Source organism: Lunatimonas lonarensis (genome assembly GCF_000390185.1).
Taxonomy (GTDB): Bacteria; Bacteroidota; Bacteroidia; order Cytophagales; family Cyclobacteriaceae; genus Lunatimonas; species Lunatimonas lonarensis.
In genome coordinates this window covers 1-57,671 of record NZ_AQHR01000061.1, presented here as the reverse complement: position 1 = coordinate 57,671, position 57,671 = coordinate 1, and the positions used below count along the sequence as shown (strand labels likewise).

Genomic DNA, 57,671 nt, shown 5'->3' with positions numbered 1-57,671 from the left:
ACCGAGGAATTGGCGGCAAGGATATACGAACTGTTTCCGTTCAGTCCCGACATCTATAAAAGGCTTCCCATAAACCAACTAAGCTCAAAGGATCTGGCGCAGCATCCCTACATTGGGGTTAATGAGGCGAGGGTCATTTTTGCCTACAGAAATCAACACGGACCAATTGCCCGGCGGGAAGATTTGTTGAACATTAAGATCCTAACAGAGGCCTGGATAGAGCGAATAGAACCCTATTTGACGTTTTGATTTTTTTTGTGGGACATACGGTTGATATTTGCCCTATGAATGTTGGACCCACACATGGCTTCCCTCGTTTAAACCTACCGGAAGCCGATCTTGCTATCTCCACCAATAGTGGCAAGTGGTACGTCTTTGATCCGATTCGTAAAAAAGACTTGCTGCTCACTCCTGAAGAATGGGTTAGGCAACATTTGATCCATTATTTCGTCAGCACCAAAAACTATCCCAGAAGTCTCTTTGTATTAGAGAGAGGCTTGGCATACAATCAGTTGGCCAAAAGGCTGGATATTCTGGTAGTAGACCGTACGGGGAGTCCTTTTTTGTTGGTAGAATGCAAGGCTCCCGATGTCGTTTTATCCCAAAGAACGCTTGAACAGGTGTGTACTTATAATCAGCGGATTCAGTCGCCTAACCTGGCCATCTCAAATGGCATAAAGCATGTCGTTTTGGCTTTTTCCCCCGACAGCCAAACCTATGTTCCGAAAAGTTCGTTTCCTGACTTTGGGTGAAAATGTAGTCAAAAGGCTAAAATTGACCGAAAAAATCATGACTTTGATCATGGATTTAGGTATATTTATCCGATTAAACGATACGGCCAGTTAAATGACAGTAAAGACCAAAAATGTACCTTGCGAACTTTGCCTAAGCAGGAAGTTTTCCATGTTTGCGGGATTGTCCGACGAGCATTTGTGCAGTTTGTCCGATGCAAAAAATTTCATTTCCCACAAGAAAGGTCAGATTTTATATTACGAAGGCACCAAGCCTCTGGGAGTGTTTTGTGTGAACGGTGGAGTAGTTAAGATTTTTAAAACGGCTTCGAACGGGAAGGAACAGATCATTCGCTTGGCAAAAAAGGGGGATTTTGTGGGATATACCTCGCTGATCGGAGAGGATATGTACACTACCACCGCAACAATCGTAGAAGATGCCCAAATTTGCTTTGTGCCCAAGGAGACCTTCTTGAGGGTTATGGCCGAGGACGTAGAGTTTCATCGAAGGATAACCCAGGCGCTTTGCAGGGATCTGGGTGTCATGGAGGGGAAACTGACCGATGCTACCCAAAAGACGATTCGGGAACGGCTGGCGATGACCCTGCTTAAACTGGGGGATTCCTATGGGGTAGACGGTGCCGAAAGCCAGCGTATAAACATCGTGCTCACCCGCGAAGAAATAGCCGGAATAGTGGGGACTGCTACCGAGACAGTTATCCGCTTGCTATCTGAGTTTAAAAAGGACGAACTGATCGAATTTCAGGGCAAGAAGATTATCATTTTGGACAAGAAGGGTCTGGCTAGGCTCTCGGATTTTTATGGATAACTGTCTATCAAACGGCATCACCGTTTGTCGCTGATTCCATCGATCGGTTTGAGGGTTAGCTTTTTGAATTCTACCTCGGCTCCTTCTGCCTGTACGGCTATTTGGCCTTGAGTGGCGGTGGCATTGAATCCATGGTTGACCAAATCGCCATTTAACCAAACCTTTACTTGGTCTTCATAGCACTCGATGACCATCTTGTTCCATTTGCCCAACGGCTTTTCGGATCCGTCGGTTAGGTTGAGGATTCGGCGGTTCTTGCCTTCCACGACTCCCCATTTTTCCTTAGGGCCGCGTCTTTCTTCCATGTCGGGAACTTCTATATCTTCCACAATGCACCAAAAATCACCCGCGTTTTCATGCATCATCTGAACCTCGATGGATTTTGGGAACATTTTGTACAGCGACCTTGGCGTAGAGGCATGAACTAGGATACCACAGTTTCCGGGTTTGCCGGGAAATCTATAAACGGCCTCAATTCTGTAATTTTTGTAGGATTCATCGGTGATGAGATGCCCTTGAGGGTTGCCTAAAGAGACCAGTTTCTTGTCCCTTACGATGAAAGGAATGATTCCATCCGGATTGTCGTCCAATTCGGGCACGTCGATGTGCCAGCCCTCCAGGTTTTTTCCATTGAACAGCGAGATGGTCTGCGCCTTGATAGGCGAAAGGGCCCAAAAGAGAAAAAGAGCGAAAGAAAGGTTCAGGGTGAGCTTCATGGTATGCGTGAGATTTCATGCCAAAATAGTAAAAAAATGGGCAACTGCCCGATTCAAATCCAGGAGTGGGTGAAAATTACTGTTTTTCGAAGTACCTGATACAGCTACAAAGGAGCAGATGATGACAAAAGTCATGTTTTGATCCGTTCAATGTCACCTTGGGATTCATCCGCCCGATTTAGCTTTGTGGGAAAAGAAAGAGGATATGCAAGCCAAAGTTTTACACGCAGATCACTTCGCCGTTCCAGAGGAAATTCTTCATTCCTTTCATGGAGAGCAGGTTCCTGTAGGGTTTGAAACCTGGTTGGAAGATGGCCTAGAGGAGATTTCACTGGTCAATGATGATCAGCCGACCCTTTTTGTTGCCCATCTTCCTGCGGTTTTGGACTGGCTTCATGGTCTTGATACACCCAAAGCCTTGGAAAAAGAACCATGCGATATCCCCGTATTGCTCTATGATAAAGAATTGGTGTTTGACAGGCTTTTGTTTCACTATGATGGAACTCCGTCCTCTGCCCGACTGATCAACAACTTTCTGAAATTCTTTTCAAACGTCATTACGAACAGCAAGGCAACCATAATCTCACCCAGTTTCATTCCTAAATCCAAGATGAAAGAAGAGCAGGAGATCATACAACATGTGGTCGAACATACTGCCGAGGCATCGTTTATCAAGTTCAACTTTTGCCGTATTGGGGATTTTTGGTCCTATGCGGTGAAGCACGAATGCACGCTACTTGTGACCACGAAAAACTACCAGACAGACCTTGCCAAGGTACTCTTTCACTTTTACCGAGGGGGTATGTGGTATGACAGGCTTTCTTTTTACTTAGCCCCCTAAATGTTCAAAATATGATTTTTGTCATGTTTTTCCCGCCTTTGCTTGGTTAAATTGCCTGTATATGTCTAGAACGACTAAATTAAATACTGAGAATTCGATAAAAACCTGTTTCCACTGTGGGGAGAAATGTGAGCAGGAACGGATACTGTACGATGAGAAAACCTTCTGCTGCACGGGGTGTAAGCTTGTCTACGAAGTGCTGAGTGAAAACGACTTATGTAACTATTATGACCTTGCCACAGCCCCTGGAGAGTCGCAACGCCACCTTGCAGGGCGGGATGATCGCTTTGATTATTTGAAGGATGGGGATGTCATCCGAAAATTACTCGATTTCCAAAACGCTCGTGAAAGCCATATCACCTTTTTTATTCCATTGATCCACTGCGCATCCTGTATCTGGCTATTGGAAAACCTCCATAAGCTTCATGACGGCGTTGTTTCGGGGCGGGTTGATTTTCTAAGAAAAAAGGTACAGGTCAAATTTGATCACCATAAGGTAACGCTACGAGATCTGGTATTGTTGCTTTCCCGCATCGGGTACGAGCCAAGCATCAGCCTATCTGATATGGAACAGAAGACGGTGAGGGTTACCGATCGAAGGTTGATCTACAAATTGGCCGTTGCCGGATTCTGTTTTGGCAATATGATGTTTTTTAGCCTGCCTGAGTATTTTTCGGAGGCAGAGCTATTGGGGGAGGGGTTTAAAGGTCTTTTTAATTACTTGAATGTATTGCTAGCTCTTCCAGTGTTCTTTTATTCCGCGTCCGATTATTACCGTTCGGCATGGTATGCCCTGAAAAACAAGGTGGTAAATATGGATGTGCCGATTGTGCTGGGTATTATCGCACTTTTTTTCTTTAGTCTCTATGAGATCTTTCTCGTGGGGAATGAAGGTTATATGGATACGCTGGGCGGTTTGCTTTTCTTTCTGTTGCTCGGCAAGCTCTACCAGCAGAAGACCTACGATACCCTGTCCTTTGACAGGGATTACAAATCATATTTCCCTATCGCTGTAACCAAGCTTGCTCAGGAGCGGGAGGAAGTAGTGCCGGTCACCAAATTGGAGGTGGGCGACCGTATCCGTATTCGGAACGAAGAATTGATACCTGCCGATAGCATTCTGATCGAGGGTAAGGCACACATTGATTACAGCTTTGTGACGGGGGAGGAAGTACCGGTGGCAAAACGCCCAGGAGAGGTCATATATGCGGGTGGAAGGCAAAAAGGGGAGGCTCTCACCTTAACAGTGCAGAAGTCCCCCTCCCAAGGGTATTTGACCGGATTGTGGAACAATAAAGCTTTTGAAAAGGAAAAGGTACATTCCTTGGAGACTTTGGCTAATCGGATCAGTGGGAAGTTTACTTTTACCATTTTGGCCATAGCGCTTGCCGGGTTGGTTTATTGGGGTGTGAATGATTTGGCTTATGGGGTTAAGGTGTTTGCCTCGGTGTTGATCATTGCCTGTCCCTGCGCGTTGGCTATGTCCACTCCCTTTACCCTGGGGAATACCCTGCGGATATTCGGGGCGGGTAAGTTTTATCTCAAAAATGCCCAAGTGATTGAGCGGCTGGCCCAAATTGACACAGTGGTTTTTGATAAGACCGGTACCCTGACCGACCCGGCACGTGCCAGTGTTAGCTACGAGGGCGAGCCCCTCACGGATGTTACCAAATCTATTGTGAAATCCCTGGTATCCAAATCGATCCATCCATTGAGCAATCGAATCAATGCCTGGTTGGAAGGGATAGCCGAGGCAAGTGTGTCGGAGGTGGAAGAAATCAAAGGGAAGGGTCTGAAAGGCGTGTATGCCAATCAGGAATTCCGGTTAGGTTCGGCGGCTTTCTGTGGAGTGGATCCACTTTCTTCCATGGTGGAGGGTAACCAGGTTTATCTTGCCGTAGAAGGTACGAAGCTCGGTGTTTTTGTAATACAAAGCGGATTGAGACAGGGGATCGAAGAAACCGTAAAGGCTATAAGCAAAGATCGCGTAGTACATTTCCTGTCGGGAGATAAGGATCACGAGCGGGAAAACCTGCACCGCAAGTTTGGCGGGGAGATCGTAATGAATTTTGATCAGAGCCCGGCCCAGAAACTGGCCTATTTACGTTCGTTGGAGGCTGAAGGCCACAAGGCTTTAATGGTAGGCGATGGGCTGAATGATGCCGGTGCATTAAAGGAAGCGCATGTAGGAGTGGCCTTAACCGCAAGGGCGACCGGATTTACGCCCGCCAGCGATGGTATAATGGATGCGGATACCATAGTTCAGCTACCGGATTTTCTGGCATTCGCCAAGGTCAGCCGGCAGATCGTCAAGGCCAGCTTTGGCCTGTCTTTCGCCTACAATGTAGTGGGTGTTTCCTTTGCTGTCCAAGGATTGGTCAGTCCGGTTTTCTGCGCGATCCTAATGCCGCTTAGCAGTATATCTGTGGTGCTTTTCACCACATTGGCCACCAACTACCTGGCTTATAAAAAAGGAATTAAACATAACATCTTTTAAATATGGAAGTGATTTTCGTTTTGATTGGCATTAGTTTGATCATGGCCTCCGGGTTTCTCTTTTTATTTATCCGGGCGATGAAAACCGGTCAATATGATGATAACTACACCCCGTCCATTCGGATACTATTTGACCAAAAAGTAAAAAAGCAAGAAGAAAAAAAAGTACCATCAACTAAATCGAAGTAATATGTCAGGAACTACACTGGAACGGTTTAATTACGATAATAAAATCGTAAAATATTTCGGCGCGGCGACCATAATATGGGGGCTCGCCGGAATGCTGATCGGGGTCCTAGCTGCATTGCAGCTCTTTCTCCCCGAGGCAAATTTGGGCAATCCCTACACCACGTTTGGTCGGATTCGGCCTTTGCATACCAATGCAGTGATCTTTGCATTTGTCGGTAATGCAATTTTTGCTGGGATTTACTACTCCATGCCCCGCCTGCTAAAGGCTCCGATGTGGAACAAAACCCTAAGCTGGATCAATTTCTGGGGCTGGCAGGCGATCATCCTGTCTGCTGTAATCACGCTGCCGCTAGGCTTAACGACCTCAAAGGAGTACGCGGAGTTGGAGTGGCCGATTGACATCGCGATTGCCTTGGTTTGGGTGGCCTTCGGTGCCAATATGATAGGAACCCTGATCAAGCGCAGGGAGCGGCACATGTACGTAGCCATTTGGTTTTACTTGGCTTCGTTTGTCACGGTAGCGGTGCTGCATATATTCAATTCGCTGGCACTTCCCGTATCGTTCTTCAAAAGCTACTCGGCTTACGCCGGTGTGCAGGATGCGCTCGTTCAGTGGTGGTATGGTCACAATGCGGTGGCATTTTTCCTTACTACGCCGTTTTTGGGCCTCATGTACTATTACCTGCCCAAGGCGGCGAACAGACCGGTGTTTTCCTATAAACTTTCGATCGTTCACTTCTGGTCATTGATTTTCATCTACATCTGGGCTGGACCCCACCACCTTTTGTACACCGCACTTCCCGAGTGGGCACAGGTGCTGGGAGTGGCGTTTTCCGTGATGCTGATTGCGCCTTCTTGGGGCGGTATGGTGAACGGCCTTCTTACCTTGCGCGGAGCGTGGGATAAGGTAAGGGTAGATCCAGTTCTGAAGTTTATGGTGGTAGCCGTCACAGCTTATGGTATGGCAACTTTTGAAGGGCCTATGCTTTCGTTGAAAAACGTAAACGCCATCGCCCACTATACTGACTGGATCGTAGCCCACGTCCATATTGGAGGTTTGGGATGGAATGGCTTTTTAACGTTCTCCATTCTCTACTGGTTGTGGCCAAGAATGTGGAGAACCAATCTGTATTCGGTAAAATTGGCCAATACCCATTTTTGGATGGGTACCTTGGGCATACTCTTCTATGCGTTGCCCATGTATGTAGCGGCGCTAACCCAAAGCTTGATGTGGAAGGAATTCAGCGAAGCGGGCAGATTGGCGTATCCCAATTTTCTGGAGACGGTCATCCAAATCGTGCCCATGTACATGTTACGGGCACTGGGTGGTGTTCTGTACCTTTCTGGAGCCATACTGATGGTGTATAATTTGGTGAAAACAGCCAAGCAGGGTTCCTTTCAAGAGGAAGAGGCCGACGAGGCTCCAGCATTGGAGAAGCACGTGAGCGAGGGTGGCGAGTTCTGGCACAGAGCCTGGGAAAGAAAGCCTGTAATGTTTACGCTATTGGCCACGGTTGCTATTTTGATCGGAGGGGTGGTAGAAATCGTACCTACAATGCTCGTTAAATCGAATATTCCCACCATTAGCAGCGTGCAGCCCTACAGTCCGCTTGAACTTCAAGGCAGGGATCTGTATATATCTCATGGCTGCGTGGGGTGCCACTCACAGATGATCCGGCCGTTCCGTTCAGAGACTGAACGATACGGAGAGTATTCGAAAGCCGGTGAATATGTATATGATCGTCCCTTCTTATGGGGCTCTAAAAGGACAGGTCCTGATTTGCATCGAATTGGAGGGAAGTATCCTGACAGCTGGCATTATCATCACATGGTAGACCCGAGAAGCATGTCTCCGGGATCGCTGATGCCTCCGTATCCTTGGCTGGCTACCAATACCATGTCCCATAATGATCTTCCCGCAAAAATTCGGACCATGCAAAAGCTAGGGGTTCCCTATCCTGAGGGATATGATGAGGTTGCCCTACAGGATTTGCAAGCTCAGGCTGCCCAAATCGTGGCCAATCTGAAGGAAGCAGGCGTTGAAACCAGCCCTGATTCAGAAATGGTTGCCCTGATTGCCTATTTGCAACGACTGGGCACCGATATCAAAAAATCAACTGCATCCAAGTAACCGATTTCAGCCATGCACAAAGAACTATTAAGATCGATAGAGGGGATACAGATTTATCCCATTATCTCACTGCTCATTTTCGTCCTTTTCTTCACCGGTATGTTTATTTGGGTGATCAGAGTAGACAAAAGTTATGTGAATCATATGAAAAGCATGCCATTCAACGACGAACCAAAAAAAGAATCCAGCCATGAAAATGTTTAGGTATCTAATGCTAGCGGTGATGGGTTTGCTTTCGGGCATCCCCGCCTTTGCACAGGAATCAGAAATCCCATTTGTGCAGAACCTTGCCAAATTAGACAGTAGCGAGATAACGCTCCTGATTATTATGGCCGTTGTATTGTTGATTATTGTCGTACTAATGATCGTGATGATCTATCTGGTATCCTTCCTGAGAAAGGTGCTCAGCTTGGATAACCCGGAGTTGGCAGCAGAGCCTTCTTGGTGGGAGCAGTTTAACGAGCGGTATATCTCCGGAAAGATGAAACCTGTGTCCGAAGAAAAGGACCTGATGATGAGCCATAGCTACGATGGCATCGTAGAACTGGACAATTTCATGCCTCCCTGGCTCAAGTACCTGTTTTACGCGACGATCGTGTTTGGTGTGGTTTATGTGCTCAATTACTCCGTGCTGGGCATTGGAAAAACCCAAATCGAAGAATACGAGCAGGAGCTATATTTGGCATCGCTGGAAGCAGAAGCGCGTCAGGCCTTGGCAGTTTCCACCATTGACGAGACCAATGTGCAATTTGACGCTTCGGGGCCTTCCATAACAGCTGGGAAAGCTATCTACGACAACAATTGTGTGGCTTGCCACGCGATTGACGGCGGAGGCGGTGTAGGGCCTAACCTGACCGATGAGTATTGGATCCATGGCGGAAGCATTGAGGATATCTTTCGGGTAGTAAAGTATGGTGTCATTGAAAAAGGCATGATTCCCTGGGAAGACCAATTAAGCCCTGAGGAGATGCAGCAGGTTTCCAGCTATATCCTTACGCTGGTAGGTACTACTCCGGCCAATCCTAAAGCCCCTCAAGGCGACCGGTACGAGCAGAAAATAGAAGAACCGATCGACGCCCTTACGGAGGACGAGTTGGGTGTAGAGGAGGCCTGATTTGGGTAAATCCCCTCCGTTGGATAAACCGCGGAGGGGATTGAAAACATTAAACGAAATGAGCAAGAATAACCCACATATACAGCCCGAGCGGTTTAGGGATGCCTTGGCTACCGTTAAGGAGGATGGCAAGCGTAACTGGATCTATCCTAAAAAGGTATCGGGAAAGTTTTACAGGTGGCGTACTTACCTCTCTTGGGTGCTGCTTGCAGTCTTGTTTGCAGGACCATTTATTCAGGTAAATGGGCGCCCGTGGCTGTTGTTCAATATTTTTGAGCGAAAGTTCATTGTATTCGGAGCTGTCTTTTGGCCGCAGGATACGTATTTGCTTATTTTTTTGCTGCTTATATTCGTGCTATTCGTCATACTTTTTACCGTGGTGTTTGGTAGGGTGTTTTGTGGCTGGGCCTGTCCGCAAACCCTTTTCATGGAGATGGTTTTCCGAAAAATCGAGTATTGGATAGAAGGTGATGCCAATCAGCAGCGCAAGCTCAATGCGATGCCTTGGAATGGCGAAAAAATTCGTAAAAAGGGAGTGAAAATGACCATTTTTCTGCTCATTTCCTTACTGATCTCCCACACCGTGATGGCCTATCTGATCGGAATAGATCGTGTGATGGAGTTGGTGACGCAGTCACCTGCTGAGAATATGGCGGGATTTATTGGTTTGGTAGCGTTTACGGGGATTTTTCTTTTTGTATTTTCTTGGTTTCGGGAGCAGGCCTGCTTGGTCGTTTGCCCCTACGGACGTCTTCAGGGAGTTCTTTTGGATAATAATTCCATCAATGTGGCCTATGATTATGTGCGGGGCGAGCCTAGGGGAATGATCCGGAAAAATGAAGCAGCTTCCTCCCAGCCGTTGGGAGATTGTGTTGACTGTACACTTTGTATTCAGGTATGTCCCACCGGGATAGATATTCGCAATGGCGTACAGATGGAATGCGTAAATTGTACCGCCTGTATCGATGTGTGTGATGAGGTGATGGAAAAGGTAGACCGGCCAAAAGGGTTGATCCGGTATGCTTCGGAGACCAGTATAAAGGAGGGGTTTCAGAAGCTGGTCACATCCCGGGTCAAGGGATATACGGTTTTGTTATTGATTCTGATTTCCGCGTTTGTTACACTGTTGGCAACCCGGACAGACCTTGATGCGACGGTAACCCGGTTTCGGGGAATGACCTATCAAGAACGGGAAGCGGGAATCGTCAGTAATCTCTATGAGGTTACCTTTATCAATAAGACCTTTGATCGGCAGCAAGTCGCCCTACAGCCCGAGGACGACAGGTACCGTATAGAGCTGGTAGGGGATACCAATTGGAACCTCGAAGGGCAAACCAAGTTCGAGGGGCGGTTTTTTGTGACAAAGGAACAGGAGCAAATCCACGTAAACCAAGAGACGGTCACATTACTGCTTTTACAGAACGGTGAGGTGATCAAAAAAATAAAAACGAGTTTTGTGGGGCCGGTGAAATAGGGCGAATAGGATGGGTGCCGCTAGCACCTGCTTTTGATAACTGATTAATAAACGAAACGACATGGATTGGGGAAAAGGAATAGTTTTGACTTTCGTGGCATTTGCCACTATCATGATCAGCATGGTGACGATCTGCATGAAGCAAGATGACTTGCATCTGGTTACCAAAAACTACTATGAAGAGGAAATAAAGTACCAAGAGCACATAGACCGGGTGGATAATGCGGCGGCATTGGGGTTGGATGCCTTTACGTTTGATAGCCGGTCAAAAGCGGTTGACCTTCATTTGCCGGTAGGTGCTAAGGGTGAACTTCACCTTTTCAGGCCTTCCGATGCCCGACTGGATAAAAAATTGGCACTTGAAATCGTGGACGATGCCTCCCGCTACGTAGATCTGAAAGATTTAAAACCTGGTTATTGGCGTGTAAAGCTGACGTGGTCTGCCGAGGGTAAGTCCTATTTTCAAGAGGAGAAAATAACACTTTAGCATGATTTGGACGGCGTTGCTTCTTGGTTTTTTTGGATCCTTCCACTGCGTAGGAATGTGTGGTCCCATAGCTCTTGCCTTATCGGCAAGGGATCAGCAGCGCTATCTGGTTAATAAGTTGGCGTATAATCTGGGCAGGGCAATGACCTACGCATCGCTCGGAACTCTCGTTGGGTTGCTGGGGTTTTCCCTGGGACTTGCAGGATTGCAGCAGTGGCTTTCGGTATTTTTGGGGATCGTGATTGTATTTATGGCCTTTTTTTACAAGCGATCCGAACGCATTTTGGGAAATGCCGGATGGTTTGGATTGGTAAACAAATTGAAGCAACATCTCGGTTTTCAGCTTAGAAAACGTGGTTTTCCAGCGTTTTTTCTTTCCGGGATGTTAAATGGACTACTTCCATGCGGGATGGTGTACGTCGCGCTGGCGGCTTCGTTGGCACTTCAAAGCCCGCTGCAAGGTGCCGTTTATATGTTCGTATTTGGAGTCGGAACCATGCCGGTCATCGTGGTGCTTATGGTCTCTCAGGGCCTAGTGTCAGGCCAGGTAAAGAAAAGGATGCACAGCCTCCTGCCTTACATGGCCGTATTTATTGGATTGCTTTTTATCGTTCGTGGTTTGGGACTGGGGATTCATGTTCTAAGCCCCCAATTGACAAATGCCTCTACCCAGTCGGTGACTGAGATAACTATGTGTGAGTAGGCGGATGCAGAGGTTGGTTTAGATCGCTTTGCTAAAGCTAACCTGCTTCTTTTTCTGCATAGTTGGATCAAAGGTCATGCATATATTACGGATGAATGCAATGCCTTTTTCTCGGATGTAAATACCGCTTGAGTCAAAATCCAGCAAGTCTTCCTCCTTAAATACACCTAGAGGTGTCAGCCATTGAGTTCTCTCAAATGGCGAATAGCCAGAAGGCCAGCTGGCCTCATGGTTGCAGATGAGGGATAGTATCAATTGTTTGATACTCAAATCTTCGTCGGTCAACAGGTGACCTTTTGCAATGGTGGACTCCTGGTTTTCTACCAGGGATTTATAGGCAGCTATTTTCTTTTCATTTTGTGCATAGGCAAAGTACACATCGCTAATGGCGCTATTTCCCAGTCCGATCAGGATTTTGGAGGGCTGGGTGGTGTATCCCATGAAGTTCCGGTGCAAGGTCTTTGACGCTTTAGCGAGGTAAAGCGGATCTGTAGGCAAGGCAAAATGATCCATCCCCACTTCCAAGTAGCCCATATCGGCCAGTAAACAACGGCCTTGCTCATACAGCTCCCTTTTTTCGATTTCATTCGGAAGGTGTTTTTCAAAACTTCGCTGGGCAGGGAATGCCTCCGGAACATGGGCGTAGCTGTAAAAGGCTATCCGATCCGGTCTAAGGGTAGCGACTCGCTGAAAGGTGTCTTCGATGGAGGCCAAACTTTGGTGGGGGAGGCCATAGATCAGGTCGAAATTTATCGAGTTATAGCCTATTTTTCGGGCAGATTCAGTGACCTCTGCAACCTTTTCAAACGGTTGGATTCGGTGTATAGCTTTTTGCACGCTAACGTCAAAGTCCTGTATGCCGAAACTCACTCTGTTAAAGCCCACTTCGTGTAGGGCTGCCAAATGTTCTGCCGTGGTGTTATTCGGGTGCCCTTCAAAGCTGAACTCAGCGTCTGGGATAATATCAGACTGCGCGGTGAGGTGGTTTATTAATAGTTTGAGTGACTTAGGGGAGAAAAAGGTAGGAGTGCCCCCTCCCAAATGAATTCCTGCCAGCTTTGGACGAAACGGGAGGATTTTGGTATAGGCGTCCCATTCTTTCATGACCGAATAAATATAAGGAAGCTCTACTGCGTGGTTTACGGTTATGTGTTTGTTGCAGCCGCAATAGGTGCATAGGCTCTCACAATAGGGTAGATGAACATACAGCGTAATGCCCTCGATATCTCCGAAAAGGCGGTATGCTTTTTTTACAGCCTCACTCCAAGCGGTTTCAGTGAGGTTGTTTTTCCAAAAAGGAACCGGAGGGTAGCTGGTGTACCTGGGTGCGGGAACGTTGTATTTCTGAAGAAGTGAGGTGCTGTCGGCGGTTTGCATAATGATCCATAGTTTATCGGCAAATATCGTGGTGCCTTTATTTATTTTTTATGATAGCCGAAGCCCGATAAACTGATAAAAATCATAAAAAAAGCCCGAAAATCGGGCTTTGGACTTATTTTAAAAACGTTGATACCGGAGTGTGCGGTAGGCCAAATGTGTCGGCCACCGCTTTATAGACTACCTCGCCGTGAATGATATTCAGACCAAGCTCTAGATCCTGATGTTGTTTACATGCTTCCTTCCATCCTTTATCCGCTAATTCCAGCGCGTAGGGTAGTGTGGCGTTGGTCAGAGCCAAGGTAGAGGTATAGGGTACGGCCCCCGGCATATTGGCCACACAGTAGTGAAGGACTCCATCGATTACATAGGTGGGATCTTCGTGAGTGGTAGGTTTGCAGGTCTCGATGCAGCCGCCCTGATCCACCGCTACGTCCACCAATACCGATCCTTCGGTCATAAGAGACAGCATGTCCTTGGTAATGAGGTGCGGAGCCTTTGCGCCTGGAATAAGTACCGCTCCTACGACCAAGTCGGCTGTGGGCAGCAGTTTGCGTATGTTGAATTCGTTGGACATCATGGTTTTTACATTTGCAGGCATGATGTCGGCCAGGTACCTCATCCTTGGCAAGGAAACATCCAAAATTGTGACATCGGCTCCGAGTCCGGCAGCCATCCATGCGGCATGGGTTCCTACGATACCACCCCCCAGGATCAGTACTTTTGCAGGTAGGGTTCCGGGTACACCACCGAGCAGTATCCCTCTCCCACCCAGCGGTTTTTCAAGGTAATTGGCTCCTTTTTGGATCGCCATACGGCCTGCCACTTCAGACATGGGTACCAGCAGTGGAAGGCTTCTGTCCGGTTTTTCTACGGTTTCATAGGCTAAGCAAACAGCCTTGCTCTGAATCATAGCCTTAGCCAAGGGCTCGTAGGAGGCGAAGTGAAAATAGGTAAAAAGCAATTGATCCTCTTGGATCAGACTGTACTCCTCCTCGATGGGTTCTTTAACTTTTAGTATCATTTCTCCCACGCCGTACACGTCCTGTATGGTGGGCAGTATCTTCGCGCCACCTTGTTCATACTGCTGATCCGAAAACCCACTACCCAGCCCTGCTGATTGTTGTACAAATACCTGATGGCCACGCTTGGTAAGTTCTTTCGCGCCGGCGGGTGTCAAAGCTACCCGGTTTTCATTGTTCTTGATTTCCTTAGGAATCCCGATTTTCATTGTTTCTGTGTTAGGTGGTAAGTTGAGGGTAAATGTCGCTGTGTTATATGTGCTGGTGTTGGGCCGTACGACGGGGATTCCCCGAAGTGTCCTCCGTTCAACGTTAACAATAGGTTAACAAACGGTCAAATTCACCTCAAGTTGCCTCCGTGTCGTTTGGTTTCCAAATATAATATGGTTTTCATTTAGTATTTAGAACTTAAACAGAATTTTCACGTATTTCAGGATAAAAATATTCCAATCGTAAATTGGGAATGGTCACAATTTTCAGTATTTTTGGAACCATTGAGTTTTTGTTTTTAAATGCGAAATACACGTAAGTAGAATTTGGTATGGAAGAAACAACCACATCATATCGAAGGGAGAAGGTGGAAATAGATCGAGACCAGGTCGTTGAGGATTACCGATTGGCAATGCTCAGCCGCCATACCTCCTTGATGGGTAGGAAGGAAGTCTTCATGGGAAAGGCCAAGTTCGGTATTTTTGGTGACGGCAAGGAATTGGCGCAGATTGCGATGGCGCGATTTTTTGAGAAGGGGGATTTTAGGTCGGGGTACTACCGCGACCAAACCTTTATGATGGCCGTTGGAGAGCTTACTGTTGAGCAGTATTTTGCGCAGATGTATGCGCACACCAGCGTGGAGGCGGATCCCTCGTCAGCGGGCAGGCTGATGAACAGCCACTTCGCCACCAGGTCGCTGAACGCCGATGGATCCTGGCGTGATTTGACGCAAATCAATAATTCAACGGGCGATATTTCTCCGACCGCAGCTCAGATGCCGCGTTTGGTTGGACTTGCCTATGCCTCTAAACTATATAAGCAAAATCCCGATCTTCAATCTTTCCCGAAATTTTCCAAGGGTGGAAGAGAAGTTGCATGGGGTACAATTGGTAATGCGTCTACCGCCGAGGGGATGTTTTTGGAAGCTTTTAATGCAGCGGGAGTGCTCCAAATTCCTATGATCATTTCGGTGTGGGACGACGATTATGGGATATCCGTAACCAATGACTACCAAATTACAAAGTCAAGTATCTCCGAGGCACTTGAGGGGTTTAGGCGAACAGAAGAGAAGGCTGGCTATGAGATTTTTGTGGTGCGTGGCTGGGATTATGAGGCGTTGATGTCCACCTACCAACAAGCTGCGGCAATAGCCCGGTACGAACATGTGCCGGTGTTGGTTCATGTGGTTGAAATGACACAACCGCAGGGGCACTCCACTTCCGGTTCCCATGAGCGTTATAAGTCAAAGGAAAGACTGGAGTGGGAGGCTACCTATGATTGTATGCCTCAGTTTAGAGCCTTCATTATTCAGAACGGCCTGGCCACCGAAGAGGAATTGAATAAAATAGACCTGGAAACCAAACAGCAGGTGCGCCAAAGCAAGGACAAAGCCTGGAAGTTGTTTACTGAGTCGATCGCGCAGGATCTGAACCAAGCATTGAGTCTTCTGCGCAGGGCTGCCATGCGAAGCGGTCAGCGCGACCAGGTACTTCAGTTGGCCAAGGAGCTGTCCAAATTGATCAATCCGATTCGTATGGATGTGGTCAGTACTGTAAGACGGGCAATTTGGACCATGCGAACCGATCCGTTGGAGGTAAAGGCAGAGTTGCTGGCTTGGTACAGGGAGGAGCAGGAGAAAAACGAGGATCGGTATAGTAGCCACCTGTATAGTGAATCGGCCCACCGTGTCGAACTGGTGTCGGAAATTCCCGCAGTGTACAAAGAGGATGCTCCGTTGGTAGACGGAAGAGAGATATTACAAGCATGCTTTGACCATATGTTGACCAATAATCCCTTGGTGTTTGCCATAGGAGAGGATGTGGGCAAAATCGGAGATGTGAACCAGGCTTTTGCCGGACTTCAGGCAAAGCATGGAGAGTTGAAAGTAACCGATACGGGTATCCGCGAAATGACGATTATCGGTCAGGGAATAGGAACTGCCCTCCGCGGCCTTCGGCCCATTACCGAGATTCAATACTTGGACTACTTGGTCTATGCGCTAAATACACTGACCGATGACTTGGCCAGTCTCCATTACCGTACCAAGGGAGGGCAGAAAGCACCTCTGATCATCCGTACCCGCGGACACCGCCTCGAAGGCGTTTGGCATTCCGGGTCACCCATTGGGATGATTTTGGGATCCTTACGAGGGATTCTGCTCTGTGTGCCACGTAATATGACGCAAGCGGCGGGTATGTACAATACGCTTTTGCAGGCCGATGAACCAGCCGTAATGATAGAGGTGCTTAACGGCTATCGGATCAAGGAAAAGATGCCTGCCAATATTGGCGAGTTTCGTGTGCCGATAGGGCAAGCGGAAGTGATTCGGGAGGGTTCCGATATTACAGTGGTAACCTATGGCGCCATGTGCCGGATTGTGATGGATGCAGCGGTCATGTTAGAAGGTATGGAGATATCATTGGAAGTAATTGACGCCCAAACCTTGCTGCCCTTTGACAAAGGGCATTTGATCGGCAAGTCCATTGCCAAGACCAATCGCGTGATTTTTGCGGACGAAGATGTGCCTGGCGGAGCTTCTGCGTACATGATGCAGCAGGTTTTTGAATTTCAAAACGCTTATTATTCACTGGATTCCCAACCGGTTACCATCTCTGCAAAGGAACACCGTCCTGCCTACTCCTCAGATGGAGATTATTTTTCCAAACCCAGTGCAGATGATGTGGTAGAGGCAGCGTATAACATGATGCATGAAGCAAATCCACAAAAATACCCTGCCTTAATTTAATGGTACACTCTGCTCTCTAGGCGGGTTTGATGATGCCTCCTGGGGTTATCGTGATCGCCGTATTTGGGCCAAGGTGAAGTCTGGAGTTACCACCGGTTCACTGCGTTGTAACTGCCGGTCTTGGATTTGAACCTCAAGGCGAATGGTGTCATTACGGAATATCGAATTCCATCCAAGTGAAAGCATGCCATACCGAATTTGCCCCTCCACGGCCCTTTGTCGGTCATCTGTCAAAATCCGGGGAAATCGACCATTGAATGTAGTGAAGAAAGGTGGTGCCGACCAATCAAACTCGGTATATTGACCGCTACGTTTGATAAAGAACCGAACGAAAATATTGAAATAGTCCGGGTTTTCCTGTACCCAGATGGTGTCATTTACACGTACATTGTTGATCAGTGGGGAAATAACCCAATCCCTGTTGTTAAAAGAGGGGGCATTGGCAGGCCGGTTTCGGTAGGTGATCAGTTGGCCATTTTGGTCACGTGGATAGTTCAGTTCATTAAACGGAGGCTCTATGTCCCTTGGGTTTAGTCCCAAATCCCCCTCCCCATCCCTGAAGTTAACCGTGATGATCAGGGAATCCGCTTGATTGGTCTCTACGTACTCCAGGTTATTGAAGCTGATTTCCGGTCGGCTTGGGAAATCAACCGGAGGTGCAATGCAGGCATATGCAGCGACTAGCGTTAGGATGATATAGGAAACTTTTACTACCTTCATTTGCTTTAGAATTTTACACCGGCGCAGGCCTTCTTGTAAAGTTGTTTAAAAATAGGTCTTAACTGTTAAAATAACGATGAAATATTTCAAAAGTTTTTCGGAATCGCTTCTAACTATGAAGGATGATGATTTTGAAGAGATGGCTTTGAGACTCTTTAAACTACAAGCGGACGCAAACCCCATCTATAAAGCCTATTTACGGGCAAGACGGACGGAAGCAAACAAGGTAAAAGACCTAACTGACATACCGTTTTTGCCGCTTTCTTTTTTTAAGAACAACCCCGTTTTTTGCGGAAAGATAACAGAGGATTCTCCGTTTTTTTCAAGCAGCGGCACCACTGGTCAGATTACCAGCAAGCATTATTACTGGTCGGAGCCGTTTTATCAGGAGCATGCCAAGCGGATTTTTGAGCGTTTTTACGGGCCACTTGAGGGGTATCACCTGTTGGCACTGCTGCCTTCTTACCTGGAGCGGAGGGGCAGTTCGTTGGTCTGTATGGCCGATTTTTTTATTGGCGAAACCAAATCGGCCTATTCTGGTTTCTATTTGTATAACCATCGGGATCTGCTTGACACCATTCAAGTAGCTATCGAGGATTCCGACAGGAAAATATTGCTGTTGGGAGTGACCTTTGCGCTCTTGGATCTGGCAGAAGTAGCTATCGCACTCCCGGACGCATCCCGTCTTCTAGTGATGGAGACTGGGGGAATGAAAGGGAGAAGGAGGGAGATGATCCGGGAGGAGGTACATGGAAAGATCAAAACGGCGTTTGGTCTCGAGGCGGTTCACTCGGAATACGGTATGACCGAAATGATGTCCCAGGCCTATTCAAAAGGGGAAGGCAAATACGAGCTCCCTCCTTGTGTAAGGGTTTTGATCCGCGATCCCCATGATCCGTATTGCTATCAGGACAATAAAACAGGGGGCATCAACGTCATTGATCTAGGCAATTTCCATTCCTGTGCATTTCTGGAAACCCAGGATTTGGGCAGATGGGATGAACGTGGAAAGTTGGAAATTCTGGGCCGTTTCGATCATTCAGACCTTCGGGGCTGTAATTTAATGGTAAATTAATTTTGTGTTGCCTATAATATTATACATATTTGATCATAAAAAAATCACGCTATGCAAAAAGTAACTGTTCTTCTATTGTTGGTAGGCCTTCTAGCTGTGGGTGCCTGTGCGTCAAGCAAGCCTTGTCCTGCCTATGCAAAGTCGGAACCTGTAAAGGAGATAAGGGGATAGAAGAATGGCGGAGCTTAATAGCCCGCGTATTTTTTTACATCCTCTTCATTGATCTCTTGACTGCCAAGAATTACCAAGCGTTCCACAACGTTTCGTAGCTCTCGTATATTTCCTGTCCAAGGGTTTTGCTTCAGTTTGTCCAGGGCGGCAGGAGTCACTTTCTTCTTTACCGTGCCGTATTCGGAGGCTATCTCTGCCAAAAACTTCTCGACCAATAGGGGGAGATCCTCAATCCGATCCTTTAGGGATGGTACTTGGATTAGGATTACACTTAGTCGGTGGTAGAGATCTTCCCTAAACCGGCCCTCTTTGATTTCTGCTCTGAGGTCTTTGTTGGTGGCTGCAAGTACCCGAACATCTACCTGTATATCTTTGTCTCCACCTACGCGGGTGATCTTGTGCTCTTGTAGCGCGCGCAGAACCTTTGCCTGGGCAGAGAGGCTCATGTCCCCGACTTCATCCAAAAACAATGTGCCGCCGGTGGCCTGTTCGAATTTGCCCTGCCGTTGTTTGAGGGCTGAGGTGAAGGAGCCTTTTTCGTGACCAAACAATTCACTTTCGATCAGTTCTGAAGGAATGGCCGCACAATTCACGGCGATAAAAGGCCCTCCGGATCGGTTGCTTTTCGCATGTATCCAGTGGGCTACCAATTCCTTTCCGGTGCCATTTGGTCCGGTTATCAGGACCCGTGCATCGGTAGGGGCGACTTTTTCAATGGTTTCCTTTACCTGTTGGAGGGCATCTGAATTGCCCACCATATCCATTTTTTTGGACAGCTTCTTCTTCAGTACGGTCGTCTCCTGTACCAAGGTTTTTTTATCCAGGGCATTTCTAACCGTCAGTAGCAGTCTATTCAGGTCTGGAGGCTTGGGTACAAAGTCAAAAGCTCCTTTCTTAGTGGCTTCCACGGCGGTTTCAATGCTGCCATGGGCAGAAATCATAATAAACTGGGGCTGCCTATCCAGTTCGTTCACTTTGGTAAGCACCTCGATTCCGTCCATTTTGGGCATTTTGACATCGCAGAGGACCAAGTCCACTTCGTGTTTTTGGATCATTTCCAGTCCCTCCTCACCATCTTTGGCCTCAAGGATCTCGTATTTTTCGTATTCGAGGATTTCCTTTAAAGTGGCCCGGATGGCTTTTTCGTCGTCAATGATCAAAATTTTCGGCATGGTATGGATTGTTTTGAAGGTCGTAAAAAAAACGTGCAAGCCTGTAAGCCGGGTTCTGTCACCCTGGCAGGCTAAAGGTCTAAACCTGCTGCCAAGGGAGCTTGTCATTTATCTAGTCCCGACTTCGCAGTCGGGATCCATCGATCTACCCGTTCCGCATGAAAGCGAGCAACTCTCTGTGAGACAAAGTCTCCCGGCGGAACCTATTTGATCTTTCAACCCATAAGGTTTACCGTGCCTCCCCTGTCACCAACGGAGCGGTGGGCTCTTACCCCACCATTTCACCCTTACCCCTTGCCAGGCAGGGGGCGGTATATTTTCTGTGGTACTTTCTGTTGCGATGCCGTCACCAGCATCGCCCCTTCCCGTTAGGAAGTATGGCGCTCTATGTTGCCCGGACTTTCCTCCCCGTCTCGATCGGAATCGATCCGCAGCGACAAGCCAGCTTGCACGCTGCAAAAATAGCCGTTTTTGGGGATTTATTTCGTTCACAGCAGTTGAATATCACTTCTATTTCCAGTTGGGCCAGTATAGGAAATCTCAACCGATTGAAAAAATCTATCAATTACCCCGCCTTCTTATTTGGATTAAGTTTAAATAGCAAATACTTTTGTGTTGTTATTTAAACTTAATCTAAATCACATGAAAGTGTTGTTATCAATGTTGGCACTTGCTTTATCCCTGGTGCTTAGTTCTTCGGCAATGCCTGCGGTGGGAGATCCTGCCGCATTACCAAAGGAAGATGATAAGTTGGCAGTAATAAAGGGGATTATACGAGAGTCAGGAGGCGAACCTGTTCCCTTCGCCAACATTCAAGTGCTAGGAACCATCAGGGGAGCCGTAGCCGACATCAACGGGGAGTTTTCAGTCGTTAATTTGCCAAATGGTACATATGAGATAAAAATTTCGGCTGTAGGTTATCGGTCGGTTACAAGAACTGTAAATATTATCAATGGCGAAATTCAGGAATTAGAAGTTATTTTTTCTGAAATAGGCGTAGATATGCCCCATATTACCATTATTTCGAGTAAGGATAGGTTGTTTTCGAAAACCCCTGGCTCGGTCAATTACATCGACAGAAGGGAGTTGAATCTTGTAAACCCGATCAGCATCGCGGAAGCGCTACGTAGAACTCCAGGTGTCAACGTAGTAGAAGATGATCTTACCGGCATGCGTTTGAGCATGGGCATTAGGGGCTTGGATCCAAACATGAGCCGTTCGGTACTTATTATGGAAGATGGTGTGCCGGTAGCCTTGAATCCCTACGGAGAGCCGGAAATGTACTTTACGCCTCCGGTCGATCGAATGGAAGGCATGGAAATTCTAAAGGGGTCTGGTCAGATTCTCTATGGCCCTCGTACGGTGGGAGGTGTTGTCAATTTTATCACCGCCAATCCTCCTGAGTCGTCGCAGGGTCGATTGAATGTTCAAGGGGGACAGGGAGGCTACTTCTCCGGACTTTTCAATTACGGCAATACCGTTGGTAATACTGGATATCATGTTAGCTTACTAAGGAGAAGCGCAGAGAAACTGGGGCCAACGACTTTTGGGCTTACGGATTTAAACGCAAAGTTTCTTTTTGATTTAAGTGATCGATCTGAACTGGGGATGAAACTCGGGATCTATGATGAAACTTCCAATAACACCTACCTGGGAATGAATCAGCTAATGTTCGATCGAGGCCTGAATTTCTTCGAACCTTTGGCTCCGGATGATCGGCTGGATGTTCGACGACTTTCTCTGAGTTTTTCCCACAAATACCGAATCAGTGACAATGTCCGTTTGCGAACGATAGCTTACGGATATACGACCACTAGAAATTGGAGCAGGCAGGATTTTTCCGTAAACGCGACAAATACACCTCCTTCAAATTGGACTGGGAAATATTGGGGAGATCTGAATGTTCCCGGAGGAGCGATCTTTATGCGCGATGGTACCGGAAATCGGGATAGATCCTATGAGGTTATGGGCATTGAGCCAAGGTTAGAGGCAAACCACAATTTGTTTAATTTGAAAAATGAGCTAATCACTGGAGTACGGTTGCACCATGAGAAAGCACTTGTTCGTAGGATAAATGGCACCAAAGCCGGTGTCCGCAGTGGAGTCCTACGTGAAGATGAAGTCCGTACTGGCAATGCGTTCAGCGGTTACTTCCAAAACACAACCAACGTAACTGGCAAATTTGATGTAAATGTGGGCCTTCGGTATGAAAACTATGTGGCCGAGAGAGATATTTTGAGGGGCGTTTTTGGAGGAGTGGCTAGGGATACCGTTTTGGTTGGTACCAATGTGGTAAGCGAGTTTATTCCAGGTGCAGGGTTTAATTTCAGACCGACCACAAAAGTCAATATCTTTGGAGGGGCACACCGTGGTTTTGCACCGCCAAGGCTGCAGGATGCGGTGACGGGAGAGGGACAGGCGCTCGACCTCGATGCTGAGTCCTCCGTTAACCTAGAGTTGGGTGTTCGATCGCAGATTACCGGGTGGTTGTTCTTGGAACTCGCCGGCTTTAGAATGGATTTTAGCAACCAGATTATTCCAGTAGCCCAAGCTCTCGGTGGGGCTGGATTTGGGGTGGTAAATGCTGGGCGCACCTTACATGAAGGCATAGAGGCAATGATCAATGTGGATCTGTCGAAGCTAGTTGGGTGGGAAAGGACGAATTTGTTCTACGACGCAAATATCACCTACACAAATTCGGTATTCGGGGCAGATCGGATAATCAACGATGTCAATGTACGCGGTTTCAGAACCCCTTACGCCCCCGAATGGTTGGTAAACACCGCGGTCACGCTGGAAACAGAAATGGGTTTTGGTGGCAGGGTTACGCTAAACCACGTCGGACAGCAGTTTACCGACCAACTTAGTACCGTTCAGCCTCGATTTGATGGGCGTATAGGATTGATGCCCGCCTTTACGACGGTGGACGTCACCTTGATGTATGATGCCAAAAAATGGAATTCCCGGTTTAATCTGACTGTAAAGAATCTGACAGATGAACGTTACATCGCATCTAGAAGACCGGAGGGTATAAGGCTGGGTTTACCCCGTTTTGTAACGGCTGGGTATGAATTCAGATTTTAATTGGGAAAAAGATTAAACCTTTTTGGAGCTACGCAGTTCTTAAATCATAAGGCTTAGACAAGCTTTTCTTCATAGTGCTGGGTTAAGCCGCCTCACATTTGTGGGGCGGCTTTTTTTGCCTTGAACTGTACTTAAGCCTGCCCTCGCTATGGATAACGTTCACTCGCTTGAATCCCTTGTCCAACTCGAACCTTGGCAAATGGCGTCGGTGTCATCCAACACCCTTCGATAGTTTAGCAGTAAGGGAAGGCGTAGCGGATGAATTTAATGCGTACCTTTGCAATCCAATAGGTTTACCAGATGATACTAGTAGAAAACGCCGTAATCAGCGACGATATTAAGGAACATTTTTTTGTGTGCGACCTGACCAAATGCAAGGGAGCTTGCTGTGTGGAAGGCGATGCCGGAGCGCCCCTTGAGGAGGAGGAGATACCTGTGCTCGAACAGGAATATGAAAACATCCGCCCCTTTTTATCTGAGGAGGGCAAGGAAGCGATCCGTAAGCAGGGGGTGTGGGCCATCGATCAGGAAGGGGAAAAGGGCACCACCACCATCGGCAATAACGGGGCCTGTGCGTTTTCTTTGACGGATGAAAAAGGTGTATTGAGCTGCGGAATAGAGCAGGCCTACCTGGCAGGCAAGACCACCTTTCGCAAGCCCATAAGCTGCCATTTGTATCCCATACGGGTGAAAATGTACGATCAGTACGAAGCACTTAACTACGACCGATGGGATATCTGTGATGCCGCCTGTGCCCTTGGTAAGCAGCTCGGTGTCCCCTTGTACCGCTTTCTAAAAGATGCCCTTATCCGAAAATACGGGGAGGAATGGTACGCCCAATTGGTGGAAGAAATTGAAGGGAAGGAATCGTACGGGGAATCCAGCGCGTAACAGAAACCAACTCCGATACATAGATTACTTGTCAGGCAAGGAAGCCTTCAGAATAGCTCGAAATTATCCTTTTTGACCCGACCTTTGGCGTCCACGGTATATCCTTCGGGTTTGCCCTCTTTCCAACGTATATGGGGCACCATCTCGGCGAGTGTTTTTCTATGCTCCTCCACGGTTTCTTTGTTTTCTTTTTTATAGGCGATGTTTTCCCATTCATTGGGATCCGTTTCGTGGTCGTAGAGTTCTTCCAGGTTAATTTCGGGGTAGTAGATATACCGGTACCTCAGGCTTCTAAGTGCATGGCCGCTGACTTCGGCCCGCCCGCCACCGGCAAACTTATAGCTGCTAAGCACGGCGGTAGTTTTGGCAGTGGGGTCGGTCAGCTGTGGCATCAGGCTCCTGCCATCCAAGTGCCCGGGCTGTTCAAATCCCGTTAAATCCACCAAGGTAGGGTACATGTCCATAAGACTTACCGGTTGGTCACATCGGGCCCCTTCGAGTGGCATGCCCGGTACGGAAAACAGCAGCGGCACCCGCGTAGAGCGTTCCCAGAGGGTAAACTTTTCGATGTTGTCTTTTTCGCCCATGTGCATGCCATGGTCAGACCAAAGGACCAGGATAGTATTGTCCCGGTACGACGAATGCTCCAATTCGTCCAGCAAACGCCCCAGCATCGCATCGGAAAAGGTAATCGAGGCGGCGTAGGATTGGATGATTTTTTCCCACTGTTGGTTGTCCAGTACCCATTTCATAATCCAGCGACGGCCATGGTCGAAGGCGTCCTCCAGGTCATCCTCCCTTCTCTCGGGAAGGACGATGTCTTCCAACGGGTACATGTCGAAGTATTTTTGAGGCACCTCCCAGGGGTCATGGGGCTTCCAGGTTCCTACTGCCAAGAAGAAAGGTTTGTCGTGCTGCTGCCTGAGTTGGTGGTTTGCCCAATCGACGACATGGTAGTCGGCCATTTTTTCGTCGGGCACGGGAATGGGTCCCCACGTCCACCATCCACCTCCGGGTCGGTTTTCATTGTCCACGCCTTCCGGGAAGATGACCTCCTCCGGAGCCCGGATCTGGTAGGGATGGGAAATGTAGGGGCTGGGATAGTAGAAATCCCAGTTGGCCGGCTCGACCTGACTCGTTGGGGACCAGGGTGGTGCCTGGCTGTGGTAAATTTTACCGGCACCCAGGGTTTTATAGCCGTTGTTTTTGAAAAACTGCTCCATGGTCTGCACCTCTTTCAGGGCATCAAAATCCCGCCATCGGGGGCCATCGCCCCAATACACATGCTGCGTGCCGGAGCGGGCATGGTGAACTCCCGTCATGATGGCCGCCCGCGCGGGTGCGCAGGCCGGGGCAGGGGTGTGTGCATTGGTGAAAATCATGGATCTGGCGGCCAGTCGGTCCAAATTGGGTGTATGGATCTTCATGCCGGCATGCCCCTCCAAAAAGCCCGCCCAGTCGCTCAAGTCGTCCATGGCGATAAACAGGATGTTCGGCTTCTCTTGTGGATTGTGGGTTGAATGGCTGCATGCCTGCATCAGCAACGCAGCCAAGACGATGAGGATACTGGCGGTGGTTGGGTGAAGTGTTCTCATTAACTTATCGAAAAGGTAATTCTTACTGGTTAGCGGAAATATTCGAAGTGTAGGCGAAAGCTCATCGCCGAGCTGACCGGAGAGAGCTCCCTGGAGGTCATTTGGACCAGATTGCGGTTGCTGTCATAGGCTCGGTTTATTTCCCGGAAACGCTCATTGGTGCTTCCCAAGAAAATCTCCTCCTTGGTGTTTAGTCCACGTTCGTAGGCAAAGCGGGTGATACGAAGCAATGACCCGTCGGCTCTGTAAAGTTCTTCCGTTTCCAGGAGGTCGCCCTGGTAGGTGTATTCGGTGTAGGTTTCCAGCTGATCCCGGTTGTTGAACTTTTCCGCTTTGGCCAGTTTTTGGCCGGTATAGGTAAACTGGGTGTATTCCTTGGAGCCGATCTGGGGATAGTGCACCCGTTCCATGGTTTTCAGGCCTTCGCTGGAGTAAGTATAGGTTTTTGTTTGCAGGTTAATAAAGCCCGAGTGCAGGTTTGCGGCAAAGTGCACTATTTTTTCCAGTTGGCCTTTCGCATCGTACTCATATAGGTCGTAAGAGCCTACTCCGGTAATTTTGCCCTCGTTGTACAAAGGGGAGCTAACCTTGCTGATCCTTGCTTGAGGATCGTACTCGTACTGTGCGGTGATGCCAATTGGCTTCGAGTCACCATCGATATTGTACATGACAGTCTGTTTAAGGCGGGCATTTATGGCGTAGGAAGGCAGTCCATCCTCGGTGGAATTGCATGCCCAAAGGGAGCAGGCAAAGAGGAAAAGCAGGGGTCTGGCAAGTGCAATGTCGGAAAAAATCATGGCATTGGTGGTTGGATGGTTTAGTTACAGTTTGCTCTGAAAGATAGCGTATGTGGGGGGATTTTGCAAGGGGGGTGGTTAGGTTGAAGGACCGTCGACAGTTTGCGGTAGTTGTTAGCAGGCATTTATTGGAAAGTATCTTTCGGCGGTTAGGCGCTAAGTTCGATAGTTTTCTTTATTTTGCGTATGCCGATAACCAAATGTACTTTTTAAATGAGTCAACCGATCTTTTCTGAATCTGATGTAAAGGAGAAGTTTATCACTCCGGCGATTGTCCGTGCCGGCTGGGATGAGCTGAAGCAGATTCGTCGTGAAGTGTTTTTTACCGACGGAAGGATCTATGTCAAGGGAAGAATGACGGCTAGGGGCAAGTGTAAATTTGCCGATTATATCCTCTACTATCAATCCCTGGAAAAGAACATTCCCCTTGCCCTCATTGAGGCAAAGGATAACTCACATACCATTCGGTCGGGTATTCAGCAGGCCTTGGGATATGCCAATACCTTGGATATTCCTTTTGTGTTCAGCAGTAATGGAGAAGGTTTTTTCTTTCACGACAAGACCTCGACAGATGGGAAAATCGAATGGGCACTTGGTCTCAACGACTTCCCAGGCCCTGCCGAGCTATGGGAGAAATATAGGCGATACAAAGGAATCACCTCTCCGGAACAAGAGGCTATCATCACGCAAGACTATTACCAAGACGGTTCGGGCCGATCTCCCCGTTACTACCAGACCATTGCGGTCAATCGTACGATCGAAGCCATCGCAAAAGGCCAAGATAGGATTCTTCTGGTGATGGCCACGGGTACCGGCAAGACGTATACCGCCTTCCAAATTGCCTACCGGCTGTTCAAGTCCAAAGCCAAGCGCAAGATTTTGTTTCTCGCCGATCGTACTGCCCTCGTAGATCAGACGCTCCGTGGAGATTTTCGCCATTTCAAGGATGCCATGACCGTGATAAAAAAGAAAGTGGTCAATGTGGACGGTAAGGAAACCTTGGTGTCGAACAAGAAACGTGGAATCGATTCTGCAGATAAAGCTTTCGATATTTTTCTGGGGCTGTATCAAGGCTTGAGCAATTCCGATCCGGAAATACCCGATGCCTTCAAGGATTTCAGCCCGGATTTCTTTGACCTGATCATTGTGGACGAGTGTCATCGGGGATCGGCAGCGGAAGACAGCAAGTGGCGGCAGATCCTGGATTATTTCAAATCCGCCACCCATATCGGTTTGACTGCCACGCCAAAGGAAACCGCAGATGTTTCCAACCAGCATTATTTTGGAGACCCGATCTATACCTACTCCCTCAAGCAGGGAATTGACGATGGTTTTTTGGCACCGTATAAAGTGATCAAAGTAACCTTAGACGTAGATTCGGAAGGATGGAGACCGCCAAAGGGCTATTTGGACAAAGACGGGAATCCGGTTGAAGACCGGGTCTACAACCGAACGGACTTTGATCGAAATATCATCATCGAGGAACGTAGAAAAAGGGTGGCTGCCAAGGTCTCGGAGTTTTTAAAAGGGAGTAATGTATTTGCCAAAACCATCGTGTTTTGTGTGGATATAGAACACGCGGAAGGTATGCGAACAGCCTTGGCCAATGCCAATCCCGAGCAAGTACGCAAGAATGCCAAGTATGTCATGCAGATCACCGGGGATAATGAAGAAGGAAAGCGGGAACTCGATAATTTCATCAATCCCAGAGAAAGGTATCCCGTCATTGCGACGACGTCCAAACTGATGACTACAGGGGTAGATGCGCAGACCTGCAAGTTGATCGTTTTAGATAGAAACATCGGCTCCATGACAGAATTCAAACAGATCATCGGTCGGGGTACCCGGATCAAAGAAGAATATGGGAAGACCTATTTTACGATCATGGATTTCCGAAACGTTACCCATCTGTTTGCGGATCCGGCATTTGACGGGGATCCGGTGATGATTCGGCAGGTGGATGAGGAGGAAGATTTGAAAGGCATGGATGACGAAGAAACGGAGCTTCCAGAGGGCGGGGAGGATGTGGAGTTTCCGCCGGAGGGAGTTGACGAGCCATGGGATGCGGAAGGACCTATGCCCGAACTACCACTTCCCCAGAAAAAGGTAGAGGTAAATGGCGTGTCCGTACAGATCATCAACGAACGGGTGCAATACCTCGATATCGATGGGAAAATAATCACCGAAAACCTGATCGACTATACCAAAGCGAATATTCTGAGGCGGTTCCAGTCCCTGGAAACCTTTCTTTCCTATTGGAATCAGGCAGATAAAAAAAAGGCTATTCTGGAAGAACTGGAAAACCAAGGCATTTTCTTCGAATCCCTTCAGGAAGAAGTTGGGAGTGAATGGGATCCCTTTGACCTGATTTGTCATGTGGCTTTCGATTCCAAACCGCTCACCCGAAAAGAGCGGGCTGAAAATGTCAAAAAACGAAACTACTTCGCCAAGTATGGCAAAAAAGCCCAAGCCATCCTCCGTAATCTCCTCGACAAGTATGCCGACGAAGGCTTGAAGGATATCGAGAGTACCGAGATTCTAAAGTTGGATCCATTCCGGTCTATCGGTACTCCTTTGGAGTTGATCCGAGCCTTTGGCTCCAAAGAAGATTACGATCGGGCCATCAAGGAACTGGAAGATGAACTCTATAAAACAGGTGCTTGATGGATTTTATAGGACTCGTTGAGCAGATAGATTTTTCCCAACAGGTGCTGCGCAAAAAAGCACTGGAAAGTGTCAACCAACTTTTGGTTATGCGCAATTGGCTGATTGGGTTCCACATCGTGAACTTCGAGCAAATGGGAGCTGATCGTGCTGCCTATGGTGAAAAACTTATTCCCCGATTGGCTCAAGAACTCCGTAAAAGACGAATCAAAGGAATGTCAGAGACCAATCTGAAGCTTTTCAGAATTCTCTATCAGACTTATCCTCAAATCGGTCAGCCGGTGGCTGACTTTTTGGAAGCTTCAGCTATATCAATTCGTCAGCCACTGGCTGACGAATTGATACTTGCAAATACGTCCGCAGATCTAGAGGTCTCTGGCAAAAAGCTGATTACCCATTTCTCTTTTCGCCATTTTACCGAACTGATCAAAATAGCTGATCCCCTCAAGCGGGCTTTTTACGAAAAGGAAGCTATCTCCGGCAACTGGAGTGCAAGGGAACTCAAGCGTCAGATCGATTCCCTGTTTTTGGAGCGATTGGGGATTTCCAACGACAAAGACCAACTCTTAGCCCTACTCAAAGGAAAAACCGAGGAAAACTCCCTCGCTCATACCATCAAAGATCCTTACGTCTTCGAGTTTCTGGGTTTTCCTGAGCTTCCCGCCTACACTGAAAGTGACTTGGAAACGGCCATTTTGGATAAGATTCAGGAGTTTTTGCTGGAAATGGGGACAGGGTTTTGCTTTGAATCAAGGCAAAAACGGATCACTGTAGGCAACGAACACGATCGGGTGGATTTGGTATTCTATCACCGAATCTTGAAGTGCCATGTCCTGATCGATCTGAAAACCAGGGATTTTTCCCATGCGGATGTGGGACAGATGAATTTCTACCTGAATTATTTCAAAGAAAATATGATGCAATCAGGTGATAATCCCCCCGTAGGTATTATTCTTTGCACCCAGAAGGATACCGAAAAAGTGAAATATGCCACCGCAGGACTGGATCAAAAGCTCTTTGTGTCCAACTACCTGATCCAACTTCCCTCTGAGGAAGAATTACTCAAACTGATTAAAGAACGATTTTAATTATGGCCAATGTAGGTGCTGTCGTCAACAGCATACGGAATATCATGCGTCAGGACCGGGGTATCTCCGGCGATGCACAGCGACTCGAACAACTCGGGTGGATGCTCTTTCTAAAAATCATGGATGACAAAGATCAGGAACTTGAAGTCATCAGGGACAAATATGTCTCTGTCATCCCTCCACAGTTTCAATGGAGAAATTGGGCTGCAAATCCCGAAGGAATCACCGGGGACGAACTCCTGAATTTCATCGATCACCCATCCACGGGACTTTTTGTAAGCCTGAGAAACCTGAGCAATGCAGTCCAACCCAAACGTGCGGCGATCGTCAAGGAGGTCTTTGACGGGTCCAATAACTACATGAAGTCGGGCTATGAGATGCGCAAGGTCATCAACAAGCTCAACGAGATCGACTTCAACAACTCCGAGGACAAACACATCTTCGGTAACATCTACGAAAGCATCCTGCAAGAACTCCGGGATGCGGGCAACAAGGGGGAATACTACACGCCCCGTGCAGTGACCCAACTCATGACGCAAATGACCAATCCCAAACTGGGCGAAAAGGTCCTCGATCCGGCTGCCGGTACGGGGGGATTCCTTACCGCAGCCATCGACCATGTACGGGATCATTATGTGAAGACCCTAGAGGACGAGCAAGTCCTCCAAAACAGCATCACCGGCTGGGAACTCAAGCCTGTAGCCTATGTGCTTGGTCTCACCAATCTCATCCTGCACGAGATGGACGTGCCCGACTACCACTACATCGACAGCCTCAAAAAGGAATACAACAGCATTTCCCGAAAAGATGAAGTGGATGTGATTCTGGCCAATCCACCTTTCGGGGCCAGTATCGCCGATGGAGTGGAGACCAACTTTCCGGCTTCCTTCCGCTGCAAGGAATCTGCCGACCTCTTTGTGATTCTGATGCTGCAACTGCTCAAGCCAGTTGGGCGCTGCGCCATCGTCTTGCCGGATGGCTCGATCACGGGTGAGGGAGTGAAGGCCCGTATCCGGGAAAAGCTCCTGACCGATGCCAACCTGCATACCATCATCCGCCTGCCGCAGAGTACTTTTTTCCCGGCCACGGTGAGTACCAACCTGCTCTTTTTCGAAAAAGGCAGCCCGACCAAAGAAATCTGGTACTACGAGCACCGCCTGCCCGAGGGACAAAAAAGCTATTCCAAACTCAAGCCGATTCAGTTTGAGGAATTCCAACCCCTGATTGAGTGGTGGGATAATCGGGTGGAAAACGAAGTGGCCTGGAAGGTGAACGTTGAGGACTTGAAAGGATTCGATTTGGATTTAAAAAATCCATTCAAAAAAGAGGAAGAAGCCACTTATTCCAAGCAGGATCTTATTGGGAAATTGAAAAAAAGCCAAAATAGGATAGCAGAATTATTAACTGAGTTAGGCTCATGAGTTTGAGTTTTAAATTTGTACCCCTGACCTTTCTAAAGGATCAGGATGAAATCAGAAGGCAGATTCGGAATACTGTAATCTTATCTCATTTTTTTGAAAGGAACGATCAAACCATTCCACTAGGCAATTTGATAGAGGGAACTCAATATGGTTATAATGCCTCGGCACTCCAGTCAGGTAAGAATAAATTTCTAAGGATAAGCGATATCACAGATGGAAAAGTGGACTGGGAAACAGTCCCCTTTTGCGATTGCCAAGATGAGGACACCTACCTTTTGTTCAAGGATGATATCTTGATTGCGAGAACTGGAGGGACAACAGGGAAGAGTTTTAAAATTGAGAGTGCTCCTGAAGGTGCTATTTATGCTGGTTACTTGATTAGGATCAGAGCTAACCAAAATTCGCTTCCTGATTTTTTGGAGGTATTTCTCAACAGCTATTCGTATTGGTCACAGATTGTTTCTTTGAATGAGGGAGAGTTTCGACCGAGTGTAAATGCAAATAAGCTGAAAGACCTTCTATTGCCAGTCTGTTCTCCAGATGAACAATCAGATATTGTCCAATTGTCCAAGGGCGATAAAGTTTATGGATATGAAGAACTCGCTCTCAGAATTGATAAGGCAATTAAGGAATATGAATCAAGCATTGAGCTCATTTCCTTGATTGAATCTCAAAAGGAAGTAGTATCCCAACTCAAGCAGTCCATCCTTCAAGAAGCCATTCAGGGTAAATTGACCGAGGATTGGCGGGATCTTCGACAGGCACAGCAACCGCCCTTGGAACCAGCCAGCGAACTGCTCAAGCGCATCCAAGCAGAAAAAGCACGATTGATCAAGGAGAAAAAGATCAAGAAAGAAAAGCCATTACCTCCCATTACCGATTCCGAAAAGCCTTTTGAACTGCCGGAAGGATGGGAGTGGTGTAGATTGGGGGAGATTTGCTCAAAGACAGGCTCAGGAAGTACCCCAAGCGGGGGTAAATCAATTTATCAAAATGAAGGCATTAAATTCATTCGCTCTCAAAATGTGTATGATGATGGGTTAAGGCTTGAGGATGTAGCCTTCATTTCAGAACAAATTCATCAGAAAATGAATGGTACAATTGTTCGTCCCGAAGATTTGCTTTTGAATATTACAGGCGGATCAATTGGCCGATGTTGCATTGTTCCAAAGAGTTTTGACGAAGGAAATATCAACCAGCATGTTGCTATCATTCGTCCCTTTTTTGAATTCATTGGTTATTTCATACATAAGGTGATTTGCTCACCTTATTTCCAAAAACAAATAATTAAGGCCCAAACTGGGGCAGGCAGAGAAGGTTTGCCTAAAAATAAGATGGATAATATTCTGATTGGCTTGCCTGAGGAAGAAGAACAAAAAGCCATTGTCGAGAAAGTGGATAGCCTGATGAAAAAGTGTCGGGCCTTGGAGGAGGAAATCAGTCAAAGCGAGCAGCACGCCCAAATGCTGATGCAGGCGGTGCTGAAGGAGGCTTTTGAGGGCTAAGAATTAAAAACGGGTGGAGCTCTTTGTGGCTGTGCAATACCTATTAGGCGTAAGTTTAGAAAGACACCCAAATCAAGAAAAGGAACGTTTAAAATTGTAAATTTGCCAAACTAGCAAATAAGGAATTCTTGAAAGTAGAACAAAACATATCAAGACTTAAATACCTGCTGACATTGTACAAAATGACAGCAGAAGATTTGTTATTGGTCATTAGTGAAGGACTTACAAAACCTCTAACCAAAGATGATATTTTATCTGATGAGATAAATGTCAATCATTTAAAGAGAATAGACAAGGTGTTTAACAAAGGGCTACACTACTATCTAGACCCAAAATCACCAGAGGTTTCAAAAGATGCCAGTATTTTCTTCAGGAAAAACAAATTTGGGACGGATCTTAATATTGGAGCTAAAAAGATTGTAAACCAATTTGAAGAGTTTAAAATATCGCTTTCAGCTATTTCAAAATTAGCTGAGATAAATATTGACAGGCCTTTGCCAGTCTTTTCTGTACAAGACGACCCTAAAGCTATTGCGGTTAAAATCAGGAAAGAATTATATCCTGGTTTTAATCCGATCCCAAAGGAATTCTTACGTGCATTGATTTCAAAATTTGCTGAAAAAAATATTTTGGTTTTCGAGTTTGTAGAAACTTGGAATAAAAAAGAGAAAGCAAATATTGACGGCTTTTTTCTTGCCCCAAATGTAATTGTTCTAAAAAGACAGCAATCTTCTTTCAGGAGAGAAATTTTCACACTGATTCACGAATTAGGACACTATTTGCTTAACGAAGAAGAAATTGAAGAAATTGATATTTCAAGCTTCGCAAACAATAAACTTTCAGCTATTGAAAGATGGTGCAATGACTTTGCATATTATTTTTTAGTAGGTGAATACAATAGAGCATTTGAACAAATCGATAAAGCGGACGGAACGAATGACTATTATTTTGAATTGATTGAAAGTATTTCAAATCAGACACATCTAAGCCAAATTGCATTATTTACTAAACTTTTATTTGAGAGAAAAATTTCTCAAAACAACTACAACACAATAAAAGCTGACTTTGATGAGCAATACCGACTGCGTCAAGAAGAAGAGAAAAAACAAAGAGAGCTTGACAAATTACTTGGTATTCAAAAAGGTGGGTCAACGCCCAAACCTATTAACTCGCCATTGCTCATATCAACCATTCAGACAGCTTTTTATGAAGGAGTAGTAAACGAATACGATGTTTGTAAAACTCTGAATATTTCACCCGATAAACTAGAGAAGTATTTGCAATGAAAGTAGTAATCGACACAAATTCGCTCTTGTCGTTGGTTCGTTACTACTTACCATTTGACAAAAAAGGAGTTCTCTTTGAATTTATTAAATCAAAAATCGAGAGCGGTGATATAATAATAATTGACAAGGTCTTTGAAGAATGCACATATAATTCAAGAGGACTTGTTCTAAAAAAATTGCAATACTTAACTGACAAGACATTTTTGAAAGCTGCAAAAGTCCCTTATAAAACTGACAGCTTACTTGTTCCAAATACTAAACAATTTTTCCATCTCTTGAACAATAATTTTGTAAATCAAATCGTCAAAAAGGCTAGAAATTTCACAGAAGTAGAATTTGAAAGTGAGAAAACACGCTTCATTGAAAGTGCAGACATGAAGCAAGTGATTTTATCTCTCAACCTTAAAGCCAAAGGTGAACGTGTGGTTTTAGTAACAGAAGAAACAGAAAGTAATAACGACAATAAATTATTCAAAAAGATACCAACAATCTGCAAGGAATTAGAAATTGGAACGATGACTTTACCGGAATTAATAGCAAAATATGACGGTATCGACATTGACTTCCAATAGAAAACCTACGCAGAACAGGTGTTATCTCAGTGGCGAGTGAGGTGGTAAATTGAATATTCTGTCTTGCATCTACTTTTTTGGTGTATTAACAGTTTTGATCTCAGAAATCCGCCATTGCGCTTGTGCACTGTGTTGTGACTAATATATGAGCCCTCCAGAGAATTGATAAAAAACAAAAAAGGATACCGTTTCCAGTATCCTTCGTAGTAGCGGGAACAGGACTCGAACCTGTGACCTTCGGGTTATGAGCCCGACGAGCTACCAACTGCTCCATCCCGCGATATATCTTTCACTTTACATTTTCACTTCCTTTAGACTCGAGCCAGTGTCCACCGCGGCGGATATCAGCCCGACGATCTGCCGTGGCAGATCCATCCCGCGATATGTCTTTAATCCGATTTATCGCCTTTCTAGTGTGGTGTCATCAGTAACGTTTTACTGAAATCGTGGTACAAAAGTAGATGTTATTTTGGTTAAATGCAAGCGACTGCTGGAATTATATTTGGAACAAAGGGAGTGTTTGTATTGCTTTTTGCTGATCGTGAGGGGTTTGGGAGGGGTCTTGTTTTTTGCATGTTTTTGGGTATTTTTTTCGATAGCCCAAAAATATTCGCCTAATTAACCAAACTTTCTTTGGTATAATATCGGGGTTTTGCGGCTTCACGGAAAAAAACAAGTACCTTTGCAAAAAAATTATTGTCATGACCGAAAACACACACAAAGCGGGTTTTGTCAACATCATAGGTAAGCCCAATGTGGGCAAATCCACGCTCATGAACGTGCTCATAGGTGAAAGACTTTCGATTATCTCCTCCAAGGCGCAGACGACCCGGCACCGCATCATGGGCATCATCAACGACGACCACTACCAGGTCGTTTTTTCCGATACCCCTGGGATGTTGAAGCCCAAGTACGAGCTGCACAAAAACATGATGAGCTTTGTGCACATGTCGCTGGAGGATGCCGATGTGATCCTTTTCGTAACCGATCTATTTGAAACCGACGCGGAAATAGAAGACGTACTGGAAAAGATCAACGACTCCGGGATACCGGTGCTATTGGTAGTCAACAAAATCGACTTGAACAAGGAAAACCAGCTGGATGAGGTCACGGCCTACTGGACCCAGCGGTTGAGAACGGACGCTGTAATACCCATTTCTGCGACCGAGTCCTTTAACACCGAGCGTATTTTGCAGGAGATTCTGGATCGTTTGCCTGTGCACGAGCCCTTTTACGACAAGGATGAACTGACTACTCGGCCAGAGCGGTTTTTTGCCTCGGAGATTATCCGCGAGAAAATATTCCTAAACTACAAAAAGGAGATTCCCTATAGTTCTGAAGTGGCCATCGAGGATTTTCTGGAAGAAAGCAAGATCATCCGCATCCGGGCGGTCATCTATGTGGAGCGAAACAGCCAAAAGGGGATCGTGATCGGAGAAGGCGGCAAGGCACTCAAACGGGTAGGCACGCAGGCGAGGGAAGAAATGGAACGTTTTTTTGGCAAAAAGGTGTTTCTCGAAACCTTCGTGAAGGTGGAGGAAGACTGGCGGAAAAACAAAAATAAATTAAAGCGATTTGGTTACGACCAACAATAGCATACAACAATGGCAAATATAGTGGCAATAGTAGGTAGACCCAATGTAGGGAAATCTACTTTTTTCAATAGATTGGTAGAGGAACGTAAAGCCATCGAGGACAACCTTAGTGGTGTCACTCGAGACAGGCATTACGGGCATGCCCAGTGGGGCGGAAAGTTCTTTTCCGTAATCGATACCGGCGGATACGTTACCGGATCGGACGATATTTTTGAGAGGGAGATACGCAAACAGGTAAAGCTGGCGATTGATGAGGCGTCAGTCATCCTATTTGTGGTCGACTGCCTGGATGGGCTTACCGATTTGGACAAGGAGTTTGCGGACGAACTGCGGGGAAGCAAAAAGCCCGTCTACCTGGTGGCCAACAAAGCAGACGACATGGACAAGCTGTTAATGGCCAACGAATTCTATGCCCTTGGGGTAGGCCATGAGCAGGTGTTTCCCATTGCGGCAGTAAATGGCAGTGGAATTGGAGATCTGCTGGACGAGGTCGTCCGCAACTTTGCCGATACAGGCGACGAGGACCCCGACTTTGGCGTGCCAAAGATCGCAGTGCTGGGGCGTCCCAATGTGGGCAAGTCTTCGTTTCTTAATGCGCTGCTGGGCACCGAGCGCTCCATCGTGACCGACGAAGCGGGAACCACCAGGGATGCCATCCATACCCGGTACAAGCTGTACGGGAAGGATTTCATCATTACCGACACGGCAGGTATCCGGAAGAAGGCCAAAGTAAAAGAAGATATCGAGTTTTATTCCGTGATGCGTTCGCTGCGAACCTTGGAGGATTCCGATGTGGTGGTCATCATGGTAGACGCGACCAGGGGGCTGGAGGCGCAGGATGTCAATCTGATTTCCCTGGCCATCAAAAACAACAAGGGAATCATGATCATGGTAAACAAGTGGGACCTGATCGAAAAGGACCATAAAACCATGCAGGCCTTTAAAGACGAGATGATGGAAAAACTCGGGGAAAACAAGTGGATACCCATTATCTTCATTTCAGCGCTCACCAAGCAGCGGATTTTCCAGGCAATTGAATTGGCAAACGAAGTGTTTGAAAACAAAACCGGCAAGGTAGCTACCTCCAAGCTAAATGAGCTGATACTGCCGGAGATCGAAAAATATCCGCCTCCTGCCGTCAAAGGGAAGTATATCAAAATCAAGTATATCACGCAGCTGCCTACCAAAAACCCGGTATTTGCGTTTTTCTGTAACCTGCCCCAGTACATCAAGTCGCCCTATACCCGTTTTCTGGAAAACCGGATCCGGGAAAATTTCGATTTTCAGGGGGTTCCCATAAAAATTGTGTACAAGAAAAAGTAATTGCCTGAAGGAAGCATCCTCCTACTATACCCTAAAGCCATCCGTAAACGATGACTTTAGGGCATGTCGGTTGGCACTTCCAATCGTAGGAAGGCCATTTCGTCCTGTAGGTTTAGGAAAGTCCAGATCTTTCCCGCTTTGCTAAAACTGAACATCGGTGCTTCATTTAGGAATTCCAGTGGATATGCTGCATGGTGTGAGAGGTCCGTATCAATCACAGATAGGTAAACATGCTGCCCAATGGGTTTGGGGTAGAGGCCATCCTCTGATTTTTCAAAGGTCGTTGTGTAGCTAAAGCGGTAATATACTTGGGCATCCATGTCCCAAAATGGCGGGGAAAATGTGATATCGCCGTACAACTTGCGGAAAGTGGCCTGAAATTGCGCTGCATCCGACGTGTCGATGGATCCGGTAGGCGTTTTTTGTTGGGGCGTTAATTTGGGTAGAATTTCCCTCAACTCGAGTTGCCCGGCGCGAGGATCGTAAAGGTATAGATCGGAGCTGACATCTGTGCTGAGACAGATGTATTGCCCGAGGAGTGTCACGTAGACCCTTGGTGCCCAAAGGTCAAACTGCGTTCCATCGTCAAAAACCAAGGAATAGTCAGCGAAATTGTCCCAGGCAGACAGCGGAGTAGTCGATTTGATGGAATTGTCCGAGAGATCAAGCACTGTAAACTCAAAGTTCTTTCCCGGATACTCGTTCGTGATGCCAAATACCAAGTTAGGAAAGCTGGGATGCATGATTTCATACATAAAATCACGGTCGACAGAGGTCACCGAAGACTTGATCGAAGCAAGGTTCTCCAACAGACCGGTTCTGCGTCCTTCCAGGTCCATAACATACGGAGCAGGCCATCCCTTGAACAATAGCAGTTGATCAGAGAGTGCCAAAATCCCCCCTTTGCCCCGCTGACCGATTCCGTTTGGGCCTTCCCGCTCCAAAGGAACTTTATGGGACAGGATATGCTTGTCGAGATCTACGACTTCCAAAGAAGGTTCGTCTACGTTGAAATTGTACAAGGTGCTCAGGTCGGAAGAGACAGTGGCGGTACTAAGGCCCCATTTTAAAAAAAGCAGTTCACCTTTTGATTCGATCGATACGGTGTCGTAAATTGAAACTTGTGCATAGGAGGTATTATCTGACCTCGGTTTGGTACATCCAAACAGGGCCAGTCCTCCAAGGACGCAAATACCGGTTAAGCTGCTTGTTCCCATACTATTTCCGATTGACATTTGGAAAGTTAGGGCAAAAAATTGAAATTTTACCGTTTGCCTTCGTAGGGTAGGTAGATTACTTTTTTGGTTTCGAAAAACGCCTCCTTGAAGTAATCCTCCAAGTGGTAACTGATATAGGTTAAATTCATCTCTTCCAGTTCCTCGTCCACATCCCCGCCCTTTAGGTAGAAGATGCCGTTTTGGAATTCCGGATCCACGTCTTCTTTTCGGAACTTGCCTTTCACCCAAGGGTAAAAATTGGCCATTTGGGTCACGGCGCGGCTCACGACAAAATGGTATTTGCGGTTTAGTTCCTCCGCACGTGTCTGCTGTGCCTCCACATTTTGGAGTTTCAGTGTTTTCACCACATCCTTGACCACTGTGATCTTTTTACCGATGGAATCTACCAAGTGGAAGGACGCCCCCGGAAACAGGATGGCAAGGGGGATTCCTGGAAAGCCCCCTCCGGTACCAATGTCCAGAATTTTGGTCTCCGACCCAAACTGCACCACTTTGGCGATTCCCAACGAGTGCAGTACATGGTGCAGGTAGAAGTGTTCCATGTCCTTGCGGCTGATCACATTGATCTTGCTGTTCCACTCTACATAAAGCTCACCCAGTAGCTCAAACTGCTGTTTTTGAGCGTCGGTAAGGTGGGGGAAGTAAGAAAAAATCAGCGATACATCCGGAGAATTGCCCATGCGGAATGTTAGACTAGATGTGTTTGTTTTTACCTTCGGCTATCTCATAGAGCAGTTCCCGGGATCGATGCAGCTGTGCCTTGACCGTACCCAGCGGTTTTCCCAGTTCTTCGGCGATCTCGTCGTAGGAAAGTTCGTCGAAATACCGGAGTTTCACGAGTTTTCGGTATTTGGCAGGTAGCTTATCCACAAATATCCGCACCATATCAATGCGCTGGGATTTGATAAACTCGTCCTGCGGGTTGTTGTCAACGTCTTCTATGTCGATATTGACCGCATTGCCACCGTCGTCGGTCAGGGTATTGTTGAGGCTCATGGTTTTGAGCTTCTTTTTTCGGATGAAATCAATGGCATTGTTGGTGGCTATGCGGAACAGCCAGGTACTGAACGTATAGTCTTTTTTGAATTTATGCAGATTTCGGAATGCCTTGGCAAAGGCTTCCATGGTCAGATCCTCCGCGTCATCGGTATCCCGAATCATCTTCAGCACCATGAAGTATACTGCCTTTTTGTAGCGCTTCATAAGCGTGGCATAGGCCTGCTGATCCTTATCCCGTACTGCCCGGTCGATCAGGTCGAAATCCTCTAACGCTTTGTCTGAAAACTCTCTTTCGTTTATTTCCATTTAACTGTTTTTGACAGGTACCCTTTAGTTCCGACAGTCCAAAAGTAGATCAAATACATAAAATCAAAAAACATGGTCCAAAGCACTTTGCCCATACCTTCCAATTTCATCTTGGCATTTCGGAGTATCGCATACTGCACGATAGCCCTTAGCAGGACTAACCCGAAAATCAGCGCAATTGGTTCCCAGGCCCGCTGGGTTGCCAGTAGGGCCAGACCGCTCACCCAAAATACCAAGTGTGTAAACGTATAAATACCCAGTTTAAGTTTATCTTTTAGACGATAATATTTTCCTGCCTGAAAATGCCGCTTTTTTTGAATCAAAAAATCGCGAAAGCTCGTTTTGGGCATTGAAACCGTAATGCTCTCCGGATGGATGACAACGGCGGTATTGTCTTTGTCTGCGTATTTGTTGACGAAAAGGTCGTCGTCCCCACCGACCAAGTGCCACAGTCCCTTAAACGCTTTCTTTTCCATAAAAAAGCTTCGGCGGTAGCAAAGGTTTCGCCCTACGCCCATGATGGGCGCGCGCCACAGCCCAAAGGAAATATAGTACAGTGCAGTAAGCAGGGTTTCGAATTGTATCAGCTTGTTAAGTAGGCCGGGTTGCTCGAGGTAGGCACCGTGGCCCAGCGCAAAGGTTTTGTTCTTGGACCGAACCGGGGCAGTCATCCTTCTGATCCATTGGTCGGATACCGGTACGCAGTCTGCATCGGTGAGTAGGATTACGTCATGGCTTGCCACCTTGATGCCCAAGGTAAGGGCATATTTTTTGGAGGTGACATGGTCGGGAGTGTACCGAACATGTACGGTTTTGAGGTTTGGGTAGGTGCCTTCCTGTTCCCGCAGCCAGTCCTCGCTATCGTCCCTGGACCGGTCGTTTACATAGAGTACCTCGAAGTTTGGGTAATCCTGGTTCATAAGAACCGGTAGCTGTTTCTGCAGGTTTTCGAGTTCGTCTCTCGCTGCTACCAATACGGTGACGCCTTCCAGGGAGTCGGAAAGCTTCTCGGAGGAGGTGCGCTTGTGGAAGAAGGCCAGTCTGCCGAAAACAAAGAGCATGTAGGTCAACTGCACGACAAAAGCCAAAAAAAATACCATCCACACTAATTCTTCCATACCGGGTTTCATTCGAGTGCCAAAGATAAAATCAAAATCGACAACTCTTTTGGCGAATTGCGTCTATTTTTGTGCGGTTAAAGATAGGTAGGGAATCCCTGCCAATTCAAATTTCTGTTGCATGAATTTTACCCTTCATCATAAAGATTCCCAAACCAAGGCCCGTGTAGGTAGCTTGGAAACCGAGCATGGGGTCATCCAAACCCCCATATTTATGCCGGTTGGCACCGCCGGGTCGGTGAAAGCAGTGCATCAGCGCGAGCTGAAAGAGGATGTAAAGGCGCAGATAATCCTGGGAAACACCTACCATCTTTTTTTGCGTCCCGGCCTTTCCATCATCGAGCAGGCGGGAGGGCTGCATAAATTCAACGGGTGGGATAGACCCATCTTGACAGACAGCGGTGGATACCAGGTTTTTTCCTTGGCAGAGAACCGGAAGATTACCGAAGAAGGCGTAGTTTTCAAGTCCCACATAGATGGGTCAAAACAGCAGTTTACGCCGGAGAACGTGATGGATATCCAACGGACGATCGGTGCTGATATCATCATGGCATTTGACGAGTGCACCCCCTATCCCTGTGAGTGGCCCTATGCCAAAAAATCAATGGACCTTACCCACCGATGGTTAAAACGTTGCATCAAAAGGTTTGACGAAACATCCGGAAGGTACGGGTATGAACAGCATCTTTTTCCCATTGTTCAAGGAAGTGTATATAAAGACCTGAGAACGGAGTCGGCGGAGTTCGTAGCCGAGCAGGGCAGGGTGGGAAATGCCATTGGGGGACTCTCTGTGGGAGAACCTGCGGAGCTGATGTACGAAATGACGGAATGGGTGACAGCGATATTGCCGGAGGATAGGCCCAGGTACCTAATGGGTGTCGGCACACCTGCCAATGTTTTGGAGTGCATAGCGTTAGGTGTAGATATGTTTGACTGTGTGATGCCTACCCGCAACGCCCGCAACGGGATGCTGTTTACCACGGAGGGGATCATCAACATACGGAATGAAAAGTGGAAGGACGATTTCTCTGCCATTGATCTGGGCTTTGAGAATGAGGTTAGTAATTTTTACACCAAAGCCTACTTGCGGCACCTTACCATAGCCAAAGAGATGCTGGCGGCTCAGATAGCCAGTATCCATAACCTATCTTTCTACCTGTGGCTGGTGGGACAGGCCCGGGAACATATACAATCGGGGGATTTTCCGCAATGGAAACGCCACATGGTGGAGAAGGTGAGCAGAAGACGGTAGGTCGTATGGGATCAACGTGATGGGTTAAAGAGGCATGGCCGACAGGTATTAAAGGGACAACGATGAAGTTATTGGACAAATTGATTATCAAGGATTTTCTCAAGACCTACTTTTTTGTGGTTTTGATGTTGATCCTTATTGTCCTTGTACTTGATTTTACGGAAAAAAACGATGCCTACATCCGCAATGATGTGCCGGCTCCCGAGATACTGAAATACATGATGAACTATGGGTTGTACCTAAACAACCTGCTTACGCCGATTACCGTCTTTATTTCGGTTATTTTTATCACCTCAAAGATGGCCGGGCGAACGGAGATCATCGCCATCCTGAGCAGCGGCGTGAGTTTTATCCGTATGCTGGTACCCTTTATGATTTCCGCATTGCTAATCGCCATTGTCAGTTTTTTTCTCAACGGATGGGTGCTTCCGGTGGCTACGCTTGGGGTGTCTGATTTTAAGGTTAGGTACTTGGAGGATAAACGTAATTTTGACCAGCAAAACATCCATATCAAGGTAGCGCCAGATACTTATGCCTACCTGTCGAGGTATTATACATCCGGCAATCAAGGGTACAACTTTACGCTGGAGCAGATACAGGACGGCGAGCTGATTGCCAAGCTGTCTGCCGATCGGATTGTATGGGATACCACGACAAATGCCTGGAGCGTACGCAACTGGAAGCTCAGAGAATTTAAGGAAATGCACGAGGAATGGTCTACCGGCGAGCGATTGGATACCCTGCTTTCCATTAGGCCGGAGGATTTTGACCTGCCCAAGAACCACCATGAGACGCTGACGCTACCCAAATTGCAGGAGCAGATCGATATTCTGCTTGACCGGGGCGCAGATAACATCAATTATTATAGGATAGAGAAGTACGTTCGGTTTATGTCGCCTTTTGCAGCGATCATTCTCACATTTATCGGGGTGATCGTTTCTTCAAAGAAAACCCGCGGCGGATCAGGGTTCAAAATAGCGCTTGGCTTCTTGCTGGCATTTGTGTACATTATCTTATTTTTGCTTTCCCGTACCTTTGCCGAGGCGGGGACATCCTATCCCATTTTAGCGGTTTGGATACCGAACATCGTTTTTGCATTGACCGGTTTGATATTATACAAGACAGTTCCCAGATAAAATGACGGATGCGAGCTCTTTGAGAAAAGACTACCTAACCCTGCACTTGGTGATTTTGGTTTGGAGTTTTACGGGGATATTGGGACTGCTGATAAGTGTGTCGGCCGTGGAGATTGTTTTTCACCGCACATGGATGGCAGTGCTTTCACTCGGCCTTATTTTTTGGGTCAGGGGACGTTCCGTTCGCCTCCTACGCAAGGACGTGATCAAGATTATTCTGACCGGCTTCCTGATCAGTGCCCACTGGATATTGTTTTTTTGGGCTATGAGGGTATCTACCGTGTCCGTTTGCCTGGCAGGGATTGCGACCTGTTCCCTGTGGACTTCGCTGATAGAACCGCTGGCCAACCGCGCCAAAATAAAGTGGGTGGAGGTGTTGTTGGGGTTGTTGGTGATTATCGGTTTGTATGTCATTTTTAGCTTTGAGTTCGGGTATTGGTTGGGGCTGAGCATGGCTGTACTGTCGGCGTTTATCTGCGCCTGCTTTATGGTGATCAATGGCAAGCTGACCAAAAAACACAGCCCCTATACCATTACCTTTTACGAGATGATCGGGGCATTTTTGTTTGCAGCTCTCTTTATGCCATTTTATTCCATTTACTTCACCGAATCAGGAATTGCTTTTTGGCCACAGGGCATGGACTGGTTCTGGCTCGTAATTTTGGCAGTCATATGCACGGTATTTGCCTTCACGGTATCGGTGGAGCTGATGAAGCGCCTTACAGCCTTTGCCATCAACCTGACGGTAAATCTGGAGCCCGTGTACGGGATCATCCTTGCCCTTATGGTTTTTGGCGAATCGGAAAAAATGTCATCCGAATTTTACTGGGGCACGCTGATCATTCTGTTGGCAGTATGTATCTATCCGGTCATAAATTACTACGAAAAGCGAAAGGCATCGAAGCGGCTCATCCGGGCATGATGTATAGCGAACAAACGGGTTCACTGAAGAAAGACTACAGCTGGCTTCGGAAAACAAAATAGCCTACCTCTGCCGGTAGTGGAGGCGGTTCGTTTTCAAACAGGCCGAATACGGAGGATCCGGATCCGGACATGGCGGCGTAGTATGCCCCGGCTTCGTAAAACTGCTCCTTGAGGGTTTTCAGCAGGGGATATAAGGGGAACAGGCTGGCCTCAAAGTCATTTTTTAGGCAGGATTGCCAATTGTCGGGCTCGGCAAGGCATTCGGATAGGCTGCTTTCTAAAGGAGTAGGCTTTACGCCCGCATAGGCTTCCTTGGTGCTGATATGGATGTTTGGATATACCAGTACGATCCATTTTCCTTGTAGATCCAAGGGACTGTCTTCCATCAGTTCTCCTCTACCACTGACCAGTTTGGGCGTGTTGCCCACAAAGAAGGGACAGTCGCTGCCCAGCTGGGCGGCATAGTCTTCCAGTATCCAATCCTCCAGATAGAGTTCGAAGAGCTGGTTCATCAGGGTCAGGGCGAAGGCGGCGTCGGCAGAGCCACCGCCAAGTCCGGCACCTATCGGAATGTATTTATGGAGGTGCACCGAGATGTGGGGCAGGTCCTGGAAGTCTTTTTTGAGCAGGCGGTAGGCCTTTAGGATCAGGTTGTCCTCCGGATTTCCCGGAATCGGAAGCCCGGAGGATTCAAAGCGGTTTTTTTTGCTCACCTGGATTTCCAGCGCATCGGTAAGAGGGATGGGGTACATGCAGCTTTGGATTTCATGGTAGCCATCGCTGCGTTTGGCGGTAATGTACAGTCCCAGGTTTATCTTTGCGTTTGGAAAAACAATCATAGCCGGTTTTTTTGACGACGTAAAGGTACAAAATAGCAGCTGGAGAGCCGTTGCGAGGCATTCCAAAATAATCGATTCCCATCAAAATATTTTGATCCTGGCATTTTATCCCTACCTTTAGCCTCGGGTAGGAGCGAAAAAAAATCAGGTTTTCGCTCGCTTCATTACGTCGAAATATAATTTCGTAGTTTTTGTTTTTTCAGTGTTTTTTAAAATTAAATTTTTCAAATTTATAATACATAAATTTATATATTTCTATTTTTCAGAAATTACCTTTAACTCTTCTTTGTCCAAGTGAAAAAATGGAATAAAATATTGTAAGTCTGAAATAACGGTTTTAATATTGCATAATCAAACGAGAATCGAGCCACGAAAGTCCTCATACCCGATATTAATCATGTTCAGCATCGTCAGCATTATTAGCCTTGTCGTCATTCTCATCTAGAAAAGATGAAGCGCTGAACTCTTGTATAAAAAATAGACCAAATCAGTAAAGTGCTTCATCCCGATGGAGCACTTTTTTTTATAAGCAAATAACAAAAAAAGATAAGAAGCAAATGAGCAACTCAAAAAGATATAGCTGGGAAGTAAGTGATAATCAGGAGAATCCAGCTGCAATGGCGATGTTGTACGCCACGGGTCTTACCGATCAGAAGATGAAGCAGCCCTTCGTAGGGGTGGCAAGCTGTGGGTATGAGAGCAATCCCTGCAACATGCATCTCAACGATTTTGCGAAGGAGATCAAGGACGCTACCGTGAAGGCAAAGCTCACCGGATTGGTGTTCAATACAATTGGTATCAGTGATGGCATCTCCATGGGTACGGCGGGTATGCGCTACAGCCTGCCTTCTAGAGAAATCATAGCGGATTCCATCGAGTCATTTATTCTTGGCCATTCTTTTGATGGAATCGTGGCTGTTGCAGGCTGTGACAAAAACATGCCGGGTGCCGTAATGGGAATGCTACGGGTCAATAGGCCGGCCATCATGGTATATGGTGGTACCATTCGATCCGGTAAGTACAAAAACGAGAAGCTAAACATCGTTTCGGCCTTTGAGGCTTATGGTAAGAAGATAAAGAACGAAATCAGCGATGAGGATTACCTCGGTGTAATCAAAAATGCCTGTCCTGGTGCGGGTGCCTGTGGTGGCATGTACACGGCAAATACCATGTCGTCAGCCATTGAAGCCATGGGCCTTTCCTTGCCCTACAGCTCTACCAATCCGGCTACATCCCCGGAAAAGCGCCAAGAGTGTCAGTCGGCCGGGGAGTACATCGCGTTGTTGTTGGAAAAGGATATCAAGCCAAAAGATATTGTGACCCTGAAGAGTTTGGAGAACGCCGTTCGAGTGGTGGTTGCCCTTGGCGGCAGCACCAATGCGGTGCTTCATATTCTTGCGATTGCCAAGACCGCAGGGTTGGATTTTGGGTTGGAGGATTTCAAGCGTATCAATGCGGAAACGCCGGTGTTGGGAGATTTCAAGCCCAGCGGGAAATTCATGATGGAGGACCTGCACGAAATTGGCGGCCTTCCCGCATTTATGAAATACTTTTTGGAAAAAGGAATGCTCCATGGAGACTGCATGACCGTGACGGGAAAAACATTGGCAGAGAATTTGGAGAGTGTAGCTGCATTGGTTCCATCCAAGGAATCCGTTATCCATCCGATAGAGACTCCGCTAAAAGAAACCGGTCATCTTTGTGTGCTTTCCGGTAACTTGGCACCCGAAGGATCGGTGGCAAAGATATCGGGAAAAGAGGGAAAATCCTTTACGGGAAAGGCGAAGGTCTATGACAGTGAGCAGGAAGCCAACGAGGCCATGAAGAATAAAGAGGTGGAAAAAGGCGACGTAGTGGTGATCCGTTATGTTGGTCCCAAAGGAGGACCCGGCATGCCGGAAATGCTTAAGCCCACCTCGATCATCATAGGCGGTGGTTTGGGTGCCGACGTAGCCTTGATTACAGACGGACGTTTCTCAGGTGGCACCCATGGATTCGTGGTTGGTCACGTTACACCGGAAGCCTACATGGGCGGTCCGATCGCGTTGATACAGAATGGTGACGAGATAACCATAGATGCAGATACCCTGACCATCAGCTGTAATGTTTCCGACGATGAATTTGTGGAGCGGAGAAAAAAGTGGAAAAACAAGGATTTGAGCCACTTAAGTGGAACGTTAAAAAAGTATTCTCAGTTAGTATCTACAGCATCGGAAGGATGTATTACCGATAATGGATAATTAGTATGAAAGATTCTAGAATAAGAGGCGCAGACATTGTTATTCGATCTCTGATTGCCGAAAACGCGAAATTCATTTTTGGCTATCCAGGTGGGGCAATCATGCCCGTGTATGATGCACTGTACGACTACGAGGAGCAAATACAGCACATACTTACCCGTCATGAGCAGGGAGCCATCCATGCTGCGCAGGGGTATGCCCGGGTTTCAGGGAAAGTAGGGGTCTGTATGGCAACTTCCGGCCCAGGTGCCACCAACCTGATTACTGGCTTAGCCGATGCGCTGATCGACAGCACGCCGCTGGTTTGTATCACAGGTCAGGTGTTTGCACATTTATTGGGGACGGATGCCTTTCAGGAAACCGATGTCGTGGGCATGTCCATGCCCGGAACCAAGTGGAATATTCAGGTGCAGCGGGTGGAAGACATTGCCCCCGCCATCGCCAAAGGGTTTCATATTGCCCGGTCGGGACGTCCCGGCCCCGTGCTGATAGATATTACAAAAAACGCCCAAAATGATTTGGGAGAGTTTAATTATGTCCCCTGCCTGAATATCCGCTCCTATAAGCCCTATCCAAAGGTGGACGATGCGCAGGTCGCTAAAGCTGCGGAGCTGATCAATTCCGCCAAGCGTCCCTACGTATTGTATGGCCAAGGGGTAGTGATCGCGAGGGCAGAGCAGGAACTGAAAGGTTTTCTCGATAAGACGGGTATACCCGCTGCCTGCACCCTGTTGGGTACAGGTGCTCTTTCCGAGGAGCATCCGAACTATGTCGGTAAATTGGGGATGCACGGCAACTACAGCCCAAATATGCTCACCAATCAATGCGACGTATTGATAGCTGTTGGTATGCGTTTTGACGACCGGGTGACGGGCGATTTAAAGCGGTACGCCAAACAGGCGAAGGTGGTTCATTTGGAGCTGGATCCAGCCGAGATCGACAAAAATGTAAAGTGTACCGCACCTGTACTGGGCAATTGTAAAGAAACCCTTGCCAAGCTTACGGATCTTGTAAACCCGAACAGCCACGAGGAATGGATCGGCAAATTCAGGGAGCTGGAGGCGGAGGAGAAGCGTGTAGTGATCGGAAATGACCTGCTTCCCACCAAAGTGGGGCTAACCATGGGAGAGGTGATTCGGCATATCAATGAGTTTAAGGCGGATGATGCCATCTTGGTCACAGATGTAGGCCAACACCAAATGGTAGCCTGGCGATATTTTGAATATAAAACTACACGTACGCAGGTGACTTCCGGTGGGCTAGGAACCATGGGCTTTGCCTTGCCTGCGGCACTGGGTGCACAGCTCCACGACTACAACCGTCAGGTGGTTTGTGTGGTCGGTGATGGCGGTATACAGATGACCATACAGGAGTTGGGTACCATTATGCAGACCAAGGCACCAGTGAAGGTCGTGTTGCTGAATAATAATTTCCTGGGAATGGTACGGCAATGGCAGCAGTTGTTTTTCGAAAAGCGCTATTCATTTACCGAGTTGGAAAACCCCGATTTCCCTAAAATCGCAGAAGCCTATCGGTTTAAGGTAAAGAAAGTGGAAAAACGTGAGGACCTAAGAAATGCCGTTGCGGAGATGTTCATTCACGACGGCCCCTATTTCCTAGAAGTAGTCGTAGAAAAGGAGGACAATGTGTTTCCGATGATTGCGGCGGGCAGTTCCGTAGAAGAAGTACGACTCAGTTAATCCAATATTCAGTATGAAGCGATACACCATTTCTGTTTTCACAGAAAACTTTATCGGTATTCTTAGTCGGATAACGATGATTTTCACCCGTAGGGGGATCAATATAGATGGGTTTACTGCCTCCGAAAGCCGTGAGGAGGGGATTTACCGCATTACCATCGAGGTGACAACTTCAGAGGAGCAGATCATTCAGCTTACCAAGCAGATAGACAAGATCATCGATGTGATCAAGGCGTTTTATTACGTGGATGATCAGATGGTGTTTCAGGAAATTGCACTGTACAAGATACCCTCTGATAGCCTAGAGCCTGGATTGGAGAAGGTGATCCGTCAATACAATGCCCGGATCATTTCGGCAGAAAGGGATTTTGTGGTGGTGGAGCTTACCGGCCATAAGGAAGATACCCAGCAGCTTTTAGAAGTGTTGAAGGATTTCAATGTGTTGGAGTTTGTGCGCTCCGGCAGAGTGGCGGTAGCCAAGCCCATGGAAACAATCGATAAATATTTATAAACACCAATCAATTATCACTTTAAAATTATGAAACTGAAATTCGGTACAGTTGAAGAAAATGTTGTCACCAGGGAAGAATTTCCACTGGACAAAGCAAAGGAAATTTTGAAAGATGAGGTTATCGCCGTATTGGGTTATGGAGTGCAGGGTCCCGGCCAAGCGCTTAACCTAAAGGATAACGGGTTTAATGTGATCGTTGGTCAGCGCAAAGACTCCAAAACCTGGGAGAAGGCAGTGGCTGACGGTTGGGTACCCGGCGAGACACTTTTTGACCTGGAAGAGGCATGTGAAAAAGGTACGATTCTTCAGTTTCTGTTGTCAGATGCGGGTCAGATTTCTCTTTGGCCTACCGTAAAGAAACACCTTACGCCAGGTAAGGCACTTTATTTTTCCCATGGTTTCGGTATTACGTACAAAGATCAAACGGGAATCATCCCCCCTGCAGATGTGGATGTTATATTAGTTGCTCCCAAAGGATCGGGTACATCGCTACGAAGGATGTTCGTAGAGGGTAGAGGTCTTAACTCCTCCTATGCGATCTATCAGGATGCGACCGGCAAAGCAAAAGACCGGGTAGTGGCACTAGGCATTGGTGTGGGTTCCGGTTACCTGTTTGAGACGGACTTCTACAGAGAGGTGACTTCTGACCTTACCGGTGAAAGAGGTACACTTATGGGCGCGATTCAAGGTATCTTTGCCGCTCAGTACGAAGTATTGCGTGCAAACGGGCACACTCCTTCAGAGGCTTTCAACGAGACGGTGGAAGAACTTACACAAAGCTTGATGCCATTGGTGGCGGAAAACGGTATGGACTGGATGTATGCCAACTGCTCTACCACAGCGCAACGTGGAGCCTTGGACTGGTGGAAGCCGTTCAGAGATGCCACCAAACCGGTTTTTGAAGAGCTTTACAACAGCGTAAAAACGGGCAAAGAGGCAGCCAAATCCATCGAATCCAACAGCAAGCCGGATTACCGCGTGAAGTTGGAGGAGGAGTTGAAAGAGTTGCGGGAGTCAGAGATGTGGCAGGCAGGTGCTGTCGTCCGCAAATTGAGACCAGAGAATAACTAACGGGTAGGTATGGCAGATAAGCTTTGGATATTTGACACGACACTTAGAGACGGGGAGCAGGTTCCCGGTTGCCAGTTAAACACCGACGAGAAAATCACGGTAGCCCGGGCCCTCGAGGCCTTGGGGGTGGACATACTGGAGGCCGGGTTTCCCATATCGAGCCCCGGGGACTTTAACTCGGTCATGGAAATATCAAAGGCTGTATCCAACCCCATCATCTGCGCCCTATCCAGGGCGGTAGAAAAGGATATACAGGTAGCCGCAGACTCATTAAAATATGCCAAGCGGGGAAGAATCCACACCGGCATAGGAGTCTCCGGCTACCATATTCAACATAAGCTTCGCAGCACACCGGAAGCGGTGATGGAGCGGGCGGTGAAGGCTGTGAAGTTTGCCCGCAACCTCGTGGAGGAAGTGGAATTTTACGCAGAGGATGCCGGAAGGGCAGAACCGGGTTACCTGGTGCAAATGGTAGAAGCGGTGATAGCCGCGGGTGCCCGAGTGGTAAACATACCGGATACCACAGGCTACTGTCTTCCCGAGCAATATGGCGCGATTATTAGGTTGTTGAAAGAGAATGTTTCCAACATTGATCGGGCGATCATTGCCACCCATTGCCACAATGACCTAGGCTTGGCAACCGCTAACACACTGGCAGGGGTCATGAATGGCGCGCGTCAGGTGGAAGTAACCATGAACGGTATCGGCGAACGGGCGGGCAATACCTCCCTGGAGGAAGTCGTCATGGCCATCAAGAGTCACAAGGAGATTCCGGTCGCTACAGGTATCGTCACCCAACGCATATACGAAACCAGCCGAATTATTTCCAAGCTGATGAACATGCCCATACAGCCCAACAAGGCGATTGTGGGCAGAAACGCGTTTGCACATTCCTCCGGCATACATCAGGATGGGGTGCTAAAAAACCGCGAAAACTATGAAATTATCGACCCCAAAGAGGTGGGGGTGGAGGAATCCTCCATCGTTCTTACTGCGCGAAGCGGAAGGGCAGCCCTAAAGCATCACCTCAGTTTGCTGGGCTTTCCATTGGAAGGCAGTGAACTAGATGAGGTGTATGAGCGTTTTTTGGTATTGGCTGATTCCAAAAGGGACATTGGTCGAAAAGAGTTACTTTCCCTGATGGGCGAGCACATGGATCATGCTGCCTTGGTACACCTGGACGACGTAGCCTATCAGGGCAAACAAGGCCAAGGAGGCAGCGCATCCGTTACCTTATCCCTAGGAGGTGAGCAGAAGAGCAGTACCGCGACAGGCAATGGCCCCGTAGACGCTGTCATCCGATCGATCAAGCAGTTGATCCCCCACCAGGTTATCTTGGATGAGTTCCTGATTCAAGCCATGACCAAGGGAAGTGACGACACCTGCAAGGTACACATGAGATTAATGAGCCAAGGCAAACCTTATCATGGTTTTGCCTCCGAAACCGATATTGTACTGGCGTCAGCCAAGGCCTTCGTAGATGCCCTGAATAAGATGCCGGTAAAGCAAAAATGAGTAAACAGTAGCAAGCACAATGGAAAAGAAAACCTTATTTGATAAGATTTGGGATGCCCACGTGGTAAAATCAATCCCAAAGGGACCCGATGTCTTCTTTATAGACAAGCACTTTATACACGAAGTGACCAGTCCCGTGGCATTTCTGAATCTGGAGCAGCGTGGAGTATCGGTGCTGTATCCGGAGCGAACCATTGCCACGCCGGACCACAATGTGCCCACGGTAGACCAGGACAAGACCATTAAGGATCAATTGTCCCGTATGCAAGTGGACAAGCTCCGCGAAAACTGCAAGAAATATGGCATAGAGCTGCACGACTTGGGTACCGATCACCATGGTATTGTGCACGTTATCGGGCCTGAATTGGGGGTGACTCAGCCGGGAATGACGATCGTCTGTGGAGATAGCCATACGTCCACGCACGGGGCCTTTGGTACCATTGCATTTGGTATCGGCACCTCTGAAGTCGAGATGGTGCTTGCTACGCAGTGTATCATGCAGGCAAAGCCCAAAAAGATGCGCATTACAGTGGACGGCGAGTTGGGAAAAGGCGTTACCTCCAAGGATATCATCCTCTACATCATCTCCAAGATTTCTGCCAGCGGTGGAACCGGTTATTTCATTGAATATGCGGGCAGTGCCATCCGTAACCTAAGCATGGAGGCCCGTATGACCATTTGCAACATGAGCATTGAGATGGGGGCCCGTGGCGGATTGATCGCCCCGGACGAAACCACGTTCAACTACTTGGAGGGCAAGCGTTATGCACCCAAGGGCGAGGAATGGGAGAAAGCGGTAGCCAACTGGAAAACACTCAAAACCGATGAAGGAGCTGTTTTTGATAAAGAATATCACTACGATGCGGCAGACATTGAGCCCATGATTACCTACGGTACCAACCCGGGTATGGGCATCAAGGTAAAGGACCGGATACCCACCACAGAGGGAATGGACGGAAGTACCAAGAACACCTACCTGAAGTCACTCGATTATATGGGCTTTCATCCTGGAGATCCGATTAAGGGCAAGAAGGTCGATTATGTATTTGTCGGTAGTTGTACCAATGGCCGTATTGAAGATATTCGGTCCGTAGCCCAATTTGTAAAAGGAAAGAAGAAGGCAGATAACATCACTGCATGGATTGTGCCCGGTTCGCGGGAGGTGGAGAAAAAGGCCATTGAAGAGGGGTTGGTTGCCATTTTGGAAGAGGCGGGCTTTAAGCTTCGTCAGCCCGGCTGCTCAGCTTGTTTGGCCATGAACGACGATAAGATTCCCGCTGGGAAATACGCCGTTTCTACTTCCAATCGAAACTTTGAGGGCCGACAAGGTCCTGGGGCACGCACCCTACTGGCCAGTCCGTTGACCGTGGCGGCGGTGGCCATTACCGGAGAAATCGCCGACCCACGGGAAATATTCTAACCAGAAACTGAACTTACACCATGGCTTACGATAAATTTAATGTGCTTACCAGCAGGGTAGTGCCCCTGCCGACCGAAAATGTGGACACCGACCAGATTATTCCCGCCCGTTTCCTGAAAGCTACTGAGCGAAAGGGTTTTGGGGACAACCTATTTAGGGATTGGCGTTACGATAGCGAAGGGAATCCAAAGAAGGACTTTGTATTGAACAACCCTACCTATGAAGGCAAGATTCTGGTAGCGGGCAAGAACTTTGGGTCTGGTTCCAGTAGGGAACACGCCGTATGGGCCATCTACGATTATGGCTTCCGTTGCGTGGTTTCTTCCTTCTTTGCAGATATCTTCAAAAACAACTGCCTGAATATTGGTGTCCTGCCCGTGACGGTGTCTCCTGAGTTTGTAGAGGAGCTTTTTACCGAGGTGGAAAAGGATCCCCTTACCGAAATTACCGTAGATATCGACGCACAGACCATTACCATCGGCAGCACAGGTCGGTCTGAGACCTTTGACATCAACGCGTACAAAAAGGAAAACATGAAGAACGGGTTTGACGACATCGATTACCTGTTGAATCTGAAGGAGCAGATTGCTGAGTTTGCGGAGGGGAGACCCTAGTCGGACAAAAACCCAAAGCCACTCTGCTGTCGCAGAGCAACCTGTTTTTTATCATACTAACAACCGTCGATGAGTGGTCAAAAGAAAATAGAAATCATGGATACTACCCTGAGGGATGGAGAACAGACCTCAGGGGTTTCCTTTTTGCCCTCCGAAAAACTCCAAATAGCCAAGCTGCTGTTGGAAGAGCTTAAGGTGGACAGGATCGAAGTGGCATCCGCACGGGTTTCGGAAGGGGAATTGGAGGGGGTAAAGAAAATCACTCATTGGGCCAAGGAGAAAAAGTTTCTGAATAGGGTCGAAGTCTTGGGCTTTGTTGACACGCCCAAATCGGTCGATTGGATTGTGGAGGCTGGTGCCAAAGTACTTAACCTGCTGACAAAAGGCTCGCTGAACCATCTCACCCACCAGTTGAAAAAGACGCCGGAGGAGCATTTTCAGGAGATAGAACAGTGCATTACCTATGCCGTATCGCATGGGCTGGAAGTCAACGTATATTTGGAAGACTGGAGCAACGGTATGCGTAATTCCCGCGACTATACCCTGTCACTGATTCGTTGTTTATCTTTACTTCCAGTACGCAGGATCATGCTGCCGGATACCCTGGGGCTTGTACAGCCTGAAGAGGTTAAAGGCTTTCTGGAACTGATTACCGTTACTTTCCCTACGATCCATTTCGATTTCCATGCGCACAACGATTATGACCTTTCTGTGGCCAATGTGCTGCAGGCAGTTAAGAGTGGTGCCAAGGGAATCCATACTACCGTAAACGGATTAGGGGAACGCACAGGCAATGCACCACTGGAGTCTGTGGTGGCTGTGATCAAGGACTTTACGGACTTTTCGCTTTCGGTAAAGGAGAATAAAATCTACCGGATCAGCAAGTTGGTAGAGCAGTTCTCCGGCCTGCATATTCCTGCGAATAAGCCGGTGGTTGGTGAAAATGTATTTACCCAGACGGCTGGAATCCACGCAGATGGGGACAACAAAAAGAACCTGTACTTCAGTGACCTACTGCCGGAGCGTTTTGGCAGGACCCGAAAATATGCCCTTGGCAAGACTTCTGGAAAGGCCAATATCCTAAAAAACCTCCAAGAGCTTGGAATCTCGCTGGAGCCGGATGAATTGGCAAGGGTAACCCAGCGGATCATCGAATTGGGCGATAAGAAGGAGCGTGTTACCACCGAAGACCTGCCTTATATCATTGCCGATGTACTGCAAAACAACAGCATCAAGAACGATATCAGCATAGACGGCTATCACATGGTACATTCCAAGGGGCTCAAACCTTCCGTTCAGCTGCGCATGAAGGTGTACGATGAATTCTACGAGCAGAACGCTTCCGGCGACGGTCAATACGATTCGTTTATGAAGGCACTTAAGAAAATCTACAGAGGACTGAGAAAAGAGCTTCCTAAACTCACCGATTTTCATATTTCCATCCCCCCTGGCGGTAAAACCGATGCTTTTGTGGAATGTGTGATTACCTGGGATTACGGTAAAATATTTAAAACCAAAGGGTTGGATAGCGATCAGACCATCGCGGCCATGAAGGCAACGGAGAAGATGCTCAACATCATAGAACAATTAAACAAAACTAAATCAGTTAAAAAGAATACCTATGGAAATGAATATAGCCCTATTACCTGGTGATGGAATAGGACCTGAGGTAGTAGACCAGGCCGTGAAGGTGGTCAACGCCGTAGCGAAGAAATTCGGACATACGATAACCTTTGAAAAGGCACTTACAGGTGCCGCCGCCATTGATGCAGTAGGTTTACCCTACCCGGACGAAACACATGAGGTATGTCTTCGGTCTGATGCGGTGCTTTTTGGTGCCATCGGTGATCCCAAATACGACAACGATCCCTCTGCCAAGGTACGTCCAGAACAGGGGTTGTTGCTGATGCGTAAAAAGTTGGGCCTTTTTGCCAACGTACGTCCTACGTTTACATTTCCATCTTTAATAGACAAATCGCCCCTTAAACGTGACCGAATAGAAGGCACGGACCTAGTCTTCCTTCGGGAGCTGACGGGAGGTATTTACTTCGGTGAGCCTCGTGGGCGTAGCGAGCAGGGCGACCGGGCATTTGACACCTGCGTGTATAATGTGTTCGAAATCGAGCGTTTGGCGCGAATGGGCTTCGAATTTGCCCGAAAGCGACGAAAACTGCTAACCTGCGTGGATAAAGCAAACGTGTTGGCGACTTCCAGATTATGGAGGGAAACCGTGCAACGATTGGCTCCGGAATACCCAGACGTGAAGGTGGAGTATGAGTTTGTGGATGCGGTAGCTATGCGACTTATCCAATGGCCAAAGTCTTATGACGTGCTGATCACCGAAAACCTGTTTGGCGATATTCTTACCGATGAAGCGTCGGTAATCAGCGGTTCGATGGGCTTGATGCCCTCTGCCTCTCTAGGTTCGGATATCAAGCTGTTTGAGCCCATCCATGGATCCTATCCGCAGGCGGCCGGTAAAAACATAGCCAATCCATTGGCGACAGTGCTGTCGGCATCGATGATGTTTGAGTATGCATTTGACCTGCAGGAAGAAGCAAACCTGATCTCAGAAGTGGTAAATCGCTCCATTGAGGAAGGGATTGTAACCGAGGACTTGGCCGGAGACGGCAAGGCCTACAAGACTTCCGAGGTGGGTGACTGGCTTGCCGAGCAGATTGCAAAATAGAGGGTAAAGAAAGCCGGTACAGTGATGTGCCAGCTTTTTTTGGTGTGCCGTGCATGTTAACTAACTAGGTGGTG

The 57,671-nt window shown here is 47.5% G+C and carries 48 protein-coding genes, 1 tRNA gene and 1 other RNA gene (1 of these 50 running past the window's edge); 36 read left to right on the top strand and 14 right to left on the bottom strand.

The genetic code is table 11. The features are described 5' to 3' along the window. The 3 genes from ADIS_RS10455 to ADIS_RS10445 all read left to right on the top strand — a co-directional run. Nucleotides 1–249 carry the end of a ComEA family DNA-binding protein gene (locus tag ADIS_RS10455; RefSeq protein WP_010854455.1) on the top strand. The gene continues 474 nt to the left of window position 1, outside the view, so 249 of the gene's 723 nt are visible here — the last part of the coding sequence; its start codon lies beyond the left edge, outside the window; it ends in the stop codon at nt 247–249. 35 nt (nt 250–284) lie between these two features. Next, the gene (locus tag ADIS_RS10450; RefSeq protein WP_035805558.1) at nt 285–752 is read left to right on the top strand and encodes a type I restriction enzyme HsdR N-terminal domain-containing protein; all 468 of its coding nucleotides are present in this window, start codon (nt 285–287) and stop codon (nt 750–752) included. Between the two features lie 94 nt (nt 753–846). Next, a complete protein-coding gene (locus ADIS_RS10445) occupies nt 847–1,560 on the top strand; it encodes a Crp/Fnr family transcriptional regulator (protein ID WP_010854452.1) in 714 nt (237 codons plus the stop codon). Between the two features lie 17 nt (nt 1,561–1,577). On the opposite strand, the gene ADIS_RS10440 is transcribed toward ADIS_RS10445, so the two are convergent. Continuing rightward, nucleotides 1,578–2,276, bottom strand: coding sequence for a 3-keto-disaccharide hydrolase (locus tag ADIS_RS10440; RefSeq protein WP_010854451.1), 699 nt, complete (start codon nt 2,274–2,276; stop codon nt 1,578–1,580). A 205-nt stretch (nt 2,277–2,481) separates the two neighbouring features. On the opposite strand from ADIS_RS10440, the gene ADIS_RS10435 reads away from it, so the two are divergent. The 9 genes from ADIS_RS10435 (at nt 2,482) to ADIS_RS10395 (ending at nt 11,711) form a co-directional block, all read left to right on the top strand. Beyond that, nucleotides 2,482–3,117 carry a hypothetical protein gene (locus ADIS_RS10435; protein ID WP_010854449.1) on the top strand — a complete coding sequence of 212 codons (636 nt, stop codon included), beginning with the start codon at nt 2,482–2,484 and terminating at the stop codon, nt 3,115–3,117. A gap of 61 nt (nt 3,118–3,178) precedes the next feature. Continuing rightward, nucleotides 3,179–5,614 (top strand): heavy metal translocating P-type ATPase, encoded by a 2,436-nt coding sequence (locus tag ADIS_RS10430; RefSeq protein ID WP_035805547.1) that lies wholly within the window; start codon nt 3,179–3,181, stop codon nt 5,612–5,614. A gap of 2 nt (nt 5,615–5,616) precedes the next feature. Then, nucleotides 5,617–5,802: a cbb3-type cytochrome oxidase assembly protein CcoS gene (ccoS, locus tag ADIS_RS10425; protein WP_010854447.1), complete on the top strand. Its 186-nt coding sequence runs from the start codon at nt 5,617–5,619 to the stop codon at nt 5,800–5,802. A gap of 1 nt (nt 5,803) precedes the next feature. Next, entirely contained in the window at nt 5,804–7,933 is a 2,130-nt protein-coding gene (gene ccoN / locus ADIS_RS10420) for a cytochrome-c oxidase, cbb3-type subunit I (protein ID WP_010854446.1), read from the top strand. Between the two features lie 12 nt (nt 7,934–7,945). Further along, nucleotides 7,946–8,137: a hypothetical protein gene (locus ADIS_RS10415; RefSeq protein ID WP_010854445.1), complete on the top strand. Its 192-nt coding sequence runs from the start codon at nt 7,946–7,948 to the stop codon at nt 8,135–8,137. After that, complete coding sequence (locus tag ADIS_RS10410; RefSeq protein WP_010854444.1) at nt 8,124–9,047, top strand: cbb3-type cytochrome c oxidase N-terminal domain-containing protein; 924 nt, start codon at nt 8,124–8,126, stop codon at nt 9,045–9,047. The genes ADIS_RS10415 and ADIS_RS10410 overlap by 14 nt, the downstream gene beginning before the upstream one ends. 58 nt (nt 9,048–9,105) lie before the next feature. Then, nucleotides 9,106–10,521 (top strand): cytochrome c oxidase accessory protein CcoG, encoded by a 1,416-nt coding sequence (ccoG, locus tag ADIS_RS10405; RefSeq protein ID WP_035805543.1) that lies wholly within the window; start codon nt 9,106–9,108, stop codon nt 10,519–10,521. A 61-nt stretch (nt 10,522–10,582) separates the two neighbouring features. After that, nucleotides 10,583–11,008, top strand: a complete 426-nt coding sequence (locus ADIS_RS10400) for a FixH family protein (RefSeq protein WP_010854442.1) — start codon at nt 10,583–10,585, stop codon at nt 11,006–11,008. Between the two features lies 1 nt (nt 11,009). Further along, a complete protein-coding gene (locus ADIS_RS10395; RefSeq protein ID WP_010854441.1) occupies nt 11,010–11,711 on the top strand; it encodes a sulfite exporter TauE/SafE family protein in 702 nt (233 codons plus the stop codon). Between the two features lie 18 nt (nt 11,712–11,729). Here the strand turns inward: ADIS_RS10395 and hemN are convergent, their stop codons facing one another. Both hemN and ald read right to left on the bottom strand, forming a co-directional pair. Then, nucleotides 11,730–13,088: an oxygen-independent coproporphyrinogen III oxidase gene (gene hemN, locus ADIS_RS10390; protein ID WP_010854440.1), complete on the bottom strand. Its 1,359-nt coding sequence runs from the start codon at nt 13,086–13,088 to the stop codon at nt 11,730–11,732. Between the two features lie 115 nt (nt 13,089–13,203). Then, a complete protein-coding gene (ald, locus tag ADIS_RS10385; RefSeq protein WP_010854439.1) occupies nt 13,204–14,319 on the bottom strand; it encodes an alanine dehydrogenase in 1,116 nt (371 codons plus the stop codon). A gap of 332 nt (nt 14,320–14,651) precedes the next feature. Here ald and ADIS_RS10380 point away from each other — a divergent pair, with 332 nt between their 5' ends. Continuing rightward, nucleotides 14,652–17,066: an alpha-ketoacid dehydrogenase subunit alpha/beta gene (locus ADIS_RS10380; protein ID WP_010854437.1), complete on the top strand. Its 2,415-nt coding sequence runs from the start codon at nt 14,652–14,654 to the stop codon at nt 17,064–17,066. Between the two features lie 45 nt (nt 17,067–17,111). Here ADIS_RS10380 and ADIS_RS10375 read toward each other — a convergent pair whose 3' ends face one another. Then, nucleotides 17,112–17,786 carry a hypothetical protein gene (locus ADIS_RS10375; protein WP_010854436.1) on the bottom strand — a complete coding sequence of 225 codons (675 nt, stop codon included), beginning with the start codon at nt 17,784–17,786 and terminating at the stop codon, nt 17,112–17,114. Nucleotides 17,787–17,862: 76 nt separating this feature from the next. Between ADIS_RS10375 and ADIS_RS10370 the strand changes: the two genes are divergently transcribed. Then, entirely contained in the window at nt 17,863–18,861 is a 999-nt protein-coding gene (locus ADIS_RS10370; protein WP_035805540.1) for an acyl-CoA synthetase family protein, read from the top strand. A gap of 185 nt (nt 18,862–19,046) precedes the next feature. Here the strand turns inward: ADIS_RS10370 and ADIS_RS10365 are convergent, their stop codons facing one another. Continuing rightward, entirely contained in the window at nt 19,047–20,204 is a 1,158-nt protein-coding gene (locus tag ADIS_RS10365; protein WP_010854433.1) for a sigma-54-dependent transcriptional regulator, read from the bottom strand. 28 nt (nt 20,205–20,232) lie between these two features. Then, nucleotides 20,233–20,657: RNase P RNA component class A (gene rnpB / locus ADIS_RS22320), an RNA gene on the bottom strand. 189 nt (nt 20,658–20,846) lie between these two features. Between rnpB and ADIS_RS10355 the strand changes: the two genes are divergently transcribed. Beyond that, nucleotides 20,847–23,288, top strand: a complete 2,442-nt coding sequence (locus ADIS_RS10355) for a TonB-dependent receptor (RefSeq protein WP_035805538.1) — start codon at nt 20,847–20,849, stop codon at nt 23,286–23,288. Nucleotides 23,289–23,588: 300 nt separating this feature from the next. Then, nucleotides 23,589–24,179: a DUF3109 family protein gene (locus ADIS_RS10350; protein ID WP_010854430.1), complete on the top strand. Its 591-nt coding sequence runs from the start codon at nt 23,589–23,591 to the stop codon at nt 24,177–24,179. A gap of 47 nt (nt 24,180–24,226) precedes the next feature. Here ADIS_RS10350 and ADIS_RS10345 read toward each other — a convergent pair whose 3' ends face one another. Both ADIS_RS10345 and ADIS_RS10340 read right to left on the bottom strand, forming a co-directional pair. Continuing rightward, nucleotides 24,227–25,774, bottom strand: a complete 1,548-nt coding sequence (locus ADIS_RS10345) for a sulfatase (RefSeq protein WP_010854429.1) — start codon at nt 25,772–25,774, stop codon at nt 24,227–24,229. A 29-nt stretch (nt 25,775–25,803) separates the two neighbouring features. Next, nucleotides 25,804–26,571 carry a hypothetical protein gene (locus ADIS_RS10340; RefSeq protein ID WP_010854428.1) on the bottom strand — a complete coding sequence of 256 codons (768 nt, stop codon included), beginning with the start codon at nt 26,569–26,571 and terminating at the stop codon, nt 25,804–25,806. A gap of 213 nt (nt 26,572–26,784) precedes the next feature. Here ADIS_RS10340 and hsdR point away from each other — a divergent pair, with 213 nt between their 5' ends. From hsdR to ADIS_RS10305, 6 genes are all read left to right on the top strand, one after another. Beyond that, on the top strand, nt 26,785–29,235 hold the full coding sequence (gene hsdR / locus ADIS_RS10330; RefSeq protein WP_010854425.1) for an EcoAI/FtnUII family type I restriction enzme subunit R: 2,451 nt from the start codon (nt 26,785–26,787) through the stop codon (nt 29,233–29,235). Then, the gene (locus tag ADIS_RS10325) at nt 29,235–30,323 is read left to right on the top strand and encodes a PDDEXK nuclease domain-containing protein (protein ID WP_010854424.1); all 1,089 of its coding nucleotides are present in this window, start codon (nt 29,235–29,237) and stop codon (nt 30,321–30,323) included. Before hsdR ends, ADIS_RS10325 begins: the two co-directional genes overlap by 1 nt. Nucleotides 30,324–30,325: 2 nt before the next feature. Continuing rightward, nucleotides 30,326–31,744 (top strand): class I SAM-dependent DNA methyltransferase, encoded by a 1,419-nt coding sequence (locus ADIS_RS10320; RefSeq protein ID WP_010854423.1) that lies wholly within the window; start codon nt 30,326–30,328, stop codon nt 31,742–31,744. Continuing rightward, nucleotides 31,741–33,249 carry a restriction endonuclease subunit S gene (locus tag ADIS_RS22315; RefSeq protein WP_010854422.1) on the top strand — a complete coding sequence of 503 codons (1,509 nt, stop codon included), beginning with the start codon at nt 31,741–31,743 and terminating at the stop codon, nt 33,247–33,249. The genes ADIS_RS10320 and ADIS_RS22315 overlap by 4 nt, the downstream gene beginning before the upstream one ends. Before the next feature lie 128 nt (nt 33,250–33,377). Beyond that, complete coding sequence (locus tag ADIS_RS10310; RefSeq protein ID WP_010854421.1) at nt 33,378–34,535, top strand: ImmA/IrrE family metallo-endopeptidase; 1,158 nt, start codon at nt 33,378–33,380, stop codon at nt 34,533–34,535. Then, the gene (locus ADIS_RS10305) at nt 34,532–35,107 is read left to right on the top strand and encodes a DUF4411 family protein (RefSeq protein WP_035805536.1); all 576 of its coding nucleotides are present in this window, start codon (nt 34,532–34,534) and stop codon (nt 35,105–35,107) included. Before ADIS_RS10310 ends, ADIS_RS10305 begins: the two co-directional genes overlap by 4 nt. A gap of 207 nt (nt 35,108–35,314) precedes the next feature. On the opposite strand, the gene ADIS_RS10300 is transcribed toward ADIS_RS10305, so the two are convergent. Next, a tRNA-Met gene (locus ADIS_RS10300) sits at nt 35,315–35,387 on the bottom strand. A 421-nt stretch (nt 35,388–35,808) separates the two neighbouring features. On the opposite strand from ADIS_RS10300, the gene era reads away from it, so the two are divergent. Together era and der are read left to right on the top strand one after the other, a co-directional pair. Further along, the gene (gene era / locus ADIS_RS10290; RefSeq protein ID WP_010854418.1) at nt 35,809–36,702 is read left to right on the top strand and encodes a GTPase Era; all 894 of its coding nucleotides are present in this window, start codon (nt 35,809–35,811) and stop codon (nt 36,700–36,702) included. Nucleotides 36,703–36,711: 9 nt separating this feature from the next. After that, a complete protein-coding gene (gene der / locus ADIS_RS10285; RefSeq protein ID WP_010854417.1) occupies nt 36,712–38,025 on the top strand; it encodes a ribosome biogenesis GTPase Der in 1,314 nt (437 codons plus the stop codon). Nucleotides 38,026–38,081: 56 nt separating this feature from the next. On the opposite strand, the gene ADIS_RS10280 is transcribed toward der, so the two are convergent. Genes ADIS_RS10280 through ADIS_RS10265 form a run of 4 tightly spaced genes read right to left on the bottom strand, consistent with a single transcriptional unit; the run spans nt 38,082 to nt 41,686 of the window. Next, nucleotides 38,082–39,242 (bottom strand): DUF4221 family protein, encoded by a 1,161-nt coding sequence (locus ADIS_RS10280; RefSeq protein WP_010854416.1) that lies wholly within the window; start codon nt 39,240–39,242, stop codon nt 38,082–38,084. A 47-nt stretch (nt 39,243–39,289) separates the two neighbouring features. Further along, on the bottom strand, nt 39,290–39,943 hold the full coding sequence (gene rsmG / locus ADIS_RS10275) for a 16S rRNA (guanine(527)-N(7))-methyltransferase RsmG (RefSeq protein WP_010854415.1): 654 nt from the start codon (nt 39,941–39,943) through the stop codon (nt 39,290–39,292). 13 nt (nt 39,944–39,956) lie between these two features. After that, nucleotides 39,957–40,568: an RNA polymerase sigma factor gene (locus ADIS_RS10270; RefSeq protein WP_010854414.1), complete on the bottom strand. Its 612-nt coding sequence runs from the start codon at nt 40,566–40,568 to the stop codon at nt 39,957–39,959. Then, the gene (locus ADIS_RS10265) at nt 40,559–41,686 is read right to left on the bottom strand and encodes a glycosyltransferase (RefSeq protein ID WP_010854413.1); all 1,128 of its coding nucleotides are present in this window, start codon (nt 41,684–41,686) and stop codon (nt 40,559–40,561) included. The genes ADIS_RS10270 and ADIS_RS10265 overlap by 10 nt, the downstream gene beginning before the upstream one ends. Nucleotides 41,687–41,807: 121 nt before the next feature. Here ADIS_RS10265 and tgt point away from each other — a divergent pair, with 121 nt between their 5' ends. The 3 genes from tgt (at nt 41,808) to ADIS_RS10250 (ending at nt 44,996) form a co-directional block, all read left to right on the top strand. Continuing rightward, on the top strand, nt 41,808–42,938 hold the full coding sequence (gene tgt / locus ADIS_RS10260; protein WP_010854412.1) for a tRNA guanosine(34) transglycosylase Tgt: 1,131 nt from the start codon (nt 41,808–41,810) through the stop codon (nt 42,936–42,938). A 62-nt stretch (nt 42,939–43,000) separates the two neighbouring features. Beyond that, on the top strand, nt 43,001–44,074 hold the full coding sequence (locus tag ADIS_RS10255; protein ID WP_010854411.1) for an LptF/LptG family permease: 1,074 nt from the start codon (nt 43,001–43,003) through the stop codon (nt 44,072–44,074). Nucleotide 44,075: 1 nt separating this feature from the next. Then, nucleotides 44,076–44,996, top strand: a complete 921-nt coding sequence (locus ADIS_RS10250) for a DMT family transporter (RefSeq protein WP_010854410.1) — start codon at nt 44,076–44,078, stop codon at nt 44,994–44,996. A 34-nt stretch (nt 44,997–45,030) separates the two neighbouring features. Here the strand turns inward: ADIS_RS10250 and ispE are convergent, their stop codons facing one another. After that, on the bottom strand, nt 45,031–45,837 hold the full coding sequence (gene ispE / locus ADIS_RS10245; RefSeq protein ID WP_010854409.1) for a 4-(cytidine 5'-diphospho)-2-C-methyl-D-erythritol kinase: 807 nt from the start codon (nt 45,835–45,837) through the stop codon (nt 45,031–45,033). A gap of 557 nt (nt 45,838–46,394) precedes the next feature. Here ispE and ilvD point away from each other — a divergent pair. From ilvD to leuB, 9 genes are all read left to right on the top strand, one after another. Next, complete coding sequence (gene ilvD, locus ADIS_RS10240) at nt 46,395–48,077, top strand: dihydroxy-acid dehydratase (protein ID WP_010854407.1); 1,683 nt, start codon at nt 46,395–46,397, stop codon at nt 48,075–48,077. A gap of 5 nt (nt 48,078–48,082) precedes the next feature. After that, on the top strand, nt 48,083–49,777 hold the full coding sequence (gene ilvB, locus ADIS_RS10235; RefSeq protein WP_010854406.1) for a biosynthetic-type acetolactate synthase large subunit: 1,695 nt from the start codon (nt 48,083–48,085) through the stop codon (nt 49,775–49,777). A gap of 13 nt (nt 49,778–49,790) precedes the next feature. After that, a complete protein-coding gene (gene ilvN, locus ADIS_RS10230; protein ID WP_010854405.1) occupies nt 49,791–50,288 on the top strand; it encodes an acetolactate synthase small subunit in 498 nt (165 codons plus the stop codon). Nucleotides 50,289–50,315: 27 nt separating this feature from the next. After that, entirely contained in the window at nt 50,316–51,359 is a 1,044-nt protein-coding gene (gene ilvC, locus ADIS_RS10225) for a ketol-acid reductoisomerase (RefSeq protein WP_010854404.1), read from the top strand. Nucleotides 51,360–51,368: 9 nt separating this feature from the next. Next, a complete protein-coding gene (locus ADIS_RS10220; RefSeq protein ID WP_010854403.1) occupies nt 51,369–52,874 on the top strand; it encodes a 2-isopropylmalate synthase in 1,506 nt (501 codons plus the stop codon). Nucleotides 52,875–52,893: 19 nt separating this feature from the next. Next, complete coding sequence (gene leuC / locus ADIS_RS10215; protein WP_010854402.1) at nt 52,894–54,294, top strand: 3-isopropylmalate dehydratase large subunit; 1,401 nt, start codon at nt 52,894–52,896, stop codon at nt 54,292–54,294. Nucleotides 54,295–54,314: 20 nt separating this feature from the next. Then, a complete protein-coding gene (leuD, locus tag ADIS_RS10210; RefSeq protein ID WP_010854401.1) occupies nt 54,315–54,908 on the top strand; it encodes a 3-isopropylmalate dehydratase small subunit in 594 nt (197 codons plus the stop codon). A 69-nt stretch (nt 54,909–54,977) separates the two neighbouring features. Then, nucleotides 54,978–56,561, top strand: a complete 1,584-nt coding sequence (locus ADIS_RS10205) for an alpha-isopropylmalate synthase regulatory domain-containing protein (protein ID WP_010854400.1) — start codon at nt 54,978–54,980, stop codon at nt 56,559–56,561. Further along, entirely contained in the window at nt 56,530–57,597 is a 1,068-nt protein-coding gene (leuB, locus tag ADIS_RS10200) for a 3-isopropylmalate dehydrogenase (protein WP_010854399.1), read from the top strand. Before ADIS_RS10205 ends, leuB begins: the two co-directional genes overlap by 32 nt. The last annotated feature ends 74 nt before the right edge of the window (nt 57,598–57,671 follow it).

What these genes read in the sequence shown, in the direction of transcription:
- ADIS_RS10450 (WP_035805558.1), top strand. Translation starts at nt 285, where the DNA reads ATGAATGTTGGACCCACACATGGCTTCCCTCGTTTAAACCTACCGGAA.
- ADIS_RS10415 (WP_010854445.1), top strand. Translation starts at nt 7,946, where the DNA reads ATGCACAAAGAACTATTAAGATCGATAGAGGGGATACAGATTTATCCC.
- ilvN (WP_010854405.1), top strand. Translation starts at nt 49,791, where the DNA reads ATGAAGCGATACACCATTTCTGTTTTCACAGAAAACTTTATCGGTATT.
- ADIS_RS10205 (WP_010854400.1), top strand. Translation starts at nt 54,978, where the DNA reads ATGAGTGGTCAAAAGAAAATAGAAATCATGGATACTACCCTGAGGGAT.
- ADIS_RS10345 (WP_010854429.1), bottom strand. Translation starts at nt 25,774, where the DNA reads ATGAGAACACTTCACCCAACCACCGCCAGTATCCTCATCGTCTTGGCT.
- ccoN (WP_010854446.1), top strand. Translation starts at nt 5,804, where the DNA reads ATGTCAGGAACTACACTGGAACGGTTTAATTACGATAATAAAATCGTA.
- ADIS_RS10280 (WP_010854416.1), bottom strand. Translation starts at nt 39,242, where the DNA reads ATGGGAACAAGCAGCTTAACCGGTATTTGCGTCCTTGGAGGACTGGCC.
- ADIS_RS10350 (WP_010854430.1), top strand. Translation starts at nt 23,589, where the DNA reads ATGATACTAGTAGAAAACGCCGTAATCAGCGACGATATTAAGGAACAT.
- ilvB (WP_010854406.1), top strand. Translation starts at nt 48,083, where the DNA reads ATGAAAGATTCTAGAATAAGAGGCGCAGACATTGTTATTCGATCTCTG.
- ADIS_RS10430 (WP_035805547.1), top strand. Translation starts at nt 3,179, where the DNA reads ATGTCTAGAACGACTAAATTAAATACTGAGAATTCGATAAAAACCTGT.
- ADIS_RS10435 (WP_010854449.1), top strand. Translation starts at nt 2,482, where the DNA reads ATGCAAGCCAAAGTTTTACACGCAGATCACTTCGCCGTTCCAGAGGAA.
- ADIS_RS10320 (WP_010854423.1), top strand. Translation starts at nt 30,326, where the DNA reads ATGGCCAATGTAGGTGCTGTCGTCAACAGCATACGGAATATCATGCGT.
- ADIS_RS10250 (WP_010854410.1), top strand. Translation starts at nt 44,076, where the DNA reads ATGACGGATGCGAGCTCTTTGAGAAAAGACTACCTAACCCTGCACTTG.
- leuD (WP_010854401.1), top strand. Translation starts at nt 54,315, where the DNA reads ATGGCTTACGATAAATTTAATGTGCTTACCAGCAGGGTAGTGCCCCTG.
- ADIS_RS10255 (WP_010854411.1), top strand. Translation starts at nt 43,001, where the DNA reads ATGAAGTTATTGGACAAATTGATTATCAAGGATTTTCTCAAGACCTAC.
- ADIS_RS10380 (WP_010854437.1), top strand. Translation starts at nt 14,652, where the DNA reads ATGGAAGAAACAACCACATCATATCGAAGGGAGAAGGTGGAAATAGAT.
- ADIS_RS10325 (WP_010854424.1), top strand. Translation starts at nt 29,235, where the DNA reads ATGGATTTTATAGGACTCGTTGAGCAGATAGATTTTTCCCAACAGGTG.
- ADIS_RS10355 (WP_035805538.1), top strand. Translation starts at nt 20,847, where the DNA reads ATGAAAGTGTTGTTATCAATGTTGGCACTTGCTTTATCCCTGGTGCTT.
- ADIS_RS10395 (WP_010854441.1), top strand. Translation starts at nt 11,010, where the DNA reads ATGATTTGGACGGCGTTGCTTCTTGGTTTTTTTGGATCCTTCCACTGC.
- hemN (WP_010854440.1), bottom strand. Translation starts at nt 13,088, where the DNA reads ATGCAAACCGCCGACAGCACCTCACTTCTTCAGAAATACAACGTTCCC.
- hsdR (WP_010854425.1), top strand. Translation starts at nt 26,785, where the DNA reads ATGAGTCAACCGATCTTTTCTGAATCTGATGTAAAGGAGAAGTTTATC.
- ADIS_RS22315 (WP_010854422.1), top strand. Translation starts at nt 31,741, where the DNA reads ATGAGTTTGAGTTTTAAATTTGTACCCCTGACCTTTCTAAAGGATCAG.
- ADIS_RS10400 (WP_010854442.1), top strand. Translation starts at nt 10,583, where the DNA reads ATGGATTGGGGAAAAGGAATAGTTTTGACTTTCGTGGCATTTGCCACT.
- tgt (WP_010854412.1), top strand. Translation starts at nt 41,808, where the DNA reads ATGAATTTTACCCTTCATCATAAAGATTCCCAAACCAAGGCCCGTGTA.
- ADIS_RS10265 (WP_010854413.1), bottom strand. Translation starts at nt 41,686, where the DNA reads ATGGAAGAATTAGTGTGGATGGTATTTTTTTTGGCTTTTGTCGTGCAG.
- ADIS_RS10340 (WP_010854428.1), bottom strand. Translation starts at nt 26,571, where the DNA reads ATGATTTTTTCCGACATTGCACTTGCCAGACCCCTGCTTTTCCTCTTT.
- era (WP_010854418.1), top strand. Translation starts at nt 35,809, where the DNA reads ATGACCGAAAACACACACAAAGCGGGTTTTGTCAACATCATAGGTAAG.
- ADIS_RS10365 (WP_010854433.1), bottom strand. Translation starts at nt 20,204, where the DNA reads ATGCCGAAAATTTTGATCATTGACGACGAAAAAGCCATCCGGGCCACT.
- ADIS_RS10270 (WP_010854414.1), bottom strand. Translation starts at nt 40,568, where the DNA reads ATGGAAATAAACGAAAGAGAGTTTTCAGACAAAGCGTTAGAGGATTTC.
- ADIS_RS10440 (WP_010854451.1), bottom strand. Translation starts at nt 2,276, where the DNA reads ATGAAGCTCACCCTGAACCTTTCTTTCGCTCTTTTTCTCTTTTGGGCC.
- ADIS_RS10220 (WP_010854403.1), top strand. Translation starts at nt 51,369, where the DNA reads ATGGCAGATAAGCTTTGGATATTTGACACGACACTTAGAGACGGGGAG.
- ADIS_RS10305 (WP_035805536.1), top strand. Translation starts at nt 34,532, where the DNA reads ATGAAAGTAGTAATCGACACAAATTCGCTCTTGTCGTTGGTTCGTTAC.
- der (WP_010854417.1), top strand. Translation starts at nt 36,712, where the DNA reads ATGGCAAATATAGTGGCAATAGTAGGTAGACCCAATGTAGGGAAATCT.
- rsmG (WP_010854415.1), bottom strand. Translation starts at nt 39,943, where the DNA reads ATGGGCAATTCTCCGGATGTATCGCTGATTTTTTCTTACTTCCCCCAC.
- ispE (WP_010854409.1), bottom strand. Translation starts at nt 45,837, where the DNA reads ATGATTGTTTTTCCAAACGCAAAGATAAACCTGGGACTGTACATTACC.
- ADIS_RS10375 (WP_010854436.1), bottom strand. Translation starts at nt 17,786, where the DNA reads ATGAAGGTAGTAAAAGTTTCCTATATCATCCTAACGCTAGTCGCTGCA.
- ADIS_RS10410 (WP_010854444.1), top strand. Translation starts at nt 8,124, where the DNA reads ATGAAAATGTTTAGGTATCTAATGCTAGCGGTGATGGGTTTGCTTTCG.
- ccoS (WP_010854447.1), top strand. Translation starts at nt 5,617, where the DNA reads ATGGAAGTGATTTTCGTTTTGATTGGCATTAGTTTGATCATGGCCTCC.
- ald (WP_010854439.1), bottom strand. Translation starts at nt 14,319, where the DNA reads ATGAAAATCGGGATTCCTAAGGAAATCAAGAACAATGAAAACCGGGTA.
- ccoG (WP_035805543.1), top strand. Translation starts at nt 9,106, where the DNA reads ATGAGCAAGAATAACCCACATATACAGCCCGAGCGGTTTAGGGATGCC.
- ADIS_RS10445 (WP_010854452.1), top strand. Translation starts at nt 847, where the DNA reads ATGACAGTAAAGACCAAAAATGTACCTTGCGAACTTTGCCTAAGCAGG.
- leuB (WP_010854399.1), top strand. Translation starts at nt 56,530, where the DNA reads ATGGAAATGAATATAGCCCTATTACCTGGTGATGGAATAGGACCTGAG.
- ADIS_RS10370 (WP_035805540.1), top strand. Translation starts at nt 17,863, where the DNA reads ATGAAATATTTCAAAAGTTTTTCGGAATCGCTTCTAACTATGAAGGAT.
- ilvD (WP_010854407.1), top strand. Translation starts at nt 46,395, where the DNA reads ATGAGCAACTCAAAAAGATATAGCTGGGAAGTAAGTGATAATCAGGAG.
- leuC (WP_010854402.1), top strand. Translation starts at nt 52,894, where the DNA reads ATGGAAAAGAAAACCTTATTTGATAAGATTTGGGATGCCCACGTGGTA.
- ilvC (WP_010854404.1), top strand. Translation starts at nt 50,316, where the DNA reads ATGAAACTGAAATTCGGTACAGTTGAAGAAAATGTTGTCACCAGGGAA.